This window comes from Vibrio sp. V08_P9A1T1, from assembly GCF_963874405.1.
Lineage (GTDB): Bacteria > Pseudomonadota > Gammaproteobacteria > Enterobacterales > Vibrionaceae > Vibrio > Vibrio anguillarum.
The window spans coordinates 1-57,671 of the sequence record NZ_CAWNIB010000111.1 but is presented as its reverse complement, the minus strand read 5'-3'; the positions used below and the strand labels follow the sequence as shown (position 1 = coordinate 57,671).

Annotated in this window: 44 protein-coding genes and 1 other RNA gene (1 of these 45 running past the window's edge); 29 read left to right on the top strand and 16 right to left on the bottom strand. The window is 46.3% G+C overall.

Going from position 1 to position 57,671, the window contains the following annotated elements:
* The 4 genes from AACT21_RS05825 to sspB form a co-directional block, all read left to right on the top strand.
* Nucleotides 1–153, top strand: the 3' end of a protein-coding gene (locus AACT21_RS05825; protein ID WP_017046505.1) for a cytochrome b. 1,113 nt of this gene lie to the left of the window's left edge; 153 of the gene's 1,266 nt are visible here — the last part of the coding sequence; its start codon lies beyond the left edge, outside the window; its stop codon occupies nucleotides 151–153.
* Nucleotides 150–887, top strand: a complete 738-nt coding sequence (locus AACT21_RS05820) for a cytochrome c1 (RefSeq protein WP_094123837.1) — start codon at nucleotides 150–152, stop codon at nucleotides 885–887. The genes AACT21_RS05825 and AACT21_RS05820 overlap by 4 nt, the downstream gene beginning before the upstream one ends.
* 97 nt (nucleotides 888–984) lie before the next feature.
* Nucleotides 985–1,620, top strand: coding sequence for a stringent starvation protein SspA (gene sspA, locus AACT21_RS05815; protein ID WP_026027272.1), 636 nt, complete (start codon nucleotides 985–987; stop codon nucleotides 1,618–1,620).
* 9 nt (nucleotides 1,621–1,629) lie between these two features.
* A complete protein-coding gene (sspB, locus tag AACT21_RS05810; protein ID WP_026027949.1) occupies nucleotides 1,630–2,109 on the top strand; it encodes a ClpXP protease specificity-enhancing factor in 480 nt (159 codons plus the stop codon).
* Nucleotides 2,110–2,194: 85 nt separating this feature from the next.
* Here sspB and AACT21_RS05805 read toward each other — a convergent pair whose 3' ends face one another.
* The 4 genes from AACT21_RS05805 to AACT21_RS05790 are packed head-to-tail and all read right to left on the bottom strand — an operon-like array spanning nucleotide 2,195 to nucleotide 5,522.
* The gene (locus AACT21_RS05805; protein ID WP_017042658.1) at nucleotides 2,195–2,764 is read right to left on the bottom strand and encodes a BON domain-containing protein; all 570 of its coding nucleotides are present in this window, start codon (nucleotides 2,762–2,764) and stop codon (nucleotides 2,195–2,197) included.
* Between the two features lie 3 nt (nucleotides 2,765–2,767).
* Nucleotides 2,768–3,358, bottom strand: a complete 591-nt coding sequence (locus AACT21_RS05800; RefSeq protein ID WP_010318025.1) for a phosphoheptose isomerase — start codon at nucleotides 3,356–3,358, stop codon at nucleotides 2,768–2,770.
* 3 nt (nucleotides 3,359–3,361) lie between these two features.
* A complete protein-coding gene (locus AACT21_RS05795) occupies nucleotides 3,362–3,730 on the bottom strand; it encodes a YraN family protein (RefSeq protein ID WP_094163232.1) in 369 nt (122 codons plus the stop codon).
* A complete protein-coding gene (locus AACT21_RS05790) occupies nucleotides 3,717–5,522 on the bottom strand; it encodes a penicillin-binding protein activator (protein ID WP_094163231.1) in 1,806 nt (601 codons plus the stop codon). The genes AACT21_RS05795 and AACT21_RS05790 overlap by 14 nt, the downstream gene beginning before the upstream one ends.
* Nucleotides 5,523–5,591: 69 nt before the next feature.
* Here AACT21_RS05790 and rsmI point away from each other — a divergent pair, with 69 nt between their 5' ends.
* The 16 genes from rsmI (at nucleotide 5,592) to lpxC (ending at nucleotide 23,691) form a co-directional block, all read left to right on the top strand.
* Nucleotides 5,592–6,458 carry a 16S rRNA (cytidine(1402)-2'-O)-methyltransferase gene (gene rsmI, locus AACT21_RS05785; protein WP_013856074.1) on the top strand — a complete coding sequence of 289 codons (867 nt, stop codon included), beginning with the start codon at nucleotides 5,592–5,594 and terminating at the stop codon, nucleotides 6,456–6,458.
* A 119-nt stretch (nucleotides 6,459–6,577) separates the two neighbouring features.
* An RNA gene (gene rnpB, locus AACT21_RS05780) (RNase P RNA component class A) lies at nucleotides 6,578–6,981 on the top strand.
* A 200-nt stretch (nucleotides 6,982–7,181) separates the two neighbouring features.
* Nucleotides 7,182–8,132, top strand: a complete 951-nt coding sequence (rsmH, locus tag AACT21_RS05775; RefSeq protein ID WP_010318016.1) for a 16S rRNA (cytosine(1402)-N(4))-methyltransferase RsmH — start codon at nucleotides 7,182–7,184, stop codon at nucleotides 8,130–8,132.
* Between the two features lie 3 nt (nucleotides 8,133–8,135).
* A complete protein-coding gene (gene ftsL / locus AACT21_RS05770; RefSeq protein WP_010318013.1) occupies nucleotides 8,136–8,453 on the top strand; it encodes a cell division protein FtsL in 318 nt (105 codons plus the stop codon).
* On the top strand, nucleotides 8,450–10,180 hold the full coding sequence (locus AACT21_RS05765) for a penicillin-binding transpeptidase domain-containing protein (RefSeq protein ID WP_094147960.1): 1,731 nt from the start codon (nucleotides 8,450–8,452) through the stop codon (nucleotides 10,178–10,180). The genes ftsL and AACT21_RS05765 overlap by 4 nt, the downstream gene beginning before the upstream one ends.
* Nucleotides 10,181–10,196: 16 nt before the next feature.
* Nucleotides 10,197–11,684 (top strand): UDP-N-acetylmuramoyl-L-alanyl-D-glutamate--2,6-diaminopimelate ligase, encoded by a 1,488-nt coding sequence (murE, locus tag AACT21_RS05760; protein WP_094163230.1) that lies wholly within the window; start codon nucleotides 10,197–10,199, stop codon nucleotides 11,682–11,684.
* On the top strand, nucleotides 11,681–13,039 hold the full coding sequence (locus tag AACT21_RS05755; protein WP_094163228.1) for a UDP-N-acetylmuramoyl-tripeptide--D-alanyl-D-alanine ligase: 1,359 nt from the start codon (nucleotides 11,681–11,683) through the stop codon (nucleotides 13,037–13,039). Before murE ends, AACT21_RS05755 begins: the two co-directional genes overlap by 4 nt.
* The gene (mraY, locus tag AACT21_RS05750; RefSeq protein WP_013856079.1) at nucleotides 13,036–14,118 is read left to right on the top strand and encodes a phospho-N-acetylmuramoyl-pentapeptide-transferase; all 1,083 of its coding nucleotides are present in this window, start codon (nucleotides 13,036–13,038) and stop codon (nucleotides 14,116–14,118) included. Before AACT21_RS05755 ends, mraY begins: the two co-directional genes overlap by 4 nt.
* A 15-nt stretch (nucleotides 14,119–14,133) precedes the next feature.
* Nucleotides 14,134–15,471, top strand: a complete 1,338-nt coding sequence (gene murD / locus AACT21_RS05745) for a UDP-N-acetylmuramoyl-L-alanine--D-glutamate ligase (protein ID WP_094123834.1) — start codon at nucleotides 14,134–14,136, stop codon at nucleotides 15,469–15,471.
* Between the two features lie 42 nt (nucleotides 15,472–15,513).
* Nucleotides 15,514–16,689, top strand: a complete 1,176-nt coding sequence (gene ftsW / locus AACT21_RS05740; protein ID WP_038148764.1) for a cell division protein FtsW — start codon at nucleotides 15,514–15,516, stop codon at nucleotides 16,687–16,689.
* Entirely contained in the window at nucleotides 16,676–17,737 is a 1,062-nt protein-coding gene (gene murG, locus AACT21_RS05735; protein WP_017046515.1) for an undecaprenyldiphospho-muramoylpentapeptide beta-N-acetylglucosaminyltransferase, read from the top strand. Before ftsW ends, murG begins: the two co-directional genes overlap by 14 nt.
* A gap of 13 nt (nucleotides 17,738–17,750) precedes the next feature.
* Nucleotides 17,751–19,211 carry a UDP-N-acetylmuramate--L-alanine ligase gene (murC, locus tag AACT21_RS05730; RefSeq protein ID WP_081244970.1) on the top strand — a complete coding sequence of 487 codons (1,461 nt, stop codon included), beginning with the start codon at nucleotides 17,751–17,753 and terminating at the stop codon, nucleotides 19,209–19,211.
* Nucleotides 19,212–19,399: 188 nt separating this feature from the next.
* Nucleotides 19,400–20,173 (top strand): cell division protein FtsQ/DivIB, encoded by a 774-nt coding sequence (locus AACT21_RS05725; RefSeq protein WP_088718004.1) that lies wholly within the window; start codon nucleotides 19,400–19,402, stop codon nucleotides 20,171–20,173.
* The gene (gene ftsA / locus AACT21_RS05720) at nucleotides 20,166–21,428 is read left to right on the top strand and encodes a cell division protein FtsA (protein ID WP_094163219.1); all 1,263 of its coding nucleotides are present in this window, start codon (nucleotides 20,166–20,168) and stop codon (nucleotides 21,426–21,428) included. The genes AACT21_RS05725 and ftsA overlap by 8 nt, the downstream gene beginning before the upstream one ends.
* 30 nt (nucleotides 21,429–21,458) lie before the next feature.
* Nucleotides 21,459–22,676 carry a cell division protein FtsZ gene (gene ftsZ / locus AACT21_RS05715; RefSeq protein ID WP_017042647.1) on the top strand — a complete coding sequence of 406 codons (1,218 nt, stop codon included), beginning with the start codon at nucleotides 21,459–21,461 and terminating at the stop codon, nucleotides 22,674–22,676.
* A gap of 97 nt (nucleotides 22,677–22,773) precedes the next feature.
* The gene (lpxC, locus tag AACT21_RS05710) at nucleotides 22,774–23,691 is read left to right on the top strand and encodes a UDP-3-O-acyl-N-acetylglucosamine deacetylase (RefSeq protein WP_094163217.1); all 918 of its coding nucleotides are present in this window, start codon (nucleotides 22,774–22,776) and stop codon (nucleotides 23,689–23,691) included.
* Nucleotides 23,692–23,761: 70 nt separating this feature from the next.
* On the opposite strand, the gene AACT21_RS05705 is transcribed toward lpxC, so the two are convergent.
* Entirely contained in the window at nucleotides 23,762–24,217 is a 456-nt protein-coding gene (locus tag AACT21_RS05705) for a DUF721 domain-containing protein (protein ID WP_017046518.1), read from the bottom strand.
* Between the two features lie 324 nt (nucleotides 24,218–24,541).
* Between AACT21_RS05705 and secA the strand changes: the two genes are divergently transcribed.
* The 6 genes from secA to AACT21_RS05675 all read left to right on the top strand — a co-directional run bounded on the left by secA (nucleotide 24,542) and on the right by AACT21_RS05675 (nucleotide 34,577).
* Nucleotides 24,542–27,268: a preprotein translocase subunit SecA gene (gene secA, locus AACT21_RS05700; RefSeq protein ID WP_094163216.1), complete on the top strand. Its 2,727-nt coding sequence runs from the start codon at nucleotides 24,542–24,544 to the stop codon at nucleotides 27,266–27,268.
* Nucleotides 27,269–27,372: 104 nt separating this feature from the next.
* The gene (mutT, locus tag AACT21_RS05695) at nucleotides 27,373–27,771 is read left to right on the top strand and encodes an 8-oxo-dGTP diphosphatase MutT (RefSeq protein WP_026029143.1); all 399 of its coding nucleotides are present in this window, start codon (nucleotides 27,373–27,375) and stop codon (nucleotides 27,769–27,771) included.
* Nucleotides 27,772–27,875: 104 nt separating this feature from the next.
* Nucleotides 27,876–28,685 (top strand): 4-hydroxy-tetrahydrodipicolinate reductase, encoded by an 810-nt coding sequence (dapB, locus tag AACT21_RS05690; RefSeq protein ID WP_026027267.1) that lies wholly within the window; start codon nucleotides 27,876–27,878, stop codon nucleotides 28,683–28,685.
* 482 nt (nucleotides 28,686–29,167) lie between these two features.
* On the top strand, nucleotides 29,168–30,307 hold the full coding sequence (gene carA, locus AACT21_RS05685; RefSeq protein WP_094163214.1) for a glutamine-hydrolyzing carbamoyl-phosphate synthase small subunit: 1,140 nt from the start codon (nucleotides 29,168–29,170) through the stop codon (nucleotides 30,305–30,307).
* Between the two features lie 16 nt (nucleotides 30,308–30,323).
* Nucleotides 30,324–33,554 (top strand): carbamoyl-phosphate synthase large subunit, encoded by a 3,231-nt coding sequence (carB, locus tag AACT21_RS05680; protein ID WP_094163212.1) that lies wholly within the window; start codon nucleotides 30,324–30,326, stop codon nucleotides 33,552–33,554.
* A gap of 243 nt (nucleotides 33,555–33,797) precedes the next feature.
* Nucleotides 33,798–34,577: a TSUP family transporter gene (locus AACT21_RS05675; RefSeq protein ID WP_094163210.1), complete on the top strand. Its 780-nt coding sequence runs from the start codon at nucleotides 33,798–33,800 to the stop codon at nucleotides 34,575–34,577.
* Here the strand turns inward: AACT21_RS05675 and AACT21_RS05670 are convergent.
* The 10 genes from AACT21_RS05670 to gltB (AACT21_RS05625) all read right to left on the bottom strand — a co-directional run bounded on the left by AACT21_RS05670 (nucleotide 34,501) and on the right by gltB (AACT21_RS05625) (nucleotide 51,793).
* Nucleotides 34,501–35,373, bottom strand: a complete 873-nt coding sequence (locus AACT21_RS05670) for a LysR family transcriptional regulator (RefSeq protein WP_094163209.1) — start codon at nucleotides 35,371–35,373, stop codon at nucleotides 34,501–34,503. The two genes, AACT21_RS05675 and AACT21_RS05670, sit on opposite strands and share 77 nt — an antisense overlap.
* Before the next feature lie 102 nt (nucleotides 35,374–35,475).
* The gene (locus tag AACT21_RS05665; protein ID WP_013856095.1) at nucleotides 35,476–36,096 is read right to left on the bottom strand and encodes a TRIC cation channel family protein; all 621 of its coding nucleotides are present in this window, start codon (nucleotides 36,094–36,096) and stop codon (nucleotides 35,476–35,478) included.
* Between the two features lie 74 nt (nucleotides 36,097–36,170).
* Nucleotides 36,171–36,995, bottom strand: coding sequence for a vitamin B12 ABC transporter substrate-binding protein BtuF (gene btuF, locus AACT21_RS05660; protein ID WP_088729140.1), 825 nt, complete (start codon nucleotides 36,993–36,995; stop codon nucleotides 36,171–36,173).
* Nucleotides 36,996–37,949, bottom strand: a complete 954-nt coding sequence (locus tag AACT21_RS05655; protein ID WP_094163208.1) for a cobalamin biosynthesis family protein — start codon at nucleotides 37,947–37,949, stop codon at nucleotides 36,996–36,998.
* A gap of 17 nt (nucleotides 37,950–37,966) precedes the next feature.
* Nucleotides 37,967–38,662 carry a 5'-methylthioadenosine/S-adenosylhomocysteine nucleosidase gene (gene mtnN / locus AACT21_RS05650; RefSeq protein WP_013856098.1) on the bottom strand — a complete coding sequence of 232 codons (696 nt, stop codon included), beginning with the start codon at nucleotides 38,660–38,662 and terminating at the stop codon, nucleotides 37,967–37,969.
* 240 nt (nucleotides 38,663–38,902) lie between these two features.
* Complete coding sequence (locus tag AACT21_RS05645) at nucleotides 38,903–39,328, bottom strand: DUF1499 domain-containing protein (RefSeq protein WP_081244961.1); 426 nt, start codon at nucleotides 39,326–39,328, stop codon at nucleotides 38,903–38,905.
* 140 nt (nucleotides 39,329–39,468) lie between these two features.
* On the bottom strand, nucleotides 39,469–40,881 hold the full coding sequence (locus tag AACT21_RS05640; RefSeq protein WP_026027954.1) for an FAD-dependent oxidoreductase: 1,413 nt from the start codon (nucleotides 40,879–40,881) through the stop codon (nucleotides 39,469–39,471).
* A gap of 18 nt (nucleotides 40,882–40,899) precedes the next feature.
* Nucleotides 40,900–45,363: a glutamate synthase large subunit gene (gltB, locus tag AACT21_RS05635; RefSeq protein WP_088721275.1), complete on the bottom strand. Its 4,464-nt coding sequence runs from the start codon at nucleotides 45,361–45,363 to the stop codon at nucleotides 40,900–40,902.
* A gap of 412 nt (nucleotides 45,364–45,775) precedes the next feature.
* Nucleotides 45,776–47,245 (bottom strand): glutamate synthase subunit beta, encoded by a 1,470-nt coding sequence (locus AACT21_RS05630; RefSeq protein ID WP_013856103.1) that lies wholly within the window; start codon nucleotides 47,243–47,245, stop codon nucleotides 45,776–45,778.
* Nucleotides 47,246–51,793, bottom strand: a complete 4,548-nt coding sequence (gltB, locus tag AACT21_RS05625; RefSeq protein ID WP_094163207.1) for a glutamate synthase large subunit — start codon at nucleotides 51,791–51,793, stop codon at nucleotides 47,246–47,248.
* Between the two features lie 537 nt (nucleotides 51,794–52,330).
* Here gltB (AACT21_RS05625) and AACT21_RS05620 point away from each other — a divergent pair.
* The 3 genes from AACT21_RS05620 to AACT21_RS05610 all read left to right on the top strand — a co-directional run bounded on the left by AACT21_RS05620 (nucleotide 52,331) and on the right by AACT21_RS05610 (nucleotide 56,156).
* On the top strand, nucleotides 52,331–53,266 hold the full coding sequence (locus AACT21_RS05620; RefSeq protein WP_094163200.1) for a TIGR01212 family radical SAM protein: 936 nt from the start codon (nucleotides 52,331–52,333) through the stop codon (nucleotides 53,264–53,266).
* Nucleotides 53,267–53,365: 99 nt separating this feature from the next.
* Nucleotides 53,366–55,705, top strand: a complete 2,340-nt coding sequence (gene arcB / locus AACT21_RS05615) for an aerobic respiration two-component sensor histidine kinase ArcB (RefSeq protein WP_094149631.1) — start codon at nucleotides 53,366–53,368, stop codon at nucleotides 55,703–55,705.
* 4 nt (nucleotides 55,706–55,709) lie between these two features.
* On the top strand, nucleotides 55,710–56,156 hold the full coding sequence (locus tag AACT21_RS05610; protein ID WP_013856107.1) for a hypothetical protein: 447 nt from the start codon (nucleotides 55,710–55,712) through the stop codon (nucleotides 56,154–56,156).
* A 90-nt stretch (nucleotides 56,157–56,246) separates the two neighbouring features.
* Here the strand turns inward: AACT21_RS05610 and arcA are convergent, their stop codons facing one another.
* The gene (gene arcA / locus AACT21_RS05605) at nucleotides 56,247–56,963 is read right to left on the bottom strand and encodes a two-component system response regulator ArcA (RefSeq protein ID WP_013856108.1); all 717 of its coding nucleotides are present in this window, start codon (nucleotides 56,961–56,963) and stop codon (nucleotides 56,247–56,249) included.
* Between the last annotated feature and the right edge of the window lie 708 nt (nucleotides 56,964–57,671).

The window sequence follows — 57,671 nt, the reverse complement described above, 5'->3', positions numbered from 1 at the left end:
TTAGGTGTTTTAGGTGCGTTACCTGCGACAGCCACTTACACAATGCTTGCACGTATATTTAGCGTTGGTTACTTCATGTTCTTTGTTTTGTTGTTCTTCTACAGCAAAAATGAAGCAACGAAACCATTACCAGAGAGGGTGACATTTAAATGAAAAAGTGGATTGTAATTTTGTTTGCAATGCTGCCATCTCTTGCTTTGGCAGCTGGCGCAAATGTACATTTAGATAAAGCAAATAATGATTTAACAGATCAAGCATCACTGCAGCATGGTGCAAAGCTATTCATGAACTACTGTTTTGGTTGCCACTCAACTCAGTACCAGCGTTATGAGCGTGTAGCGAATGATTTGAATATTCCCTCGGATTTGATGAAAGAGAATTTGATCTTTGATCCGAATGCCAAAATTGGTCAACTGATGGAGAATGCGATTCCAGATAAGTCGGCAGCGAAATGGTTTGGTGCACCGCCACCAGATTTAACGCTTGTGGCTCGTGTTCGAGGAACAGATTGGTTGTATACTTACCTTCGCTCATTTTATGCCGATCCTAGCCGGCCCTTTGGCGTAAACAACATCGTATTCCCAAGTGTCGGTATGCCTCATGTGCTTGAAGAGCTACAAGGGATCCCGCAACCAGTTTATGGTACTCATATTGTCAATGGCGAGGAAGTCAAGGCTGTTATTGGTGCCGAGTCTGATGGAACGGGTGAGCTGAGCCAAAGTGAGTATGATCAAGCGGTCCGTGACATTGTTAACTTCCTTGAATATTCAGCAGAACCAGTAAAGCTTGAACGTCAAACTTTAGGTTGGTGGGTAATGGCATTCCTTGTGCTATTTACTATCGTGGTTGTTCTATTGAAGAAAGAATATTGGCGTGATGTGCATTAATTGTGCTACCATGCGGCGTTAATTTCTAATTTTTAGAATCTTCAATGGAGGCTTGGCCTCCATTGTTTTTATATCTGTAAGTGTGCTGGAGGGCTCCATGGCTGTAGCTGCCAATAAACGTTCTGTGATGACGCTATTTTCGAGTGCATCTGATATGTATAGTCATCAGGTACGTATTGTTCTAGCGGAAAAAGGTGTCAGTGTTGAAGTAGAATTAGTTGATGAAACCAATCTGCCAGCTGACCTTATTGAGCTAAACCCATATAAGACAGTACCAACGTTAGTTGATCGTGAGCTTGCTCTTTATGACTCAAAGATCATCATGGAATACCTAGATGAGCGTTTCCCTCATCCACCGCTGATGCCTGTTTATCCTGTGGCTCGTGGTAATAGCCGTTTGATGATTTACCGTATTGAGAAAAACTGGTACTCACTGGCTGAGAAAGTCGTGAAGGGTAATGCGGAAGAGTCAGAAGCTGCTCGTAATAAATTACGCAATGATCTGCTTACTCTTGGTCCTGTGTTCGCGGAATACGAATATTTTATGAGTGAAGAGTTTAGCCTCATTGACTGCTATTTAGCTCCATTACTATGGCGCTTACCTATTTTGGGTATTGATCTGATTGGTCCTGGCTCTAAAGAGCTTAAAGTATATATGAATCGTGTTTTTGAGCGTGATTCATTCTTGGCTTCTTTAACAGAAGCTGAACGTGAGATGCGTTTAGTTCGTTAAGGCAGTTTGATGGATATCTCTCAAATGACTCCTCGCCGACCTTATATGCTTAGAGCATTTTATGATTGGCTATTAGAAAATGAATTGACTCCTCATGTTGTTGTGGATGCTACTCTTACAGGTGTACGAGTGCCGATGGAGTTTGTGCAAGATGGACAAATTATCCTTAATCTTGCCCCAAGAGCGATAGGTAACCTTGAGCTTGGCAATGAAGCGATTACGTTCAATGCTCGCTTTGGCGGACGTCCTCATTCGGTCATAGTGCCTTTGTACGCAGTGCAAGCTATCTATGCACGTGAAAACGGTGCAGGTACTATGTTCGAACCTGAAGAGGCCTATATCCCTTATCTAGAAGCGGGCATAACAGAGGAATCTGAACAAGAGCCGATGTTAAGCGTTGCTTCTCAAGAAGATGAGGAATTATTAGAGACTCGAGCACAAGAAACCTCTCGGCCGAAGGGAAAACCAAGCTTAAGAGTTATTAAGTAACTCATTTTCACACATTAAGCAGTCATGATCGAAAAAGCAGCGATATTCGCTGCTTTTTTTCTAAAAAAACAAAGGATAACCGAGGTTATTCGCTGTATTGAAATGCCTTAATCACCTGTTTTACGCCTGATATGTTTCGGGCAATATCACTGGCTAGATTAGCCTGTTCTGCCGAGACATAGCCAAGTAAAAATACTTCTCTATTTTCTGTGATTACTTTGATTTTGATTGTGTTCAGTTCAGAATTGGCCAACAGCGCTGATTTTACTTTAGTCGTAATCCAACTGTCGTTACTGATTTCGCCAATTGATAAAGGCGCTTTTATTCTGACTTGATTATGAATGGTTTTGACCCCTTTTGTCTCACGTGCTTTATTTTCAAACTCATTGAGTAATCCGGAGTTTTCAGCTTGTCCCATCAACACGACAATCCCTTGATAAGAACTGGCCGTAATGCGAGTTTTTCCGTTAAAGGGGGCTTTATTGGCGATACCTGCTACTTCAAATTCGATGTTATTATCATTCCAAATTTCTTGAGTGGTTCGAGGGTCTGTTACTAGGCTCGCTGTTGTTGCCGCGCCAGCAAGGATAACTCCTGCACAACCTGATACAGCAAAGCTCAACAGTAGAATGAGTGAAAGTTTTAATCTATTCATTGTCTATTCTTCATGAGAAGGGAAAAGGACTTGATCAATCAAGTCACATAAGCAGTGTAGGGTGACCATATGAACTTCATGGATTCGAGCCGTCCGCTGCGAGGGGATGCGGATCTCCACATCATTTTCACCTAGAAGACCAGCCATCTCTCCACCGTCTTTGCCTGTGAGAGCGATAATCGTCATATCACGAGTCACAGCCGCTTCCATCGCTTTAATGATGTTTTTGCTGTTACCACTGGTTGAAATAGCCAACAAAACATCACCAGGTTGACCAAATGCACGTACCTGTTTAGAGAATATTTCTTGGTAGTGATAGTCGTTAGCAACTGCGGTTAACGTGGTATTGTCTGCGGTTAATGCAATGGCGGGTAAACTCGGACGTTCAGTTTCAAAACGGTTCAGTAAGCAAGAAGAAAAAAGCTGGGCATTGGCCGAAGAGCCACCATTACCGCAACAGAGAATTTTATGACCGTTAAGTAGCGTTGCCACCATGGCTTGTGCAGCATGCGTGATCGCATGGGGTAGTGCTTCAGCAGCCGCAATTTGAATTTGGATGCTTTCGGTAAAACTGTCTTTAATGCTGTCGAGCATCGTTTATCCTTGAGTTATTGCGTTTTTAATCCACTCAATGTGGTGCACATCTTGGTGGATGGCGATCACATCGAAACGAAAATCGGTGTCATAGGGCGATAGGCCATGTTTCAGTAGCCATAAATTCGCGGTTTTCATCAACTTTGCCATTTTTGCGGTAGTAACCATTTCTGCGGCATGCCCATGACATTGGTTTTTTCTGTATTTAACCTCTACGAACACTAAGGTGTTTTTATCTCGCATAATGAGGTCGATTTCACCGACTTTGGTATTGAAATTTTGTTCAATAAAAGCCAAACCACAACCTAATAAATAGTGTTTGGCTGCGGCTTCATACTGTTGACCAACTGCGCGGCGACTAAAAAGCGCCATGCACCGCCCAACTGATCTCTCTCTGTACCACGCATTGCTCATCAATACTTAATGTGCCTGTTTTGCCATCGATACTATACCCCTCGACGACCTTCATTTGTGGCAACTCAATCATTAACTGATAAGCATCCATACCTAATGCTTGTAAGCGCCGCTCGCTATTGGAGTTCTTTGGCCACAATTGGTTCATTTCATTATCCAGCATTGAATTGGGATGAATGAGTAATGGAATATCGCTATAAGTTACACCAGAGAGGTCTTCATACTGTGTGTTACCACTGTTACTACGAGAGTTTGAGAACAGTTTAGGTGGCTTAGTGTCAGGGTTAATTGCGACCTCGATAAAGGGTTTAATTAAAGTCAATTCTGCGCTGTTAGCCACGATATAAACCGAATCGATATCACGACGACTGCGGGGCAGGCTTTGCAAATCAATACCCATCAACGCATCCATTTGCGCGATATTTTGTTGGCTATCTTGTAGACCAAATACTGAGTTAATGTTGCGTTGCAATTGACGCTTATCACCAAATAGGTTCACCGATACTTTATTCTTGCTGTATTTTTGCCATTCTGCGTTAAACGCTTCTACTACACGCTGGCCGTAATTACCTTGAGGAGCGAGTATTAAAGGGTACTGATAGCCTTGGCTAAACAGATACTTAGCGGCTTGTTCAACCTCTTGCTCTGGCGAAAGTGCAAGATAGCAAGTGTTAGGATGATCTTCAATTTGGTCTGGAATATTCAACGCCAGCGTAGGGATAGAAGCTAAGCGTGCTTGTTGAAGCTTATGTAGATTCTCGATGTTCTCTTTGATGAGTGGCCCAACAATGAAATCAATGTTTTTTTCAATCAGTTGCTTGTCTATGAGCGCGGCGTCTTCGGCATTGGTATCAATCACAGTCAAGGTAGCATTGAGGTCACGGTTACGGTCATTCATCATCGCCATGATAAAGCCATCACGGATCAGTTGAGCTTGTGTGGCAAACTTTCCTGAAAGAGGAAGTAACAACGCGGTGTTAGTGGGTTTGATGATTTTCAGCGCTAAAATATCTTGTATCGCTTTAGGTGTATAACGAGCCGCTGGGTGATTGCTGTTTTCTGCAAGCCATTTTTCGAGCGTATTCTTCAACTGCGGAATATTGCTATTGAGCGTTTTCATATATACAGCCAGTTGTAGCCAGCCATCGAGCACGTTTTCGTTAGGCTCTGGATTTAATTGGGTAATTTCACGCTCGCTATAGTGATTGAAATTGAGCCAAATTTGATCGGCAATCGCCTCTTGCTCGGCATCATCAACGTAAGTGCTTAATGCAATAAGCTCCCTACTTGAATCAAAAGGGCGGCTGAGCGCGGTAAAAATATCGGCGCGCATTTGATGGTATTGAGCCCATGTTTCAGGGCTTAGCTTCCACCAAGCCTGAAAATTAAGCTGAGAGAGCGCTTGTGAAAACTGTTCCGCATTACTCAACAACTGCGCCTTAGCCATTTGCCATTCAGCTTGTTGCGCTTCAGAGAGCGACTGTTTGGCTAAGCGCATAATCAACAGTTGCGCTTGTTCGCTGTTGTTTTCGTTAATGGCGGCTTTAAGAGCCATGATCAACCAATCATTTTGCAGTGAACCTTGGCTACTATCTGCTTGCATCAAGTAAGTTTGCGCTGACTTGGTGGGATCTTGCGTAATATCGACTGAGGTGGGCGTCGACGGTGAAGACGAACACGCCGCCAAAGCCATTGCTAATGCAACGGGCGTGAATAAGCGTGGTACACTGAGTCTCGGATGGTTCTTCATAGCCATGAGTTCTTTCGTTATTCCGTGTAAAATTGTCTCTATATTAATCGTTGAAGTGATGGTAAACAAATGACAGATAGCAAAACCTTGCCAGCAGAGATCCCAACTCTCTACATTGTTCCTACGCCAATTGGCAATTTGGGTGATATTACCCAGCGAGCCATTGAAGTACTCTCAAGTGTTGATGTTATCGCTGCGGAAGATACACGCCATACTGGCAGACTTCTCGCTCACTTCAATATCCAGACTAAAACCTTTGCCTTGCATGATCACAACGAACAGCAAAAAGCACAAGTGTTAGTCGATAAATTATTATCAGGGCAATCTATTGCGTTGGTTTCTGATGCAGGAACGCCACTGATCAGTGATCCAGGGTACCATCTTGTCAATCAATGTCGTCAAGCTGGTGTGAGAGTTGTGCCACTTCCGGGCGCCTGTGCTGTGATTACTGCGCTCAGTGCATCAGGCTTGCCTTCTGATCGTTTCAGTTTTGAAGGTTTTTTGCCGCCGAAAAGCAAAGGGCGTAAAGATAAATTCCTAGAGATCGCTAAGGCTGAACGCACCTGTATTTTTTATGAGTCACCACACCGAATTAGCGAATCACTGCAAGATATGTTAGCTATCTTAGGGCCAGATCGTAACGTGGTGCTAGCCCGCGAGCTCACCAAAACCTTCGAGACGATTCAAGGTTTGCCGTTAGGCGAACTGATTAATTGGATTAATGAAGATGAGAACCGCAAGCGTGGTGAAATGGTGTTACTGATCCATGGTTACAGAGAAAGCGTGGACGATAGCTTGCCGGACGAAGCATTGCGCAGTTTAGCGATTTTGACAAAAGAGCTGCCTCTGAAAAAAGCGGCCGCATTGGCGGCTGAAATTTATAACCTTAAGAAAAATGCCCTTTATAAGTGGGGGCTTGAAAACCTATCTGCTTAATTAGCCAGCGGCATCTTGATGTTTTAAATCGATGGATAATTAAACGCTTAAGCGTGAATTAAACACAGAAGTTGTTTGAGCCTAGACAGTACCTATCTTTCTCTATACAATCCGCCCTCGGAGTTGACTGGGTAGTCGCTGCTTCATTGATGTCCTTTAGCCTTGTGCTGGGGAGACTGATGGAGGGGAGGAAAGTCCGGGCTCCATAGAGCAGGGTGCCAGGTAACGCCTGGGGGGCGAAAGCCTACGACAAGTGCAGCAGAGAGAAGACCGCCGATGGCCCAATTTCTTCGGAATGGGCACAGGTAAGGGTGAAAGGGTGCGGTAAGAGCGCACCGTGCGTCTGGCAACAGTTCGTAGCAAGGTAAACTCCACCCGGAGCAAGACCAAATAGGCTTCCACATTGCGTTGCTCGCGTAAGGAAGCGGGTAGGTTGCTTGAGCCAGTGAGTGATTGCTGGCCTAGACGAATGGCTACTGCCGCGCAAGCGGAACAGAACCCGGCTTATACGTCAACTCCACCTATTGCAGACCCATCATAACTCTTGCGGTTATGATGGGTTTTTTGCTTTTTATTGACGAAAATTATTTCGTAAGCACTAAACTTAGCGCAATATCACGTGATGCCAACGTCAAGTGGTAGCGATGCGGCGTTAAATCAGTAAACTGAATACTTGCGCCGTAGCCGATTGCTATATTTCAGCTTTAGCCCGATGAGAAAACGATGACTGAACCTTTTCAACACATTTCTGTACTACTGAATGAATCTATTGATGGCCTTGCTATCAAACCAGACGGTATTTATATCGACGGCACGTTTGGCCGTGGTGGTCATAGTCGTACAATTCTCTCTAAGTTGGGTGACAATGGTCGTCTGTACAGCATAGATCGCGATCCACAAGCGATTGCTGAAGCTGGAAAAATTAACGACCCGCGTTTTACTATCATTCATGGCCCATTTTCTGGCATGGCACAATACGCTGAGCGCTACGATCTGGTCGGGAAAGTGGATGGAGTACTACTTGATTTAGGCGTTTCCTCGCCGCAGTTGGACGATGCCGAGCGCGGTTTTAGTTTCATGAAAGATGGCCCGCTTGATATGCGTATGGACCCGACGTCAGGGATCCCTGTCTCGCAGTGGCTTGCGCAAGCCGATTTGGACGACATTACTTGGGTGATTCGTGAATTTGGTGAAGACAAGCACGCGCGCCGTATTGCCAAAGCGATTGTCGCTTACCGTGAAGACGATGAAAAAGAGCCTCTGACGCGCACCAGTCAATTGGCTAAACTGATTTCAGAAGCTGCGCCGAAAAGCTTTAAAGAGAAAAAGCACCCGGCTACGCGCTCATTTCAAGCATTTCGTATCTATATCAATAGTGAATTAGAAGAGATCGACACTGCATTAAAAGGCGCAGCTAAGATCTTAGCCCCACAAGGGCGTTTATCGGTGATCAGTTTCCATTCGCTTGAAGATCGCATGGTCAAACGTTTTATTCGTAAAGAGAGTAAAGGCCCAGAGGTTCCACATGGTTTGCCGTTAACAGAAATACAAATTCAGGCATTGGGCTCAGCCAACTTAAAACCAGTTGGGAAAGCGATTATGCCAACTAAAGAAGAGGTGGAACTCAATCCCCGTTCACGCAGCTCAGTATTACGAGTTGCTGAAAAACTGTAGTCCATGTCTAAGTCGCCGCCTAACTTAACCAAACTGATTGCACTTGACCTGTTTACGGTGGGTCGAGTGCCGCTTATTTTGTTAATGTTAATTTTTGCCAGTGCGATGGGAGTGGTGTTTATTACCCACCATTCTAGGCAGGCGATTTCAGAAAAAGATCAAACCTTAGTTGAGCGCGAGCGGCTCGATAATGAATGGCGTAACCTCATTCTTGAGGAAACGGCCCTCGCAGAACATAGCCGCGTGCAGAATCTTGCCAAACAAGAGCTGGAAATGAAGCGACCTGATTCTGATAAAGAAGTGGTGATTACGCTCAAATGAAAAAAAACAAAGACAAAGCCCAAGCGGCACCTCGTCAAGAAAAAGCGACATCTCCTATTTTGATCCGTTGGCGATTCTATCTCATCCTCTTTTTTGTATTCGTTACTTTCGCTTTATTGGTTGGGCGCGTTGCCTTTATCCAAATTATCGAACCGGATAATTTGATCCGCGAAGGGGATATGCGCTCTGTCCGAGCCAAAACCTTGCCATCGGCACGCGGAATCATTTCAGATCGTAATGGTGAACCTCTCGCAGTCAGTGTTCCTGTCGATGCAGTATGGGCTGATCCTGTAGCTATTTTTAAAGCCGGCGGCTTAGTTGAACGTGAACGTTGGTACGCACTGGCTGATGTGTTAGGCATTAAGCGCAGTGAGCTGCTGAAAAAAATTGAAGAGAACCAAACCCGCCGTTTTATCTATTTGCAGCGTCAAGTGAGCCCTGCAATGGCCAATTATATTCGCGAACTTAAATTAGCGGGTGTGGGGCTCAAGGCCGAATCTCGCCGTTACTATCCAGCTGGTGAGGCGAGTGCGCACTTAATTGGTGTGACGGGCATCGATGGCCACGGTTTAGAAGGGGTTGAGCGCAGCTATGATAAATGGCTGACGGGGGAAGCTGGCAAACAGGTGATCCGCAAAGATCGGTATGGCCGAGTGGTGGAAAATATCTCGCTTGAAGAGCGTGAAGAGGGCAAGCCACTGGCGTTGACCATTGACCAACGTTTGCAAGCGATCGCCTTTCGTGCGGTCAAGCAAGCTGTGGCGGACTATCGTGCCACTTCGGCATCGGCCATTTTGCTCGACGTGAAAACGGGTGCGGTATTAGCGATGGTTAACGCCCCTTCATACAACCCCAATAACCGTTCCGATTGGCAAAGTTTTAAAATGCGTAACCGCGTGATTACCGACGCCTTTGAGCCGGGCTCAACTGTCAAACCTTTTGTGGTATTGGCCGCGCTTGAAAATGGCGTTGCGAATGACAAAACGGTGATTGATACAGGGAATGGCATCATGCAAATCGGCGGCAGTCGAGTGCGTGATACCTCAAAAGTCGGCAAAGCCGATTTAACCTTAATTCTGAAAAAATCGAGTAACATCGGAGTGGCTAAGCTGGCGCTTGAAATGCCTCTCGAAGCCCTATTAGGTATGTATACCTCTGTAGGGCTTGGTGAAATGTCCGGTTTAAACCTCGTCGGTGAGACTTTGGGTATTTTCCCGAATCGCCGCCGTTGGTCACCGTTTGAAATTGCCACCTTGGCATTTGGCTATGGTTTGTCAATTACCCCCATTCAGTTGGCTCATGCTTATGCCACTTTAGGCAATTTAGGTCAGTACCAACCAATCCATATTATTGACAGCAACCAGCAAGATTTATCACGCCAAGTGGTTGATAAAACTAATGCTAAGAAAGTGTTGGAAATGTTAGAAACCGTTACCCAACCCGGTGGCACAGCAACTCAAGCCGCGGTTCCGGGCTATCGTATTGCGGCCAAGTCAGGCACTTCGCGCAAAGCGATTGCCGGCGGTTATGGTGATGAATATTTTGCTTACACGGCAGGAGTGGCTCCAGTGAGCGACCCTCGAGTCTCGTTAGTGGTGATGGTGAATGAACCTCAAGGTGACTTATATTATGGCGGCTCCGTTGCCGGCCCTGTCTTTGCCGAAATAATGAAAGGAGCGTTGCAGATCCTCAATGTCGCTCCTGATGAAAATCGATTCCAAAAATAATTAAGAGAGAAGCACAATGACGCCGAGTATGTGTTTACAAGATCTCATCGCCCCTTGGCTTGACCTCGATGGCCATTCTATTTCAACGTTGTCGGTGACTCGTTTAGTGCTCGATAGCCGTAAAATATCACCCAATGATACCTTTATTGCAGTGGTCGGCCATGCCATCGACGGAAGGCAGTTTATTGATAGTGCCACTCAAGCTGAGGCGAATCTGGTATTGGCGCAAGCGTGTGGGCAGCATCCGCATGGCAGTATGACTACGGTCAATGGCGTGTTAGTGATTTACCTTGCTGATCTAAACCAACATCTATCTCAACTAGCATCGCGGCTTTATCGTTCGAAGACCAATACGTTGATTGGGGTTACGGGAACTAACGGTAAAACCACCATTACTCAATTAATTGCGCAGTGGATTGACTTGTTGGGCGAGAAAGCGGCGGTGCTGGGTACGACGGGGAATGGTTTTCTTAACCATTTACAGCCTGCCGCCAATACCACAGGTAATGCCATTGAGGTCCAAGAAACACTCTATCAATTAGCGCAGCAGGGCGCTCGCTATACCGCTCTGGAAGTCTCTTCGCACGGATTAGTTCAAGGGCGAGTTCAAGCATTGAAGTTTGCTGTGGGCGTGTTTTCTAACTTAAGTCGCGATCATCTCGATTATCATGGCACCATGGAAGAGTACGCCAAAGCAAAGCTCTCCTTATTTACCGCTCATCACTGCCAATACGCTGTCATTAATGCCGACGATGCGGTGGGGGCGAGTTGGTTAGCACAGCTGAAAGCACCGATTGCCGTCTCTTTAAAGCAGCAACCGCAATGCGCTAAAGCGCTGTGGGCGAGCTCGGTCTCTTACAGTGATAATGGTATTTCATTAACCTTCGACGGCTACTATGGTCAAGGTGAATTGAGCGTGCCGTTGATTGGCGAATTTAACGCCAGCAATCTTCTACTCGCGTTTGCCACTATGCTGACTTTAGGGTTTGATAAACAAGCCTTGATGACAACGGCTTCTCAACTGCAGCCAGTCTTAGGGCGAATGGAGCTCTTTCAAGCGCCAAATCGTGCGAAGATCGTCGTCGATTATGCACACACGCCCGATGCTTTGGAAAAAGCACTATTAGCACTTCGCGTTCATTGCCAAGGTCAGCTATGGGCGATTTTTGGTTGTGGTGGCGACCGTGATAAAGGCAAACGCCCGATGATGGCCGAAATTGCAGAGCGCTGCGCCGATAAGGTCATTTTGACCGACGATAACCCTCGTAGCGAAAAACCGGCAGACATTGTGCAAGATATGGTGGCAGGGCTTGAGTTTGCAAGTCGCGCACACGTTGAACACAATCGTTACGCTGCCGTGCAATACGCCCTGCAACATGCTGATCAGCAAGACATCATTTTATTGGCAGGTAAAGGGCATGAAGATTATCAAGTGATGGCCCATCAAACTATTCACTATTCGGATCGCGAAACGGCGCAAACCTTACTGGAGATAAGTGCATGATAGAAGTCTCTTTACAGCAATTGACGCACGTTTTGCATGCACAATTGGTTGGTTGTGATGTCACCGTGTCTGAGGTCTCGACCGACACGCGTCAAATCAAACCCGGTGCGCTCTTTGTTGCCTTGGTCGGTGATAAATTTGATGCTCATGAGTTTGCTGTACAAGCGGTTGCGTCTGGTGCAAAGGCGTTATTGGTTCAGAGCCCTTTGGCGGTTTCGGTTCCTCAACTGGTGGTTACCGACACCAAACTGGCGTTAGGCCAGCTTGGCGCTTGGGTTCACCAACAGTGTCAAACACCGACCGCTGCGATTACAGGCAGTTGCGGTAAAACCACAGTCAAAGAGATGGTGGCAAATATTTTATCAGCCAAAGGCCGCGTGCTCTTTACTGCTGGCAATTTTAATAATGATATCGGCGTGCCGCTCACTCTGCTTCGCTCTGGTCCTAATGATGCGTATGCGGTGATTGAGTTAGGGGCGAACCATATTGGTGAAATTGCTTATACCACCTCTTTAGTGAAGCCGGATGTCGCATTGGTGAACAATGTTGCCGCGGCGCATCTGGAAGGTTTTGGCTCAATTGAGGGCGTAAAACAGGCGAAAGGTGAAATTTATCAAGGCCTTGCTTCAGGTGCGACAGCCATTATTAATTTAGAAAGCCACGGTGGTGAGCGGTGGAGCGCTATTTTAGCGGACAAAACCGTTAAAACCTTTTCCAGCCGTCAAATGGCAGATTTTTACGCCCGTGGTATTAGGCTTAATGAACAAGGTGAAGCCCGGTTTGAAATGATCACACCCGTCGGTCATATTGATATTGGGCTCAATATTGTGGGTGAACATAACGTTTCTAATGCGTTGGCGGCGGCGGCATTAGCCATTGAGTTGGGGGCGAATCTTGAAGAGGTGCAGTACGGACTTGCGCATCTAGCTCAGGTGAAAGGGCGTGTTGATGTCACCCAATTGAGCACGACTGTGAAACTGATTGATGACAGTTACAATGCCAGTGTTCCAGCGATGAAAGCGGCGGTTGATCTACTTAACACTTTCTCTGCAAGGCGTTGGTTAATTTTAGGTAATATGGCTGAGTTGGGCGATGAAAGCCTTGCACTTCATCGTCAAGTCGGTGAACATGCTGCACCATTCCAGTTTGACTATGTCCTTACTTACGGTCGCGATGCAAAAGTGATCAGTGACCTATGCCATGGCCTCCATTTTGAAAGCCATGCGGACATGATTGCTTATATCGAGCAGCAATTATCACAATTCGATCAAGAGTCTCATACCTTACTTGTCAAAGGTGCAAACAGTGCGGGTATGAGTAAAATTGTGGCTGCTCTCAAGGAGAAATACTCATGATTATTTGGCTCGCGGATCTACTCCAGCCATACTTCTCTTTTTTTCGTCTGTTCGAATATCTCTCATTTCGGGCCATCGTCAGTATTTTAACCGCACTTGCTCTGTCGTTATGGATGGGGCCGCGCTTGATTAAACGTTTGCAACTACTGCAAATTGGTCAAGTAGTGCGGAACGACGGTCCAGAATCACATTTTAGTAAGCGCGGTACGCCAACCATGGGCGGTGTTATGATCCTCGCCTCTATCATTACTACCGTACTGCTGTGGACAGATCTCTCAAACCCTTACGTGTGGGCCGTACTTGCGGTGCTGCTTGGTTATGGCGTCGTCGGTTTTGTGGATGATTATCGCAAAGTGGTGCGTAAAAACAGTGATGGATTGATCGCGCGCTGGAAATACTTTTGGCAGTCGGCCATTGCGTTGATAGTGGCGTTTGCTCTCTATGCACATGGCAACGATACCGCAGCTACTCAGCTTGTGGTGCCTTTCTTTAAAGATGTGATGCCGCAACTGGGCTTGCTCTACATTGTGCTGACCTATTTTGTCATCGTCGGAACCAGTAACGCGGTGAACTTAACCGATGGTCTGGACGGTTTAGCCATCATGCCGACTGTTTTGGTTGCTGCCGGTTTTGCTGTGATTGCATGGGCAACTGGGAACGTCAATTTCGCCAGTTATCTGCATATTCCTTATGTTCCTTATGCCTCAGAGTTGGTGGTGGTGTGTACTGCAATTGTGGGGGCCGGTTTAGGTTTTCTGTGGTTCAACACTTATCCTGCGCAAGTCTTTATGGGCGATGTGGGTTCACTCGCTTTAGGCGGTGCACTCGGTACAATTGCAGTGTTGGTTCGTCAAGAGTTTGTGTTAGTGATCATGGGCGGCGTGTTTGTGATGGAAACCTTGTCGGTGATTTTACAAGTCGGTTCCTACAAATTGCGTGGTCAACGTATTTTCCGGATGGCCCCTATCCATCACCACTATGAATTGAAAGGTTGGCCAGAACCACGCGTGATCGTCCGTTTTTGGATTATCTCAATTGTGTTGGTGTTAGTGGGTTTGGCTACACTAAAAGTGCGCTAGTGATAGAGCAAAACGGTGTTGAATGGAATGAAGATGGATCGTTGGCAAACTGTTAATAATGTGGTGGTCGTGGGGCTGGGTATGACGGGTCTCTCGGTGGTTAACTACCTTTTGAGCTTAGATCGCTCGCTCACGATTAAGGTGATCGACACACGGGAAAACCCGCCAGGTCGAGAGCATTTAAGCTCGCAAGTTGAGCTACATTGTGGCGGCTGGAACAAAGCTTGGTTATTTGACGCAGACCTGATTGTGACTAATCCGGGCATTGCTTTAGCTACGCCAGAGATTCAACAGGCGTTAGCACAACATATTCCCGTGGTGGGCGATATTGAGCTCTTTGCTTGGCAGGTGGATAAGCCTGTTATCGCTATCACAGGAGCCAACGGCAAGAGCACAGTGACGGATTTAACCGGAGTACTTGCTAAAGCTGCTGGGGTTAAGGTTGCCGTTGGCGGCAATATTGGTGTGCCTGCTTTAGATCTACTTCAGCAAGAGGCCGATCTTTATGTGCTGGAGCTCTCAAGCTTCCAGCTAGAAACGACCTCAAGTTTAAAACTCGTCTCTGCTGCCTTTCTCAATCTGACTGAAGATCATATGGATCGCTACGATGGTATGGAATCGTATCGCCAAGCTAAATTGCGAATTTTTAAGTATGCGCAAGCGGCGGTCGTGAACGCCGATGATAGCCAGACGGAACCTCCCTCATTTTCAGGTCATATCGCACGTTTTTCCGTTGAACATGACGCGGACTATTGCACGCAAATGATTGATGGCAAATCGTTCTTAGTGGCGAAAGGCACGCCATTGTTGGCAAGCGAGGAACTCAGCTTAGTGGGACGACACAATAGTGCCAACGTGCTCACTGTGCTCGCACTGCTCGATTTGGCGGGTGTTGATTACTCATCTGCGCTTGATGCATTGAAATCTTACCGCGGGCTGACACATCGTTGTCAGGTTGTTGCTGATAATCACGGCGTAAAATGGGTCAATGACTCGAAAGCGACCAATGTCGCAAGCACTCAAGCGGCGTTGTCGGGGTTAAATTGCCAAGGGACTTTGTATCTGCTTGTGGGGGGCGTTGGCAAGGGCGCTGATTTCTCGCCATTAGCACCGATACTAAAAACATTGAACGTAAAACTGTGCTGTTTTGGCGTTGACGGTGGGCAATTCATGCCACTGCATCCATCGGCTCAGTTTTATTCATCGATGGAAGAGATTATCGTATCGATCAAACCGCAGCTGCGTCGTGGTGATATGGTGATGCTTTCGCCTGCTTGTGCCAGTTTTGATCAGTTTAAAAACTTTATGGCCAGAGGTGACGCCTTTGCCGAGCTTGCGCAGCGTTACGCTTAATCAACAGGAAATTGCATTTTGTCCTTTTCAAGCCTCATCAAAATGACTCGTCAATGGTTTCAGAGCCAAGCGCCTGAAGCCTTGTTTGATCGTCAATTGGTATGGATTGCTTTAGGTTTGATGCTGACTGGGCTTGTGATGGTGACATCGGCTTCGTTTCCTATCAGTTCGCGTTTAACGGATCAACCGTTTCACTTTATGTTTCGTCACGCCATTTTCTTGATGCTGGCCATCGTGACATCGAGTGTGGTGTTGCAAGTGCCAATGAAACGTTGGATGCAATACAGCTCGGTGCTACTTGGCGTCTCTTTTATGCTGCTGATTGTGGTTTTGCTCGCGGGCAAATCGGTCAATGGTGCCTCGCGTTGGATCCCTTTGGGGTTATTTAACCTGCAACCTGCTGAGGTCGCGAAACTGTCACTGTTTATTTTCATGGCTGGTTACTTAGTTCGTAAACAAGATGAAGTGAGGCAAACCTTTTTTGGTGGTTTCATGAAACCGATTATGGTGTTTGGAACCTTGGCTATCTTGCTACTTGGTCAGCCAGATTTGGGAACCGTGGTTGTGATGCTGGTGACTCTGTTTGGTATGCTGTTTATTGCTGGGGCAAAACTGTCACAATTTATTGCGCTCATGGTGGCTGGAATTGTTGCGGTAATCGCACTGATTGCGGCAGAGCCTTACCGTATTCGCCGTGTAACTTCATTTCTTGACCCGTGGGAAGACCCGTTTGGCAGCGGTTATCAATTGACTCAATCTTTGATGGCCTTTGGTCGTGGAGAGTGGTTTGGTCAAGGGCTTGGTAACTCGATTCAAAAGCTAGAGTACTTACCTGAAGCGCACACTGATTTCGTATTTGCAGTGCTGGCTGAAGAGCTCGGTTTTGTTGGCGTTGTACTGGTTCTACTGCTGATTTTTAGTCTGGTGCTTAAAGCGGTGTTTATCGGTAAAAAAGCCTTTGAGCATGATCAGCAATTTGGTGGCTATCTGGCCTTTGGTATTGGAATTTGGTTTGCATTCCAAACACTCGTCAATGTGGGTGCTGCAGCGGGTATGGTGCCGACTAAGGGCCTAACGCTGCCCTTGATCAGTTACGGCGGTTCAAGCTTAATTATTATGTCGGTTGCGGTGTCGATCTTATTGAGAATTGATCATGAGTGTCGACTCAAAGATCGCAATCGAGTGTCTATAGAAAAAGAATCCAATGATAAACAATAAACGTTTAATGGTTATGGCTGGTGGCACGGGGGGACATGTTTTTCCCGGTCTCGCTGTGGCTAAACAGCTCCAACAGCAAGGTTGGCAGATCCGCTGGCTAGGGACTGCTGATCGGATGGAAGCAGAATTAGTGCCTAAACATGGTATTGAGATCGACTTTATTCAGGTCAAAGGTTTACGTGGCCAAGGCATAGGGCGTTTGCTGAAAGCGCCTTTTCAAATTGTGAACGCGATTTTTCAAGCGCGTCGTTATTTGAAGCAGTGGCAACCTGATGCGGTGCTCGGTATGGGCGGATACGTCAGTGGCCCCGGTGGCGTGGCAGCGTGGTCTATGGGAATTCCCGTTGTGCTTCACGAGCAAAATGCCGTAGCAGGGTTAACCAACCGTTGGCTTTCAAAAATTGCCAAACGCGTATTTCAAGCCTTCCCCGGAGCCTTTACTGAGGCGCAAGTCGTAGGTAACCCTGTACGTCAAGATGTCGCTACATTACCCGCACCGCAAGTACGCTTTGCTGAGCGAAATGAACCGATCCGCATTCTCGTGATGGGCGGCAGCCAAGGTGCGCAGATTCTCAACCGAACTTTGCCTGACGTACTAGCTATGCTTGGCGATAATTACCAAGTTTGCCATCAAGCAGGCAAGAATAATCAGCAGTCGGTTGAGCAAGCTTATCGCGCGCTTCAGATCAAAAATGCACACGTTACTGAGTTCATTGAGGATGTGGCTGGCGCTTATGCGTGGGCTGATTTACTGGTGTGCCGCTCGGGAGCATTAACGGTTTCTGAAGTGGCAGCGGCCGGTGTTGGCGCTATATTTATCCCTTTTATGCATAAAGACCGACAGCAAGCGCTTAACGCGGATCACTTAGTCGCTTGTGGTGCGGCCAAAATGATTGAACAGCCGCAGCTCACAGTAGAAAAACTAGCGCAAGAGATTGCTTCTCTTGAGCGTCATGATCTGCTGTTGATGGCGCAACAAGCGCGTGCAGCCGCACAACTGGATGCTGATAAAGTCGTTGCCGACGCTATCATCGCACTTACCCAATAACGAGAAATTTTTCATGACCATTAAACATACTCAAGATTTAGCTCAAATCCGTGCCATGGTGCCAGAGATGCGCCGCGTCAAGTGTATTCACTTTGTCGGTATTGGTGGGGCGGGAATGAGCGGAATTGCAGAAGTATTGCTCAATGAAGGCTACCAAATTACCGGCTCAGATCTCGCTTCCAACCCTGTGACTGAAAGATTGGCAAATAAAGGGGCTATCATTTATATCGGTCATCAAGCCACTAATATTGAACTCGCCAGCGTGGTGGTAGTCTCTACTGCAATCGATGAGCTAAATCCTGAACTGAAAGCGGCGCGTGAGCGACGCATTCCTATTGTTCGTCGTGCAGAAATGTTGGCGGAATTAATGCGTTTTCGTCATGGCATTGCGGTGGCTGGTACGCATGGTAAAACAACGACTACGGCATTGGTTACGCAAATTTATTCTGAGGCTGGTTTAGATCCCACGTTTGTTAATGGCGGGTTAGTCAAAAGCGCTGGCACCAATGCGCGTTTGGGTTCAAGTCGGATTTTGATTGCTGAAGCTGACGAAAGTGATGCTTCATTCCTTCATCTTCAGCCTATGGTTAGTATCGTGACCAACATCGAAGCTGATCACATGGATACGTATGGCGGTGATTTTGAAACGCTCAAACAGACCTTCATCGATTTCCTACACAACCTGCCATTTTATGGTCAGGCGATATTATGTATTGATGATCCTGTTGTGCGTGAAATCATTCCACGTATCAGCCGTCAAGTGATCACCTACGGTTTTGCCGATGATGCAGATGTCAGGATTGAGAATTACCATCAGCAGGGGCAACAAGGCCAGTTTACGGTCGTCAGACAGGGACGAGCCAATTTGGATATCACGCTTAATATTCCAGGTCGTCATAATGCGCTTAATGCCTCCGCGGCTATTGCAGTGGCAACGGAAGACGACATCAGCGATGAAGCGATTTTAAAAGCGATGGCTAGCACCCAAGGTACGGGACGTCGTTTTGATCATCTGGGCGAGTTTGATACGGGCAATGGGGTTGCGATGCTCGTTGATGATTATGGTCATCATCCGACCGAGGTGGGCGTGACTATTAAGGCGGCGCGTAGTGGTTGGCAAGAAAAACGGCTAGTGATGATTTTCCAACCCCATCGCTACAGTCGAACTCGCGATCTGTATGATGATTTTGCCAATGTACTGGAGCAAGTCGATGTGCTGATCATGCTCGATGTCTATGCAGCAGGAGAAAAGCCGATTGCGGGAGCCGATGGTCGATCGTTGTGCCGAACGATACGCAGTCGCGGTAAAATCGATCCTATTTTTGTTCCCGACAGCACCATACTGCCTTCGATTCTGGCTAATGTATTACAAGATGGTGACCTCGTGCTGACGCAAGGTGCTGGGGATATCGGCAAGGTAGCGAAACATTTAGCGGGACTCGAACTGAATATCAGTAAAATGCAACAGGTTTAATTTAAATGGCTTATTTGTGTATCAATATTGAATAACATGGTATCCAGTCCAGATTTATTACTTTCAATGTTTGATACTTTCAGCGACCTCAGTATAATCCGGAGGTTAAAGTCAGTGCTTTTACCTCTATTGTGAACCAAATAGGGCATGCGATTGCGATTTAGAAACAGGAACATCAGGCTTTGTTAATGAATGTGTTCGATGAAAGCCGAGCTGTGTCCCGTTCGCCACTCATAAAAGATCACGCCGCTGGCGCTATTTTTTTATTTGTGGTGTTGTTGCTGATAAGTTCACTCATTTATTCAACACTCAGTTGGATGTGGGACGAACAGAGGCTACCGCTTTCAAAAATTGTTCTACAAGGTGACTTGCAATACGTATCTTCGCTAGATGTGCAGCGCGCTTTTGCTCAGTTGGATCATATCGGTACTTTCATGTCGCAAGATATTAACGTACTTCAATCGAGTGTACAGGTCATCCCGTGGGTGGCCCATGCATCGATTCGTAAACAATGGCCTGACACAATAAAAGTGTTTCTGACAGAGTATAGAGCGGTAGCGATTTGGAATGGCAACGCTTTGTTAGACGGATATGGCACGGTATTTAATGGTGATATTGGTCAATTGAACGGCGATAGAGTGAAACTTTATGGCCCGCAAGGGACCAGTCACGAAGTACTGGATGTTTGGAATAAAACGAACCCTAAGTTTCAATCATTAAACTTAAATATATCGTCACTGTTACTCAACGATCGTCGAGCGTGGCAAATAATTTTAGATAATGGCATCCGCTTAGAGTTAGGTAAAGAATCACTAGATGAGCGAGTTGCACGTTTTATTTCGCTGTATAAGAATTTAGGTAATAAAGCTGAACAAGTTAGCTATATCGATCTTAGATATGATACAGGAGCCGCAGTAGGTTGGTTCCCTGAACAAGAAGCACAAGAGAGTAAAAATGACTAAGACCGCTGATGACAACATTATTGTTGGTCTTGATATAGGCACAGCCACCGTGTCAGCTTTAGTCGGTGAAATACTGCCTGACGGTCAAATTAATATTATTGGCGCTGGTACGAGCCCATCCCGTGGGATGGATAAAGGGGGAGTTAACGATCTTGAATCGGTCGTTAAGTCTGTCCAAAGAGCGGTTGACCAAGCAGAATTAATGGCGGAATGCCAAATTAGTAATGTGTTTCTCTCTCTATCTGGGCGACATATTGCGAGCCGTATTGAAAAAGGCATGGGAACTATTTCGGATGAAGAAGTTTCTCAAGAGGATATGGATCGAGCTATTCATACCGCCAAATCAATAAAAATTGGGGAAGAGCAAAGAATATTGCACGTCATTCCTCAAGAATTTACGATTGATTACCAAGAGGGAATTAAAAACCCGCTTGGTTTATCAGGTGTGCGCATGGAAGTGAGCGTGCATCTTATTTCTTGTCATAATGATATGGCGAAAAATATTATCAAAGCGGTAGAACGCTGTGGTTTAAAAGTTGAACAACTGGTTTACTCTGGTTTAGCGGCAAGTAATGCAGTTATTACGGAAGATGAGCGAGAGTTAGGTGTGTGCGTGATTGATATAGGCGCAGGCACTATGGATGTTGCTATCTGGACCGGTGGTGCGTTACGACATACTGAAGTGTTTTCTTATGCAGGAAACGCAGTAACCAGTGATATTGCTTTTGCATTTGGCACACCAGTCAGTGATGCTGAAGAGATTAAAGTGAAATATGGCTGTGCGCTGAGTGAATTGGTAAGCAAGGATGATACCGTTAACGTCCCAAGTGTAGGAGGAAGACCTTCGCGAAGTTTGCAAAGACAAACCTTGTCGGAAGTGATTGAACCTCGCTACACTGAATTAATGGGATTAGTTAACCAAACTATAGATACTGTCCAAGACAAATTGCGCAAAAATGGTATTAAACACCATTTAGCTGCTGGTGTTGTTTTAACTGGCGGCGCTGCGCAAATTGAAGGTTTGGTTGAGTGTGCGGAACGCGTTTTCCGCAATCAAGTTCGCGTAGGCAAGCCTTTAGAGGTGAGTGGCCTTACAGATTACGTAAAAGAGCCGTATCATTCTACGGCGGTTGGTTTACTTCATTATGCGAAAGAGAGCCAAATTAATGACGACACGGAATACAGCGAACCGAAACGCCAATCCATGTCGAGCTTAATTGGTCGTTTGCGTAACTGGATACAAAAAGAGTTTTAACCTGAGTTGCAGGGAAAACGGAGATAACACATGTTTGAACCGATGATGGAAATGTCTGACGATGCTGTAATTAAAGTCGTTGGAGTTGGTGGTGGTGGCGGTAACGCTGTTGAACACATGGTGCGTGAGTCCATCGAAGGCGTGGAATTCATCAGTGTCAATACCGATGCGCAAGCACTTCGTAAAACAAGCGTAAGTAGCGTCATTCAAATTGGTGGTGATATCACTAAAGGTTTGGGTGCTGGTGCAAACCCGCAAGTTGGACGTGATGCAGCTCTAGAAGACAGAGAAAGAATTAAAGAAGTTCTGATGGGTGCCGATATGGTGTTTATCGCAGCTGGTATGGGCGGTGGTACAGGTACAGGTGCTGCTCCTGTTATTGCAGAAGTTGCCAAAGAACTGGGTATCTTAACCGTAGCGGTTGTCACGAAACCTTTCAGTTTTGAAGGAAAAAAACGTTTGGCATTTGCTGAGCAAGGTATTGAAGAGTTGTCAAAACACGTTGACTCTTTGATTACCATCCCTAATGAAAAACTACTGAAAGTGTTAGGTCGTGGTATTACCTTACTTGAAGCATTTGCGAGTGCGAATGATGTACTTAAAAATGCAGTGCAAGGTATTGCAGAGCTAATTACACGCCCAGGCATGATTAACGTGGACTTTGCTGACGTACGTACTGTGATGTCAGAAATGGGCCACGCGATGATGGGTAGTGGAGTGGCTCGCGGCGAAGATCGTGCTGAAGAAGCGGCAGAGATGGCAATTTCTAGCCCTCTTTTGGAAGATATTGATCTTGCAGGCGCTCGTGGCGTGTTGGTCAATATTACTGCTGGTTTGGATATGCGACTAGACGAATTCGAAACCGTCGGTAATACTGTTAAGGCGTTTGCTTCTGACAATGCGACAGTTGTCATCGGTACTTCGTTAGATCCTGATATGGCAGACGAAATTCGCGTGACTGTTGTTGCAACGGGTATTGGCAATGAGAAAAAGCCAGACATTACTTTAGTTGCAGGCGGTAAAGCCAAAGTCGCACCAGCAGTTCAACCACAAATGGTTCAGCAAGCAGCGAAAATCGAAGAAAAAACGGCACAGCCTTTGCAAGAAAGAGCAGAAGTGAAACCGCAATCAGCATCGTCGTCAACTGTTTCATCTTCTTCCGGTGCAAGCCAAAATACGGCACCGAAAGCAGATAAGGAAAATGGATATCTTGATATCCCAGCATTTTTACGTCGTCAGGCTGATTAACAATTAGACATAATTTGACACTGTTCAAAATTATGGTAGCATTCGCGGTCGGTGCTTTACCGACCGTGTTTTGTCGCACTGACATAGAGGCAAGTAGATGATCAGACAACGAACTCTGAAAGAAATAGTGAAAACAACTGGGGTGGGCTTACACTCTGGTCGTAAAGTCACATTAACGCTTCGCCCTGCTGCTGCAAACACTGGGATCATTTACCGCCGTACTGATGTCAATCCTCCAGTAGACTTCCCTGCGGACCCTGAATCTGTTCGCGATACCATGCTATGTACTGCTTTGGTCAACGATGAAGGTATTCGTATCTCTACTGTTGAGCACTTAAATGCAGCATTAGCGGGCATGGGAATCGACAACGTTATCATTGAAGTTGACGCACCTGAAATTCCTATTATGGATGGTAGTGCTAGCCCATTTGTTTACTTGCTACAACAAGCGGGCATTCAAACGCTGAATACACCAAAACGTTTTATTCGAATTAAGAAACCAGTTCGATTTGAAGATGGTGATAAGTGGGCGGAACTTGTACCCCATAACGGTTTTCGTATGGATTTTGAGATTGACTTTCAACATCCTGCTATCGATTCTGATGAACAACGCATGGTGTTTGATTTTTCCTCGCAAGGTTTCGTCAAAGAAATTTCAAGAGCTCGTACTTTTGGTTTCATGCGTGACATTGAGTACCTACAATCGCAAAACCTCTGTTTAGGTGGTAGCTTTGATTGCGCCATCGTATTAGATGAATACCGTATTCTTAATGAAGAAGGTTTGCGTTTTGCCAATGAGTTTGTCACTCATAAAGTATTGGATGCCATTGGTGACTTGTACATGTGTGGTCATTCCATTGTGGGTGAGTTCCGTGCTTATAAATCAGGCCATGGTTTAAATAACCAGCTACTGCGTGCGGTCTTAGCCGACCAAGAGGCGTGGGAATGGGCTACTTTTGAAGAAGAAGTTGGCTCTCCAGTGGCGTTTGCTGAACCAAATATGGTTATCGCTTAATCGCAATTTTTAAATAAAAAGGCCAGACAACTGTCTGGCCTTTTTATTTGTACTAATTCATTGATGACGCTTATTTGGGCCTAGCCAATTTCGCTAAATTTTCCAAACGTTTTTTGACTTTAGGGGAAGCGCTACTCGCCACCATCAGTAATGCCTGGGCCGTATTTTCAGATAGTGGTGGGCGAGCAACCGTTTCTTTTTCTTCTTTCATACCACGATTACGATAGAGCGCTGGGTTTATCTTGAGCTCAATGCTGATCAATTTGGCAAATCCTTGGTTGCGTAACTGATTCAAAATGTGTAATCGGTCATAATCAAGCTTCATTTTTATTGATGCACTGGCCACTTCAACGATTAAGTGACCACCGCGCACATTAGCGGCTCGGACATGATCGGCCGTACCTTTAGGAAGCAACTTATTGAGCACTTTATTTAAAGCGAGGATCTCGGTGGCATGTTGCTGTATTTTTTTCAGAGATGAATCGCTGATCAGTTCTTTCGTTAACGTGGGACGGTGATCGCGCATGGTGTCTCCCTCTTAAGTTGCCATTCAATTCTATTGTGGTGCCTATGATGCGTATAGTAATAAATCCATTTTATTGCTTAAACAGTGCTCAAAAAGCGTAAAAATATTAAGTGTGCTTCAAACAAATAGTTTTGCTATTGGTTGTTGCCGCAAAAATTCCTTACACTATGCGTTACATAATTATTTAATACCTTGAAAATAAACCTCACCGTCACAATATCTGTGATACATGATTTATCTCAGTATCCTTAGTTCAAAACTGGTAGAGACTGACGGCATTAAGAGTAGATCGAAAACGATCTAATAAAGAGAGATTCCTGACACATGATAACTAAGCTACTGACAAAGGTTATTGGCAGTCGCAATGACAGAACGCTGCGCCGCCTTAAAAAAATTGTCAAAGAGATCAACAGCTACGAGCCTACTTTTGAAGCACTAACTGATGAAGAATTAAAAGCCAAAACGGTTGAGTTTCGTCAACGTTTAGAGCAAGGTGAAACCTTAGACCAATTACTTCCTGAAGCATTTGCCACCGTGCGTGAAGCGTCCAAGCGCGTATATGGTATGCGTCACTTCGACGTACAGTTGATCGGCGGTATGGTTCTCAACGCGGGTCAAATCGCAGAAATGCGCACTGGTGAAGGTAAAACGTTAACCGCGACTTTACCTGCGTATCTCAATGCCTTGCCTGGCAAAGGCGTGCACATTGTTACTGTCAACGATTATCTTGCTAAACGTGACGCAGAAACAAACCGCCCACTGTTTGAATTTTTAGGCATGACGGTCGGTATTAACGTACCCAATATGCCACCACAAGAGAAAAAACTTTCTTATCAAGCCGACATTCTTTACGGAACCAATAACGAGTTTGGTTTCGATTACTTACGCGACAACATGGCTTTCCGTAAAGAAGATCGTGTACAGCGTGAACGTTTCTTTGCCGTAGTCGATGAAGTAGACTCGATTCTTATTGATGAAGCGCGAACGCCGTTGATCATCTCGGGTCCTGCAGAAGATAGTTCTGAGTTGTACATCCGCATTAATACCCTCATTCCACTTCTGCAAAAGCAAGATAAAGAAGATTCTGAAGAGTATCGTGGTGATGGTCACTACACGGTTGACGAAAAATCAAAACAAGTTCATTTGACTGAAACGGGTCAAGAATTTGTTGAAGAGTTGATGGTGAAAAATGGTTTGATGGAAGAGGGCGATACTCTTTATTCACCCACGAACATTAGCTTACTTCACCACGTCAATGCCGCATTGCGTGCGCATGTGTTATTTGAGAAAAACGTTGATTACATCGTGACAGAAGAGGGCGAAGTGGTCATCGTTGATGAGCACACTGGCCGCACTATGCCAGGTCGTCGTTGGTCTGAAGGTTTACACCAAGCTGTCGAGGCGAAAGAAGGTGTTAAAATCCAAAACGAGAACCAGACTCTTGCGTCGATCACCTTCCAAAACTATTTCCGTTTATACGAAAAACTTTCTGGTATGACGGGCACTGCCGATACCGAAGCGTTCGAATTCCAATCGATTTACGGTTTGGAAACCGTGGTGATCCCAACCAATAAACCTATGGTTCGTGATGATATGCCTGATGTGGTGTATCGCACTGAAGCTGAAAAATTTGCGGCGATCATTGAAGACATCAAAGCGCGTGTTGCAAAAGGTCAACCAACCCTAGTCGGTACGGTTTCGATTGAGAAATCTGAACTACTTTCTAATGCGTTGAAGCAAGCTAAAGTGAAACATAACGTGCTTAACGCGAAATTCCATGAAAAAGAAGCAGAAATTGTAGCGCAAGCGGGTATTCCGGGCGCGGTGACGATTGCGACTAACATGGCTGGTCGTGGTACTGATATTGTATTGGGCGGCAGCTGGCAGGCACAAATTGAGCAGCTAGAGAATCCAACACAAGAGCAGATCGATGAGATCAAAGCGAAGTGGAAAGAGGTTCATAACCAAGTGTTAGCCGCTGGTGGTCTGCACATTATTGGTACTGAACGCCACGAATCTCGTCGTATCGATAACCAGTTACGTGGTCGTTCTGGTCGTCAAGGGGATGCGGGTTCTTCACGTTTCTATCTATCGATGGAAGATTCACTGCTGCGTATCTTCACCTCAGATCGTATGGCAAGCCTTATCCAAAGTGGTATGGATGAAGGTGAAGCGATCGAAAGTAAGATGCTTTCTCGCTCGATTGAAAAAGCACAACGTAAAGTCGAAGGACGTAACTTTGATATTCGTAAACAGCTTCTTGAATACGATGATGTTGCTAACGATCAACGTAAAGTAGTTTATGAGCTGCGTGATGAGCTCATGGAAGCAGACGATATCAGCGAAATGATTGAGCAGAATCGTCAAGATGTTCTGACTTCCGTTATTGACGAATACATTCCGCCACAATCACTTGAGGATATGTGGGATGTTAAAGGATTGGAAGATCGTTTGAAAAACGATTTTGATTTAGAGCTGCCATTACAGCAATGGCTAGATGCTGATGATAAATTGTACGAAGAAGCGCTGCGCGAACGTATTCTTGAACAAGCGGTTAGTGTGTATCGTAAAAAAGAGAAAGCAGTTGGGGCTTCTGTTCTGCGTAATTTTGAAAAATCGGTCATGCTACAAACTCTGGATACCTTGTGGAAAGAGCATCTAGCGGCGATGGATCATTTGCGCCAAGGCATCCACCTACGTGGCTACGCGCAGAAAAACCCAAAACAAGAGTACAAGCGTGAGTCATTTGAGCTGTTTGAAGAACTACTGAATTCTTTAAAAACCGATGTGATTACTATCTTGTCGAAGGTGCGCGTACAACAGCAAGAAGAAGTTGAACGTATGGAAGCACAGCGTCAAGCGCAAGCGGAAGAAGCCGCGCGTCGCCAACAGTTCCAGCACCAAAGTGCCGACAGTTCGGTTGCAGATGAAGCTTCTGAAGATCAAGGGCACCAGCCTATGGTTCGTGAAGAGCGTAAAGTTGGTCGTAATGAGCCTTGCCCTTGTGGTAGCGGTAAAAAGTACAAACAGTGCCACGGACAGATCAACTAATCCCTTGAATGATCACCCCAAGAGTCGCTTAGGCGACTCTTTTTTTAACTCAATATTTCTCATCTTTATTTTCTAGGTTGGGAAGTCGGCGAATCGGAGTCTTTATGAAACGTGTTCATATTGTTGCGGCTATTATCTTCAATAGCGATAAATCAGAAATTTACATTACCAAACGACCAGATCATCTTCACAAAGGCGGTTTTTGGGAGTTCCCTGGCGGCAAAGTTGAAGCGGGAGAAACAATTGAACAAGCCATTTGCCGCGAGCTAGATGAAGAGATTGGTATTCATGTTACTGAGCAATCTCCTTACCAATACCTTGAGTTTGACTATTCAGACAAGTCCTTAACTTTTGATTTTATTTGCGTGACACAATTTGATCATCAGCCGTATGGTAAAGAAGGGCAGCAAGGAGAATGGGTAGCGGTTTCTGAGTTGGCAAACTATTCATTTCCTGAAGCCAATACGCCCATCGTCGAGCGCGTCATGAAAGAGTTTGCCTAAGTCGCTAGCCACCACAAGCAAATGTTGATAGTTTACAGAAACACCTTGAACGAAGAGAAACGATGCAAGCTTAAGCTGATGTCGTCACAATGGAGAATAACGCAATGGTGAGAATTGCGATTGCAGGAGCGGCGGGTCGAATGGGCCGCAATTTGGTGAAAGCCACTTATCAAAATAACCATGCTCGAGTGGGTGCGGGCTCAGAGCGTCCTGAGTCCTCGTTGGTTGGTGTTGATATCGGTGAGTTATGCGGTGAAGGGCGATTTGATATCGCGTTGGTGGATAACCTAGAGAATGCCGTAGATAACTTCGATGTCATCATTGATTTTACAGCTCCTGTGAGCACCTTAGCCAATATTGAGTTATGTAAAAAACACGGTAAGAAGCTAGTGATTGGCACAACGGGCTTTTCTGAAGCAGAAAGAGCACAAATCAATGCTGCCGCACAACAGATTGCGATTGTCATGGCTCCTAACTACAGCGTTGGGGTTAACCTTGTTTTCAAATTGCTTGAAAAAGCGGCTAAAGTGATGGGTGATTACTGTGATATTGAGATCATTGAAGCCCACCATCGTCATAAAGTGGATGCTCCGTCAGGAACCGCAATTGGCATGGGAGAGGCGATTGCTAATGCTATGGGTAACCAACTGAGTGACGTTGCCGTCTATGCGCGAGAAGGTATTACCGGTGAACGTACTAAAAATGAGATTGGTTTTGCTACGATTCGTGCTGGCGATATTGTGGGTGAGCATACCGCGATGTTCGCTGATATCGGTGAACGTGTAGAAATCACCCATAAAGCGACGGATCGTATGACTTTTGCCAATGGTGCAGTGAGAGCAGCGGTTTGGCTTGCTGATAAACCTGCGGGTTTTTATAGCATGACTGACGTGTTAGGTTTGAACGATCTTTGATTACATAATTATGCGTCAGTGTTTGCTGGCGCATCTTTGTTACACCTCTTTTTACCGATTTAATTATCTCTCTTTATTTTTACTTTACTGACTTGCTTTTGTTGTGTTTTAGGTGGGTATTGCTTTCTTTTTGTTTTAGATGCCTGAAATTGTACTTATTCTCTGCTTGATTAACGTTTGCGTGATTTTGTTTATCGTTGATTGTTTAAAATGCATCAAAGAGTTTCAGTTTGCTGATTCTAATTCCTCCATTCTCATTTTTTTACTCATCAAACCTATTTTTTTACTGTCTTAGGTTCGCTTTTTATCTCTAACGCTTTAAATGTTGCCTTAATTTATTATGAAATGTTGACAGTAATCATGGTGGTCATTAGAATACCGCCAATTTGTCTAAATCACCCTATGGCGCGACTCTATGGCCTTAAGGAAGACAGATTTGCAGTTTAATTTATATTTTTTGCATTTTTATTCTGGAGGTTGTCTTGAGTAAGTCAGCACTGTTAGTCCTAGAAGATGGGACGGTGTTCCACGGTGTATCCATTGGCGCTGATGGAATATCCGTTGGTGAAGTCGTCTTTAATACCTCGATGACGGGGTACCAAGAAATCCTCACTGATCCTTCCTATTCTCAACAAATCGTTACTCTTACTTACCCCCACATAGGCAATACCGGAACCAATTCCGAAGACGAAGAATCCTCTTCTATCCATGCACAAGGCCTTGTGATTCGCGATCTCCCTCTTATCGCTTCTAACTTCCGTAATGAACTTTCCCTTTCTGACTACCTTAAATCACAAAATATTGTGGGCATTGCCGATATCGACACGCGCAAGCTAACGCGCATTTTGCGTGAAAAAGGAGCTCAGAATGGCTGCATTATGGCAGGTGACCATTTAGATGAAGCATTGGCGCTGGTAAAAGCCAAAGAGTTCCCCGGTTTAAAAGGAATGGATCTTGCGAAAGAAGTTACAACAAAAGAAGCGTACCAATGGAAACAAGGTTCGTGGACGCTCGAAGGTGGACTTCCTGAAGCGAAAGATGACAGCGAGTTGCCCTATCACGTTGTTGCCTACGATTTCGGTGCAAAGCGCAATATCCTCCGTATGTTGGTTGACCGAGGATGCCGCCTAACTGTGGTACCAGCACAAACCTCGGCTGAAGAAGTTCTAGCGCTGAAACCTGATGGTGTCTTTTTATCAAATGGCCCTGGTGACCCAGAACCATGTACTTATGCGATTGAAGCAACCAAAGTGTTCTTGGAGAAAGGGCTGCCTATTTTTGGTATCTGTTTAGGACACCAAATTTTGGCATTGGCGTCTGGTGCGAAAACAGTAAAAATGAAATTTGGCCACCATGGCGCGAACCATCCAGTGAAAGATTTGGATCGTAATGTGGTGATGATTACGGCACAAAACCACGGTTTTGCTGCTGATGAAGCAACGCTGCCTGTCACACTTCGTGCAACGCACAAATCGCTATTTGATGGTTCACTACAAGGAATTCACCGCACCGATAAACCAGCCTTTAGCTTTCAGGGACACCCTGAAGCGAGTCCTGGCCCGCACGATGCCGCCCCTTTGTTTGACCATTTTATTGAACTAATTAAAAAGCACACAGCGTAATTCGGAGTAGTAGACAATGCCAAAACGTACTGACATTAAAAGTATTCTAATTCTAGGTGCTGGCCCGATTGTAATCGGTCAGGCTTGTGAGTTTGACTACTCTGGCGCCCAAGCATGTAAAGCCCTGCGTGAAGAGGGTTACCGAGTGATTTTGGTCAACTCGAACCCTGCCACTATCATGACTGACCCAGAGATGGCCGATGCGACTTATATTGAGCCTATCCATTGGGAAGTAGTGCGTAAAATCATCGAAAAAGAGCGCCCAGACGCGGTATTACCGACCATGGGTGGCCAAACTGCATTGAACTGTGCACTTGAACTGGAAAAGCATGGTGTTCTGGCTGAGTTTGGCGTTGAGATGATTGGCGCAACGGCTGATGCGATTGATAAAGCGGAAGATCGTTCTCGCTTTGATAAAGCGATGAAGTCAATCGGTTTAGCTTGTCCTCGCGCTGATACGGCAAAAACGATGGAAGAAGCTTACCGCGTTCAAGAGATGGTGGGTTTCCCTTGCATTATTCGCCCTTCATTTACCATGGGTGGAACCGGCGGCGGTATCGCTTACAACAAAGAAGAGTTTGAAGAGATCTGCCGCCGTGGCCTTGATCTTTCGCCAACCAACGAGTTGTTGATTGATGAATCACTCATCGGTTGGAAAGAGTACGAAATGGAAGTGGTTCGCGATAAAGCGGACAACTGCATCATAGTCTGTGCGATTGAAAACTTTGACCCAATGGGTATTCACACGGGTGACTCGATCACGGTAGCTCCTGCGCAAACGCTAACTGACAAAGAATATCAGATCATGCGTAACGCATCGCTAGCCGTACTGCGTGAAATCGGTGTGGAAACGGGGGGTTCGAACGTACAGTTTGGTATCAACCCGAAAGATGGCCGCATGGTGATCATCGAGATGAACCCACGTGTTTCTCGCTCTTCGGCTCTTGCATCGAAAGCGACGGGTTTCCCTATTGCCAAAGTTGCGGCCAAATTGGCGGTAGGTTTCACACTTGATGAGTTAATGAACGACATTACTGGTGGTGCAACCCCAGCGTCGTTTGAACCAACTATTGATTATGTTGTGACGAAAATCCCTCGCTTTAACTTCGAAAAATTTGCCGGTGCTAACGATCGCTTAACCACGCAAATGAAGTCGGTGGGCGAAGTGATGGCGATTGGTCGTAACCAACAAGAATCGCTGCAAAAAGCACTGCGTGGGCTGGAAATTGGCGTAAACGGCCTAGACGAAATGGTTGATTTAGACGCGCCAGATGCACTGACTAAAATTCGCCATGAGCTGAAAGAAGCGGGTGCTGAGCGTATTTGGTATATCGCAGATGCTTTCCGCGCTGGTTTGTCAGTGGATGGGGTCTTCAACCTGACTAACGTTGATCGCTGGTTCTTGGTACAAATCGAAGAACTGGTCAAAATGGAACAAGAAGTCAAAGCGGGCGGTTTTGCTGGCTTAAATGCGGATGTTCTACGCAAGATGAAGCGCAAAGGTTTTTCGGATGCGCGTCTCTCTTCACTGCTTGGCGTGGCTGAAAGTGAAATTCGTCGTATGCGTGACCAATATAATATTCATCCGGTTTACAAGCGTGTCGATACTTGCGCGGCGGAGTTTTCGTCTGATACGGCTTACATGTACTCCTCTTATGATGACGAATGTGAAGCACAACCGACCGATAGAGACAAAATCATGGTGCTCGGCGGTGGTCCAAACCGTATTGGTCAAGGTATCGAGTTTGATTACTGTTGTGTTCATGCCTCACTCGCGCTACGCGAAGATGGTTATGAAACCATCATGGTTAACTGTAACCCTGAAACTGTTTCAACAGACTATGACACTTCCGATCGCCTCTATTTTGAACCAGTGACACTCGAAGATGTATTGGCGATTGTTCGTGTTGAAAAACCTAAAGGCGTCATCGTGCAATACGGTGGTCAAACACCACTGAAATTGGCTCGTGCACTTGAAGCCGCTGGAGTGCCTATCATTGGTACTAGCCCAGATGCGATTGACCGCGCCGAAGATCGTGAGCGTTTCCAACAAGCGGTTGAGCGTTTAGGTCTGCTGCAGCCAGAAAACGCAACAGTGACCACAATGGAACAGGCGATTGAAAAATCGAAAGACATCGGCTTCCCGCTGGTGGTACGCCCGTCTTATGTTCTTGGTGGCCGCGCGATGGAAATCGTTTATGACGAACAAGATCTGCGTCGTTACTTTAACGAAGCGGTCAGTGTGTCGAACGAATCACCAGTACTGCTTGATCGCTTCCTTGATGATGCGATTGAAGTCGATATTGATGCGATTTGTGATGGTGAGCGTGTCGTCATTGGCGGCATCATGGAGCACATTGAACAAGCGGGTGTTCACTCTGGTGACTCAGCTTGCTCTCTACCGGCTTATACGTTAAGCCAAGAAATCCAAGATGTGATGCGTGAACAAGTTGAGAAGCTGGCGTTTGAATTGGGCGTTCGTGGTTTGATGAACACGCAGTTTGCGGTTAAAGATAATCAAGTTTACCTGATTGAAGTTAACCCTCGTGCCGCTCGTACTGTACCGTTTGTGTCAAAAGCAACGGGCGCACCGCTTGCCAAAATTGCCGCGCGCGTGATGGCAGGGCAGTCTCTAGAGTCACAAGGCTTTACTAAAGAGATCATTCCTCCTTACTACTCAGTGAAAGAAGTGGTTCTGCCATTTAATAAATTCCCTGGTGTTGACCCACTGCTTGGCCCTGAAATGCGTTCAACGGGGGAAGTGATGGGTGTGGGTGCAACGTTTGCTGAAGCTTATGCAAAAGCGGAATTAGGTTGCGGTAATGTTTATCCTGAAGGCGGCCGAGCTCTGCTCTCTGTACGTGAAGGTGATAAACAGCGTGTGGTTGATTTAGCGTCGAAACTGGTGAAATTAGGTTATCAGCTTGATGCTACCCACGGTACGGCTGTAATTTTAGGTGAAGCCGGTATTAACCCACGTTTGGTGAATAAAGTGCATGAAGGTCGCCCTCATATTCTTGACCGTATTAAGAATAATGAATACACCTACATCATTAATACAGCCGAGGGGCGTCAAGCGATTGAAGATTCTAAAGTTCTTCGTCGTGGAGCATTAGCACAAAAAGTCAACTACACCACAACACTGAATGCTGCCTTTGCAACCTGTATGTCTCATACGGCCGATGCGAAGTCATCAGTTACGTCAGTGCAAGAGTTACACGCGCAAGTGAAAGCACACTTAGCATAAGCGTTAAAAAATAATAAATCAGTAGGTCTAAGACCTACATGACAACCTCATTGCCCGCTGAATTAAGCGGGCTTTTTTTATTCGGCCGAATTGAATCGTTTTACCAATGAAGAAGAGATTTGGCCTAGAGGATAGCTTTTTAATTGATGAAAAGTGGGAATGGGTTGTTGTCTTGGCTTTCGCTGTTTTCACCTTTTAAGTGGTGTTATTGTTGGTTTTTATTGTTCAATGCGTTGATAAGAAATGGAACTTTCACTGGAAGTATTAGGCCTGTTGTTTTTGGTTGCAGGGATTGCTGGGTTCATTGATGCGATGGCTGGCGGTGGCGGTTTGCTTACTTTGCCGGCTTTGCTGGCAGTAGGCGTGCCACCGACTCAAGCGCTGGCTACCAATAAGCTGCAAAGCTCATTTGGCAGTTTCTCCGCCACTTGGTATTTTGTACGCAATGGCATTGTGAACCTAAAAGAGATGAAGTTGGCGATAGCTTGTACTTTTATCGGCGCTGCGTGTGGGGCTGAACTTGTGCAGCATATGGATGCCAGTTTGTTGACCAGCTTAATCCCGCTGTTTCTGATCGGTATTTCACTTTATTTTCTACTTGCACCCGCGACGAAAACCCACAATGGGCCTGCTCCATTGTCTGAAACGGCTTTTGCTTTTACGGTCGGTTTTGGTATCGGCTTTTATGATGGTTTTTTCGGTCCGGGCACCGGGTCTATTTTTACGGTCTGTTTTGTCGTGTTAGGTCATTTTTCGTTGATTGAAGCGACTGCAAGAACCAAGGTTCTCAACTTCACTTCAAACATTGCTGCGCTGCTTTTTTTTGTTATTGCTGGCTTGCCGATTTGGAAGATAGGGCTGGTGATGGCCGTCGGTGGTTTTTTAGGGGCGAGAATGGGCGCAAAGATAGTGGTGACTAAAGGGCAGAAATGGATCCGCCCATTAGTTATTGTGATGTCGATGTTGATGGCAATAAAACTTCTTTGGCAACAGCATCAGCAATGGTTGTTATCAATCTTTTGATCCTTGGCGAGCGATAACTATTGCTGCGCAGACAGAGATGAACAGGCCGAACCAAAGGTTGTAGTTCATCAAAATCAAAGTAATAGCGAGGTTCAATGTTCAGTGCTTTAATCACTGAAAGTGGTACTAAAGCAGGCGTCATGCCTCCTAATGCTAATTGCGCTGCGGCCGTATACGAGTCCATTTCCATCTGTGGCGTGATGGCGAGTTTCGCCAATATATCGACTTGATAGGCGTTCGCTGGGTTGGACAAATCATTGGTAACGAGCTGTTTAGGTAACGAAGATAAGGGTGTTTGGCTGACAATGTAAAAGGGTTCATCTACCAGATGAAACGTCATTAGCCCATGATTAGCGGGTAAGTAGCCTGCGCAAAATCCTAATGTCGCTTTGCCTGATTGAACGTGCTGAACAATCCTCGGCGTATGGTTCGTGGTGATAGTGATGAACTTATCGTGCTTGAGGTACTGCCCCATGGTGGTATTAATATAGCCAGCGACTAACGTTTCTGAGCAGTCTATCTTGATCAGTGTGGCATCCGTAAAAGATTGCTGATCGAAAATCAAACCGCATAACTCACTAAAGCTTGGGCCGATAGTTTCAACCAAGGCTTGTGCATCTGTGGTTAATTTAATCTGTCGGCCATCAGGCTCAATCAGCTTTTTACCGACCCTTTTTTCTAAATTAGCAATCCGCTTACTAACGGCGGACTGGCTAATGTAGAGTAGGCTGCCCGTACGCCCCATGGTTTTTTCTTTGCTCAGCACCAGCAAAGTTTCGATACCTTCTAGCAACATAATTAATGACGATGAGGAATAGATTAGCTCATCTTATCGCAAAGCGACCATAACCCATAGCGTCTGTACATGTTACTGTTTGTGGTTTTGATGAGATCGGCTTTATTTATTCAGTGCAAAAGTGGGCAGTGATAAGTGCCAGCGGATCGCGCCAAGTCGAATGATTAAGGTTGAGGCGACTCCGGCCAGAAAGGCGCTTGAGCTATCGTAGCCCATCGCTAGTGCTGTGGTATGAAACAGACCGCCGATGATACAAGCTGTAGCATAGACTTCGCTGCGTAGCACCATTGGAATTTCACGGGCCAGTACATCACGAATAATACCGCCGCCACAGCCCGTGATAACGCCCATGATTACCGCAACCATGGCCGAGTCTTGATAGTTCATCGCCTTTTCAACACCAATGCCAACAAACACCGCTAAACCGATTGCATCACAAACGGGTAAGATCCACCAAGCAACGCGTTTAGGCCTGCGAACCAGCAGCATGGTGAGTAAACAAGTGATGAAAATGACCCAAAGGTAAGTGGTGTCTTTTATCCAGAAAACTGGCGTCGCACCCAATGCCATATCACGAATTGTTCCACCGCCAATTGCAGTAACGCTCGCAAGCACGACCACGCCAAACGGGTCCATTTTTAATCGACCAGCTAATAATACGCCAGAAATGGCAAAGATAGCCGTACCAAATAAGTCAATAAGATAGAGCAGCATGGAGTCCATGTTACTGGGTTCTCTTTAGTCGTTAATGGAACAAAATTCGGGCAGGAATTGTACGAGATTTTATTACGCAAGCGTTAGCGTTTTTGGCGAACGACGGAAAAGTACTCACACACTTCTTCTATCGCTTGCAGTGTTCTGGGCGTTGGTCGATTTAACCAATCTGAGGTTAGTGCCCACACAAACCCGTTTTGTACAGCGGGTAGTTGCTGTTGCCACTTTTGCCACATCGTGCCATTTTTTATCGCATGTTCAGAGGTGAAAATTACATCAGGTTTAGCCAGCAGCACTTGCTCAATCCCAACTTGAGGGTAGGGGGATGCGCTGTTGGCAAAAATATTTTCGCCGCCACAAAATTCAAAGACTTCACTGGGCCAACTGCCTTTGGCCAGTGTGATGATCGGTTTTTCACTGAGTTGATAGAAATAACGAACTTTACTTTGGCTGCCATAACTCTGTTTCAGAGTGATGAGTGATTGACGAAAATCACGCGCCGCTTGCTGGCCGATACTCGGATCATCGGCAAATTGGCTAAGTGCTTCAATATTATTGGCAATGTCATCGAGTTTTTGAGTTTTTGTCGTATAAATCCTCAGCCCTAACTGCTCTAATTTATCGAGCTCCTTCGCCGGATTGCCCGCAGGCCAAGCAATCACTAAATCCGGTTTTAGGGTAAGAATGCGCTCTATATTCAACCCTTGGTAATTGGCCACTTTTTCGAGTTTGAGTGCTTGTGCTGGGTAGTCACTGTACTCGCTGACGGCCACCAATTTATCACCAAGGCCAGCCGAAAAGGCCAATTCCGTGGCATGAGGGGCTAAGCTAATGATGCGTTTAACTTGCGCTTGAACTGGAAAAGCCACGCACAGCGTGACGACAACATTGAGAAACAGTAAACGCATCTAAAATCCTTGATGGACGAGCAGCAGTATCGCGCTCTCTAATGCTATCCACGCGAAAATACGCCAAGCTAACAGTTTTTGGATTTGCGCAAGGTGGAAGGCTGATGGGGCGATACGTCCGCCTATTTTTACGCGCAGGGCTTTTTTATCACCGTAGATAGCTGGGCCACCTAAGGCCAGTGATAGTTTATTGCCGACGGCGGTTAACAACCATGCAGGCCCCGGGAGTGGCCATAAGCGGCTTTGTTGTAACATGGCTGAGAAGGTGTTTGATGCGTTGCGACCAATGATAATCAATAGGCTAAATAGGCGCAGTGGCACAAAGTCAAGCACAGCCAGCAAGCGTACCGATGGAATACCAAAAGGATGAAACGCCGCTCGCGAAGGCGCCCAAGCTCTGGCGAGTTCAGCGATGAGACGGTACATCAACGCGCCAATACCGCCAAGACAGGCGTACCAAAACAGCACCGCGATCACGTTGCGCCCATAGCCAATAATGACGGTTTCAGCGCCCGCCTTACCTAACCCCAGCGCTGACAAGCTATCGGTTTCACGATTCACAAAAGGGGCAAGTACGCTGCGAGCGTATTTTTTGTCTTCTTTGCTGAGTGCGCCGATAAGCTGATTGGCTAATAATTCTTGGCTACGCCAATCAAATGCGAGTAATAGTAGCGCTAAATCAAATAGTTGAGGTTGCCATACCAAAGGTTTTAACGCGACTAAGGTGACCCATGCGGGTAGGCACATCAATAGCCAAGCCAGTGTGCCGGAAAGTAGGCTTTGTGAATAACTGCTACTGGTATTGACTTTATCCGCTAATATTTCCGCAAATTTTCGCCACAAAGTGACGGGATGAGCGTTACGCGGGATGGGTAAAATAAGATGAAAGGCAACCGCTCCCCACATCACGAGGAGCGTACCGTTGGCATACAAGTAGGTGATTAACTCGTCCATGTTGAGTCTGTCACTGCTTACTTAAGCAGTTCGACCATCTTAATCACCATTTCTGATGAGCTTTGTGCGGCAAGCGGTAAAAATTCATCAAAGGACATCGGAGACGCTTTATCGGCTACATCTGAAATGGCGCGAACGACCACAAAAGGCACTTTGAATTGGTGGCAAGTTTGTGCAATTGCTGAAGCTTCCATCTCAACCGCAATCACGGTTGGGAAGTGTTGGCGAATAAAGCTTTGACGCTCAGCGGTACAAACGAAAGCATCCCCGGTACAAATCAGGCCGCGTACCGCGTGCTTATCTTTGATGTGTGTGAGAGCTTGTTCTGCAACGCGGATCAATGCATCATCCGCTTTGAAAGCGGCTGGTTGACCTGCCATTTGCCCCATTTCATAGCCAAATGCTGTTACATCGGCATCATGGTGACGAACTTCGCTTGAAATGACTACATCACCCATGGTTAAGCTTGAATCAAAACCACCTGCAGAACCGGTGTTAATCACTACATCTGGTTGGTATTCATTAAGTAAAAGAGTGGTGCCAATGGCTGCGGCGACTTTACCAATGCCAGATTGTAGCAGCACCACATCCACCCCATGGATTTGACCTGAAAAATAGGTGCAGCCCGCTTTGCTGACTTCTTGAACATTGTCGATTGCGTCTTTTAATATCGCGACTTCTTGCTCCATCGCGCCAATAATGCCGATTTTCATGAGGTTTCTCTTATTCGGTTAGTAGTAAATATTCGGTTGATAGTAAATATCTGGTGAATATACCCTTCCTACTTGAAGCCGCAGCGGTGTTGGCTACGTTCGTTCACCCCAATCACATAGTTTGCCTATGCTCATGGGGACTCACTCACTTGCCGCCTACCTGCAACTCCAAGTTGTTTGGGTATAGCTAAATTGGCCGAAGTTTAGCACGAAACTTTCCGCCAGTGCGATATTGAGCAACTATTCAATCAAGCCTGCTTTGGTGAGGTTTTCTCGCAGTGTTTCTGCTCGCTTACGATTGACGCCCATATCTGAATAACCAATGCGCGATTCAGATCGTACGATTAAACGTCCGTTCTCTATCTTAAGTTCAAGATCATCCACAAATCGCCAAATACGACTGGTGCATTCAATGCGGAGATAATTGTCCTCTTTCACCGCCGTTTTAGAGCGAGGAATAGAAAGCGCTACCGCTTCGATTTTATCTAAAGAGACGCCTGTTTTGAGGATAAAGGGAGAGAGCGAGAACGCGTTACGCTCATCTTGAGTCGAAACGCAATTCGGTTTATTTCCGCAAGGGGTCGCAGTGCGATCGGTCATAGTTGTCACTCCTTGGCTGCAAGCGGTTAGTGTGGCAAACATCAGTAAACTTAGTACTACGCGCATGATAGTCCTTATCAAATGAATCCTCATTACCAATCGCCAAAATACAAGCGAGCTGCAGTGTCGATGGCTGAAGGAAAATGGCCTAAGAAAAAAGGATTCACGTTACCATGAATCCTTCAAGGATATTAAGCAGTTAAGGCTTAAAGACCTAAGTAGTCAAGTATTCCTTCTGCGGCTTTGCGCCCTTCGTCAATGGCCGTGACGACCAGATCGGAGCCGCGCACGGCATCCCCACCAGCAAAAATTTTTTCATTACTGGTTTGGTACTGGAACGATTGCTGCGACGCGGCCTTAATGCGTCCCCATTGATCAAGTTCAACGCCGAATGGCTCAAGCCATGGCATGGCATGTGGCTGAAAACCAAACGCCATAATGACGGCATCGGCTGCCAACACATGTTCGCTACCCGCAACGGGCTCGGGCTTGCGACGCCCAGCGGCGTCAGGCTCCCCTAAAGCGGTTTGCACCACTTTAACGCCACTCACTTGGCCTTGTTCATTGACCTCAATGGCGAGCGGTTGCAGGTTGAACATAAATTCTACGCCTTCTTCTTTGGCATTTTTCACTTCTCGGCGCGAACCCGGCATGTTCTCTTCATCGCGTCGGTAGGCACAAATCACTTTGGCGGCATGTTGGCGAATGGAAGTACGCACGCAATCCATCGCAGTGTCTCCGCCTCCAAGTACCACGACTTTTTTGCCCGCCATATCAATAAATGGTTGGGGTGATTCCAAACCCATCACTTTATAAGTATTTGACACTAAGAAGGGTAGAGCATCGTAAACACCGTTTGCTTCTTCATTTTCTAGCCCTGCGCGCATGTTTTGGTAAGTCCCGACACCGAGAAAAACGGCATCATATTCATTAAGCAGCGTTTGCAGTGTGATGTCTTTACCTACTTCGATGTTGAGCTGAAATTCGACGCCCATCTCACTGAAAATGCGGCGGCGGTTTTCCATTACGCCTTTTTCAAGTTTGAAAGAGGGAATACCAAAGGTTAGCAAACCACCAATTTCAGGATAGCGATCAAACACCACGGGCTTTACTCCGTTGCGCACTAAAATATCGGCTGCGGCTAGGCCAGCTGGGCCTGCACCAATGATCGCCACTTTCTTATCCGTCCACTCCACGTGTGACATGTCTGGTTTCCAGCCCATCTCAAACGCTTTGTCGTTAATGTATTTTTCGATGTTACCTATGGTGACCGCACCAAAGTCATTGTTTAGGGTACAAGAGCCTTCACAGAGGCGATCTTGTGGGCAGACTCGCCCACAGACTTCGGGCAAGCTGTTGGTTTGGTGCGATAGTTCAGCGGCTTCAATAATGCGCCCTTCATTGGCCAGTTTTAGCCATTGCGGAATGTAGTTGTGCACTGGGCATTTCCATTCGCAGTAAGGGTTGCCGCAATCTAAGCAGCGATCCGCTTGAGCAGTCGCTTGCTGTTTAGTAAAGGGTTCGTAAATTTCGACGAACTCGATTTTGCGAATAGTGAGCGGCTTTTTTGCCGGATCAACTCGATTCACATCAATAAATTGGTATACGTTCTGGCTCATTAATCTGGCTCCTTCCAATTATTGCGCTTGAACGCGAAGTTCGGCGGCACTGCGGCTTTGATGGCCGAGTAGGGTTTGCAGATCCGCCGCTTGGGGTTTGATGAGATAGAACTTTGGAATCCATTCATCAAAGTTCGCTAAGATCTGTTCAGCATGCACCGACCCCGTCTCTTCCAAATGCTCGGCAATTAAACCACGTAAATGTTCTTGGTGAATGTAGAGATCTTGCAATGAAATAGCCTCTACTGATTCACTATTGACTCGACCTTGGAAATCACCGTTTTCATCCATCACGTAAGCAAAGCCGCCCGTCATACCCGCGCCAAAGTTAACGCCTGTTGCGCCCAAAATGGCGACGATTCCGCCTGTCATGTATTCGCAAGCGTTATCACCAGCGCCTTCGATAACTGTGATAGTGCCAGAGTTGCGCACACCAAAACGCTCTCCCGCTTTGCCTGCCGCAAACAGCTTGCCGCCCGTTGCGCCATATAAACAGGTGTTGCCGATGATCGTAGCGTCGTTGCAGTTAAAAGCGGTACCAAGGTGGGGTTTGATGACCAGCTTTCCGCCAGCCATCCCTTTACCAACATAGTCATTAGCATCACCAGTAAGGTAAAGCTCAACACCACCCGCGTTCCATACACCAAATGACTGACCTGCTGTGCCATCGAGATAAATTTTAATCGGCGAGGCGGCTACGCCTTGGTTACCATAACGTTTGGCGATTTCACCAGATAGGCGAGCACCGAGCGAGCGGTCAGTATTTTGTACGTTGTAATACAAGCTGATCGATTGTTGTGCTTCAACTGCCGCTAAAGCGTCATCGACAAATTGTTGGTTAAGTTGTCCTTTATCAAACGGTGTATTGGGTTGAGTCCAGTAAAGCGGATGACCCTGAGCGGATACTGGCGCTTCCAATAAACCGGATAAGTCCAATTTGCTTTGCTTGGCGGTCATCCCTTCAAGTACTTCTAGTAAATCGGTGCGGCCAATCAGATCGGTGAGCTTTTCAACGCCCAACTGCGCCAAGTAACCACGGACTTCGTCGGCAAGACCGATGAAATAGTTCATCACCATCTCAGGTAAGCCTTTGAAATACTCTTTCCGCAGCGTTTCATCTTGCGTTGCTACGCCCGTCGCACAGTTATTAAGGTGGCAAATCCGTAAGAATTTACAGCCCATCGCGACCATAGGAGCTGTGCCAAAACCGAAGCTTTCGGCACCTAAAATCGCGCCTTTAATCACGTCCAATCCTGTTTTTAGACCACCGTCAACTTGAAGTCGAATTTTGTGGCGCAGGCCGTTTGCGACTAACGCTTGTTGGGTTTCAGCAAGGCCGAGTTCCCAAGGGCTACCAGCGTATTTTACCGAGGTGAGCGGGCTAGCCGCTGTACCGCCGTCATAGCCAGAAATAGTGATAAGATCGGCGTAGGCTTTGGCAACGCCAGTGGCAATGGTGCCAACGCCCGGCTCTGAAACTAATTTGACCGAAACCAAAGCTTTTGGGTTAACTTGTTTGAGATCGAAAATCAGCTGGGCTAAATCTTCAATCGAATAAATATCGTGGTGCGGCGGTGGTGAAATTAAGGTCACGCCTTGCACTGAATAGCGCAATTTGGCAATTTCCGCGGTCACTTTATGGCCGGGAAGTTGGCCGCCTTCACCTGGCTTCGCTCCTTGCGCCACTTTAATTTGCAGTACGTCAGCATTGGTGAGGTAATGCGGAGTCACGCCAAAACGCCCTGATGCGACCTGCTTAATACGGGAGTTACGTTCAGTGCCAAAACGGCGTGGATCTTCTCCACCTTCACCAGAGTTGGAGTAGCCACCTAAGCGGTTCATTGCGGTCGCTAACGCTTCATGAGCTTCTGGGCTTAAGGCGCCAATCGACATCGCCGCAGAATCAAAACGTTTAAATAGCTCCGTACTGGGTTCAATTTTTTCCAATGGTAGCGGTGTCGCTGATTTTTTTAAGCGCAGTAAATCGCGTAGCATCGCGACGGGGCGTGCGTTGACCTGCTGGGCAAAGCTTTGGTAATCGGCGCTTTCACCTGATTTAACTGCGGCTTGTAAGGTACCAACCACATCTGGGTTATAGGCATGGTATTCACCACCATGCACGTATTTTAATAAGCCACCTTGTTCGAGCGTTTTACGTTTGGTCCACGCTTTGCGCGCTAAATTAAATAGATCTTGTTGGAAGTCTTCGAAGTTAGCACCTTGAATGCGCGTGGTGACGCCTTTAAAACACAACTGAACTACGTCGCTATGTAGGCCAACCGCTTCAAACAGCTGCGAGCAGCGATAAGAGGCAACGGTTGAAATGCCCATTTTCGACATGATTTTCAATAAACCTTTGTCGATACCGTAGCGGTAGTTTTGCATCACCTCGCGATAGCTTTTTTCCAACGTGCCATCATCAATCATTTTGCCGAGCGTTTCGTAGGCCAAGTAAGGGTAGACGGCGGTTGCGCCAAAGCCGATTAAGACTGCAAATTGATGAGGGTCACGTGCGGTGGCGGTTTCGATAATGATGTTTGCATCGCAGCGTAAATTGGCTTCGACTAAGCGAGTGTGTACTGCGCCCACGGCCATTGCCGCTGGGATCGGCAGTTTATCCTTATGCAAAGCGCGGTCAGATAGTACGATCAATACCGATCCTTGGCGTACAGCCTCCTCTGCTTGTTGGCAAAGTTCGAGCAAAGCTTGCTTGAGATCCTTATGCTGTGGATCGTAATTGATGTCTAAAATGGTATTGCGATAGTGTTTGTCGCTGAGCTCCAATAGCTGTTGCATGTCGGAATAGAGCAAGATAGGTGAATCAAAGGTAACACGATAAGCGTGACCATCGGTTTCACAGAACACGTTCATCTCTTGGCCGATGCTGGTGGCCAGTGACATCACGTGCTTTTCACGTAGTGGATCGATAGGCGGGTTCGTAACTTGGGCAAATTTTTGGCGGAAATAATCGGTAACCAAGCGCTCTTTCGAAGAGAGCACCGCCATCGGCGTATCATCACCCATTGATCCCACCGCTTCTTGGCCTACATCTCCCAGTACGCGCAGTACTTGATCAATCTCTTCGTTGCTCATTGCAAACTGTTTTTGATAGGTTTTTAGCTCGTCATTGTCAAAGCTGCGCTCGCCCACCAAGTCGTCACTGAGTTCAGAAAATGGCGTTAATCGGTGGACGTTATTTTTCATCCACTCGCCATAAGGGTGGCGGCTTTTGAGATCGTTATCAATTTCACTAGATTGCCACAATTTCCCATGACGGGTGTCGATCACCAGCAGTTCACCGGGCCCAACGCGGCCTTTTTCAGCCACTTCATCGGGCGCGTAATCCCAAATTCCGACTTCAGAGGCGAGGGTGATGAGTTTATCTTTGGTGATCACATAACGCGCAGGGCGAAGGCCATTGCGATCAAGGTTACAAGCAGCATAACGGCCATCCGATAACACAATGCCAGCTGGGCCATCCCATGGCTCCATGTGTTTTGAGTTAAAGTCGTAAAAGGCACGAAGGTCTGGGTCCATATCAGGGTGATTTTGCCACGCCGGCGGCACTAACATACGCATGGCACGGAAAATATCCATTCCCCCCGCTAAAAACAGATCGAGCATGTTGTCTAAGCTTGATGAATCGGAACCTGTTTCATTGACAAATGGCGCGGCGGTTTGCAGATCCGGTAGTAGGGGAGAGGCAAATTTGTAAGCCCGTGCTCGCGCCCATTGACGGTTCCCTTCGATAGTATTGATTTCACCATTGTGCGCTAAGTAGCGGAACGGCTGTGCCAGTGGCCAACGTGGCTGAGTATTGGTTGAAAAGCGCTGGTGGAACAAGCAAATGGCTGATTCCATCCGTAGATCAGCTAGGTCAAGATAAAAGCGCGGTAGGTCTGCAGGCATGCACAAGCCTTTGTAAACAATGACTTGAGTCGATAGTGAGCAAATATAGAAATCACGATCTTCGGTGATCTGTTTTTCAATGCGACGGCGAGCAATGTAAAGGCGTCGTTCAATGTCTCGTTCACGCCAACCCGCTGGAGCACTAATAAAGACTTGTTGAATATCAGGCACGGATTCGGCAGCAATAGGGCCAAGTACAGCTTGGTTCGTTGGTACGGTTCGCCAGCCTGTCACTGTGAGTGTTTCTTGCGCCAGTTCTTTGTTGATAATATCGCGCGCTGATTGCGCTTTGACCGGATCTTGGCTGAAGAAAATCATACCAATCGCATACTGTTTGGCGAGCTTCCAGCCTTTTTCTTCAGCGATGAGTCGTAGGTAACTATCTGGTTTTTGTAGTAATAGACCACAGCCATCACCGGTTTTACCATCGGCTGCGATGCCGCCACGGTGGGTCATGCGATCTAATGCTGAAATCGCGGTTCTGACTAATTTATGGCTGGTTTGGCCTTCCATGTGGGCGATCAAACCAAATCCACAGTTGTCTTTCTCTAAACTTGGATCATATAGAGCCATTGCAATTCTCCCTTTGCTTCTCTGTCATCCAGACAGTAAATGACTAACTATTCTATTTTTGTTGTTTTAAGTGGGTAATTATGCGTTCATTCTCAATTTAAATTTTAACAAAAATGATTATTTTAATTTTCACTGACTTCACAACCTATAGCTTATGGTGCAAAAGGTCAAGTTGTTGGTGAAAAATCATGTTGCAATGGGATTTACCACCTAATCATCTAGATTAATATAATATATTCAATGAGATAGAATTTTTGTTGTTACAGTTTGTTAACGTGGGTAATCTCATGGAATAAGAATTAGCCATAAAAAAGGCCAGCATCAAATGCTGGCCAAAAAGTAGAACGTTGGAAGGAATCATCGCTGCTTAGCGCTCTGGATCACCTTGAACCAGCGAAAAGAGCGCGAGGCACTAGGCTGAAAGCATCAATGAGTCGGCTTTCGCTTCTAAGTTGGTGTTGCCCATCAAGTAAGCGTCGATCTCGCGTGCGCACTCGCGCCCTTCATTGATACAACGTACGACTAACGATTGTCCTGTGCGCATATCACCGGCAGCGAAAACACCTTTTTGGTTGGTCGCAAAACCTTGTGTTGCCACATTGCCACGCTCATCTAACTTGATATCAAGCTGAGCAAGTACACCATGTGGTTCTGGATGTAAAAAGCCCATGGCAAGGAAAGCCATATCACACGCAATAATACGTTCACTGCCCGCGACTTCATCAAAGTTCGGGCGCTCACCCGGTTTTGCATCTTGCCAAACGATATCAGCAACACGTAGCCCTGTGACTTGACCTTGCTCGTTGCCGAGGAACTCTTTGGTTAGAATATTCCAATGACGTTCGCAGCCCTCTTCGTGGGAGGTTGAGGTGCGCAAAATCATTGGATATTGCGGCCAAGGCATATTGGCTGGGCGTTTATTGGCTGGGATCGGCATGATTTCAACTTGCGTGATGCTTGCGGCGCCGTGTCGGTTTGAGGTTCCGACACAGTCAGAACCAGTATCCCCACCACCAATTACCACCACATGTTTGCCCTTAGCGTGGATCTCATCAGTTTTAAGATCCATGTTATTCGCACGGCGGTTATTTTGTGCCAGAAACTCCATCGCAAAATGAACCCCTTTTAACTCGCGCCCCGGAATCGGCAGGTTACGAGGCACGGTAGAGCCACCTGTAAGCAAGATGACATCAAACTCTTGGCGCAGTTGCTGTGCGTTGATATCAACACCGATATGTGCATTTACTTCAAACTTGACGCCCGCTTCTGCCATCAAATTGATTTTGCGATCAATAACGTCCATACCCAGTTTGAAATCCGGAATGCCAAAACGCAGCAGGCCGCCGACTTTTTCATCACGTTCAAACACAGTAACTGAGTGACCCGCGCTGTTCAGCTGCTCAGCTGCGGCCAAACCCGCCGGGCCAGAGCCAATGATAGCGATGGTTTTTCCAGTACGAGAACGCGGCTTTTTCGCTTTGGCATAGCCTTCGCGATAAGCCGTTTCCACGATGGTTTTTTCGATATTACAGATGGTAATGGGATCTTGGTTGATCCCGAGTACGCACGAACTTTCACAAGGAGCAGGGCACACGCGGCCTGTAAACTCAGGGAAGTTATTAGTTGAGCTTAAGATCTTCCAAGCTTCTTCCCAACTATCACGATAAACGGCATCGTTAAATTCAGGAATAATGTTACCGATAGGGCAACCGTTATGGCAAAACGGTACTCCGCAGTCCATGCAACGAGACGCTTGAGTATTAATTTTGCTACCAAACTCTTCGTTGAGGACAAACTCTTGGTTGTTTTGAATGCGAACCGTTGGATCGAGCTTTTTTGGCAGCTCGCGGCCATGTTCTAAAAATCCAGTAGGCTTACCCATTTATACGGCCTCCACTTCTTCCGTTTGTACTTGCGCAGCTGCAGCCTTGCGTTTTTGAAGAACCGCTTTGTAGTCACGCGGCATCACTTTTACCATTTGGGTAAGGTTTGCTTCAAAATTATCAAGGAATAACTGAGCCACTTCACTTCCTGTGAACTGAACATGCTTGTTGAGCATCTCACGTAGCAGATCGGTATCTTCTTGTTGCAGTGGGTCGAGATCAACCAATTCAGCGTTAAGCTTAGTTTCGAAGTCTCCATGTCGATTCCACACGTAGGCTACACCGCCACTCATACCAGCCGCAAAGTTACGTCCTGTCGAACCTAGGATCACTGCGACGCCACCTGTCATGTATTCACAGCCGTGATCGCCGATACCTTCTACGACCACTTTGGCTCCTGAGTTACGCACGCAGAAACGTTCTCCAGCAAGGCCGCGAATATAGGATTCACCAGAAGTTGCGCCATAGAAACAGACGTTACCCACCACGATATTATCTTGCGCAATGATGGTTGAGCGCGTGTCAGGGTAGAGCACTAACGTACCGCCAGATAAGCCTTTGCCCCAATAATCGTTGGCATCACCTTCCACTTCAAACGTCACCCCTTTAGCAAGGAATGCACCGAATGATTGGCCTGCGGAGCCGTTGAATTTAACTTTCATTGGCTGAGGTAGACCTTGGTCTTTGTATACCTTCGATATTTCGTTCGATAGCATAGTACCCGTGCTACGGTCAGTGTTGACGATAGGGAAGACTGCGTTAACCGCTTCGCCTTTTTCAAGCGCGGGGTTGGCTATTTGAATTAGCTGACGATCTAGCACGTTTTCTAGATGATGATTTTGTTTGGTTTGGCAATAAACACCATCTTCTGCACGAGGCTCTTGAATGTACAACACTGGTGACAAATCGAGGTTTTTGTATTTCCAGTGGTTGATGTTGTCACGCACTTTCAGTTTATGCGATTGGCCAACCATTTCATCGATAGTACGGAAACCCATTTCAGCCATGATTTCACGTAAGCCTTGCGCCATGTATTGGAAGAAGGTGACGACATCGTCTACGCGGCCATCAAAGCGCTCACGCAAGGTTTTGTTTTGTGTCGCAATCCCTACTGGGCAGGTGTTTTTATGACACTTACGCATCATGATACACCCTTCAACCACTAGCGCAGCGGTGGCAATTCCCCACTCTTCCGCGCCTAACAATGTCGCCATTGCAAGGTCACGTGGTGTTTTCATCTGACCGTCACTTTGCACCACAATGCGATTACGCAGGCCATTTTTAAGCAAGGTTTGGTGCGTTTCAGCAAGGCCGAGCTCCCAAGGTAAGCCTGTGTGACGAATCGAAGACATCGGTGATGCACCCGTGCCGCCATCATAGCCAGCAATTAATACCACATCCGCTTTGGCTTTAGCCACACCGGAGGCGATAGTACCAACCCCGGCTTCGGAAACTAATTTCACGTTGACGCGGCCGGTACGGTTCGCGTTTTTCAAATCAAAGATCAGCTGCGCCAAATCTTCGATCGAATAGATATCGTGATGTGGTGGTGGTGAAATAAGACCGACTCCCGGAGTCGAGTGGCGTGTCGCGCCGATCCAATCATCGACTTTATCACCCGGCAGTTGCCCACCTTCACCTGGTTTCGCGCCTTGAGCCATTTTGATCTGTAGTTCATCGGCATTGGTGAGGTAGTAGGAGGTCACGCCAAAACGACCAGAAGCGACCTGTTTAATTGCAGAGCGTTCCCAATCGCCATTTTCTTTGCGTTCAAAGCGTGCTGGATCTTCACCGCCTTCACCCGAGTTGGATTTCGCGCCAATACGGTTCATCGCCACGGCTAACGTTGAGTGCGCTTCGTAGGAGATTGAACCAAACGACATGGCACCGGTTGCGAAGCGTTTTAAAATACGTTCAATCGGTTCCACTTCCTCAATGGGAATCGAACCGGCTGGATTTTTAACAAAATCAAGCTGGCTACGCAGCGTTGCAGCGTTGTCGCCTTGGTCATCTACCGCTTTCGCGTATTGCTTGAACTGTACATAATCTTTGTTGCGTGTTGATTGTTGCAGCAACGAAATCGTCTCTGGGTTAAACAGGTGTTTTTCGCCACGCTGTTTCCACTGATAAACGCCGCCCACATCCAACACTTGCACTGGAACTTCGCGAGTCGGGTAGCCCACGCGATGGCGAACTAACACCTCTTTTGCGATGTCATCAATAGTCAAACCTTGGATGCGCGATACAGTGCCAGTGAAGTACTTATCTACCACTGATTTGCTGATGCCCAAGGCTTCAAAAATTTGCGCACCGTGGTAAGACTGTAGCGTGGAAATGCCCATTTTGGAGAAGATCTTCAGCAGCCCGCCGTTGATGCCTTTGCGGTAATTGTCAAACAGATCTTTCGCTGCAATGGTCGGGTCGAGTTTTTTGACTCGTTGTAAATCGATAATGGTTTCAATGACTAAATACGGGTTAACCGCATTTGCGCCATAGCCAATCAATGTCGCAAAGTGGTGTGTTTCACGCGCGTCGCCGGTTTCTACCACTATGTCACATTTAGCTCGTAAGCCTTTGCGGATCAGGTGGTGATGAACTGCACCGACAGCGAGCATTGCAGGGATCGCCGCATGGTTTGAGTTTACCGCGCGGTCAGTCAATAAAATAATCGAGTAACCATCGATAACCGCATCTTCTGCATATTGGCAAATGCGTTTCAGCGCGCGTTCCAATTTGCCTTGATCTTCACTGGCTTGAAATACGATATCTAAGGTTTTCGCTTGCAGATGTTCGTTATCAATAGCGCGCAGTTTCTCAAGCTCAGAGTTGGAAAGAACCGGAGATTCCAATTCGACTTTTAAGCAGTGCAGGGGGGTCTCTGTCAGTAAGTTTTGATCTTTACCGAGGTAAGTATTGAGCGACATCACCATTCTTTCACGGATCGGGTCGATCGGTGGGTTGGTGACCTGAGCAAACAGTTGCTTAAAGTAGTTGGAGAGATGCTGTGATTGATGCGAAAGCACTGCCAGAGGCCAGTCTGCCCCCATGGCCGAAAGCGGTTCATAACCGGTTTTTGCCAAAGGAAGAATGATTTCATTCACCTCTTCTGAGCTGACGCCAAACGATTGTTGGCGGGACATTAGACGCTCAGGAGCAGGTTGGCTGTACTGGTTGCTCGCTTCAGGCAGTTTTTTCAAGCTGAGGAGGTTCTCTTCAACCCATTTGGCGTAGGGCTGCGCATTCGCAATGCTGTCTTTCACTTCCTCATCAGAAATGATGCGTCCTTGCTCTAAATCAGCGACAAAGATACGTCCGGGCTGTAAACGGCCACGGTATTCCACGTTCTCTGGTGCAATTTCAACCACGCCAGATTCAGAAGCCATGATCAGAAAATCATCTTTAGTCACGGTATAACGTGATGGGCGCAGGCCGTTACGGTCCAGTGTTGCGCCAACTTGTACACCATCGGTAAAACATACTGATGCTGGGCCATCCCACGGTTCCATGACGTTAGCATGGTATTGGTAAAATGCGCGGCGGGTTGGATCCATATTTTTATTTTCTTGCCACGCTTCAGGGATCATCATCATCAGGGCGTGTGGCAGGCTGCGGCCAGACAGAACCAATAACTCTAATGCCATATCGAAGTTGGCGGAATCTGAACTGCCTTCTTGGCAAATTGGCAGCAGCATGTCGATTTCAGCTTGTGTAAACAAATCTGATTCGAGGATCGCTTCGCGCGCTTTCATCCAGTTTAAATTGCCGCGAACTGTGTTGATTTCGCCGTTGTGCGCAATGTAACGGAAAGGCTGAGCTAAGCGCCATTTAGGGAATGTATTGGTCGAAAAACGAGAATGCACCAGTGCCAGCGCGGTCACCATGGTCGGATTTTGTAGATCAAGGAAGTACTGTGGTACTTGTTCTGTGGTGAGCTGACCTTTATACACCAAGGTTTTGTAAGACATAGAGTTGATGTAAAAATCATCACCAATGTTGGACACACTTTCTAAGCAGACTCGAACGGTGTAATTACGCAGAACGTACAATTTACGCTCTAATTCTGCGGGGGTGGTACTTGGGCCACCGGAGATGAAAACGTGCTCAAATTGAGGCTCAGTGCTAAGTGGGTCTGCGCCAATCATGGAGTTATCGGTTGGCAAAACGCGATAACCCAGTACTTCTAAATCGAGTCTCTTGGCGTTGCGTTCTAAAATATCACGACACTGGGCGCGTTTGTGCTCATCTCTTGGAAACAGCACCACGCCGACGCCGTACTTTTCAAACGAAGGCAGTTTTAAGCCAAGTTTAACGGTCTCTTCAAGTAAAAACTCATGGGGTTTTTGTAATAAGATACCTGCGCCATCACCAGAACATGGGTCACAGCCTTGGCCACCACGGTGTTCCATACGAGCAAGCATGTCTAAAGCTTGAGTCACAACTTGGTGAGACTTACGGTTTTTCAGGTGGGCAACAAAACCGATACCACAAGCGTCATGCTCCAATTCAGGAGTATATAGACCTCGTGAATCCTGCTCTCTATCTACCATAGATACATCCTTCCAGTTCAATTTAGACGCACGTGTGCTAAGGCATACTTAGCGATGCGACTTGTCCTTTAATTGTTATCAATCTAAACCTGCCTGTGTTGGCGGGTTCGAATCCTTTCCGTCTCTCGCCGGAAAAATATGGCGAGAAAAACATTCCTTAGTGATATTCAATTTATTTATGCCACTTGCTAGTGGTTTGTATAGGAGGGGTGCGAATATCACCGATTTTTCCACAACTATTTATGTAAGGAATATCACAAAAAATAGGGCGGATGTGTAAGTATCCTACAATTTTGTTTATAGGAATTCCAACGAAAACTCATTTTAGTCGCCCATTTTTTCGTTAAAAATGCATGTACCGTTTAACATTGGTGCAACATTAAGCAAATAACGCTGTTTTTATGAATGTTTATTGATTTTTGTTAGGTTGGAGAGTGTTTGATACGGCTACTCTTTGTGAATTTATTTTGCAGGGATGTAATTTAGTTACATAAATCTAACTGAGATTCATTACTATCTATAAGCGGTATTTCTTCAATGCAATTACATCAACTGGTTAACACGATCGGCCAAGATCTGCAGCGCCGTTATGGCGAAAAAGTTCACAAGCTGACCCTGCATGGTGGTTTTAGCTGTCCGAATCGAGATGGCACGATTGGGCGAGGTGGTTGCACCTTCTGTAATGTCGCTTCTTTTGCTGATGAAGAAACACAAGCCCAAAGTATTGAGCAGCAATTGACAGAACGCGCTGGTGAAATCAAACGTGCCAAAAAATATCTCGCGTATTTTCAAGCTTATACCAGTACCTATGCAGAAGTGCAGGTGTTGAAAAATATGTATCAGCAAGCGCTTCAATCGGCTGACATTGTTGGGTTATGCGTTGGCACTCGGCCTGATTGTGTACCCGATGCTGTGCTCGATTTATTGGCCGATTATGTGCGACAAGGTTTTGAAATTTGGCTCGAACTGGGTTTGCAAACCGCCAATAATCAAACGCTCAAACGGATCAACCGTGGTCATGATTTTGAATGTTATGCGTTGATCGCTGAGCGCGCTCGAGCCTTGGGGATCAAAGTATGCACGCATCTCATTGTGGGGCTACCTAAAGAAACTCGTACCGATAATCTTCAAACCTTAAAGCAAGTCTTAGCGGTAGGCACTGATGGTATCAAGTTACATGGGTTGCATATTGTTGAAGGCAGTACGATGGCCAAAGCGTGGCGAGCAGGAAAATTACAAGCGCCAACGTTAGAAGAGTATGTTTCCATTGCGAGTGAATTGATTCAAATGACGCCGCCTGAGATCATTTATCACCGAGTCTCGTCAGCCGCCCGGCGGCCGACCCTGCTTGCGCCACTGTGGTGTGAAAATCGTTGGCTTGCGATGACCGAAATAGGTCGAGCACTTAATCAAGGTGGCGCACAAGGCTCACGCTTAAGTCGACCGTTTGTCTATACGCTTCCAAACAGCTAAAGATTCAAGCAATTTCGCAAATCCTTGTGATTAACTTGGCTGACGAATCGACGTTAAACGCGTTAGACTAGTGGCACTGTTATTACATGGAAGTGTTTAATGAAACCCATGAAAAACCTTGCCCAGTACTATGTCGACCTATTGGTCAAACTGGGCATTCTCCGTTTCTCCATTCTTCTTGCGCTCGCTTTAGTGGCCTTGGCAGTGGTGGTGCAAGTTGGTATCACGCTGGTGCTCAATGGTTATGTTGATGATATCGACATCGTTCGTTCCGTCTTTTTTGGTTTATTGATCACGCCTTGGGCGGTCTATTTCCTTTCTGTGGTGGTCGATCAGTTAGAAGAGTCACGTCAACGTCTCTCGAAGTTGGTTTCTAAGCTCAAAGACATGCGCTCACGCGATCAAGAGCTCAATTATAAGCTTCAGCAAAATATCGAAAAACTCAACCAAGAAATTGAAGAGCGAATTAAGGCAGAGGAAGCGCGTGAAGAGGCGATGGCCGATTTAGAAAACGAGGTCTATCAACGCGAAAAAACGCAGCTTGAATTGGCAGAAAGAACCGCCTTATTGCGCTCTTTTATCGATGCCTCTCCTGATCTGATTTACTACCGTAATGCGAACGGCGTTTTTTCTGGCTGCAACCGAGCGATGGAAGAGCTAACGGGTAAGCGTGAGCATCAGTTGGTTGGGTTAACTCCGTGGGATGTCTATAGCAAAGAAGTCGCGCAACAGATCGTTGAAACTGACGAAAAAGTGTTTGCTGACAATCAAGCCATCACTTATGAGCAGTGGCTTGAATACCCTGATGGCCGCAAAAACTATTTTGAACTGCGTAAAGTCCCTTTTTATAGCAAAGATGGCCGCCACTTAGGGTTGGTGGGCTTTGGGCGAGACATTACCGAACGTAAACGCAATCAAGAGTCTTTGGAAAAAGCGAGCCGGGATAAAACCACCTTTATTTCGACCATCAGCCACGAATTGCGCACACCACTCAACGGTATCGTTGGTTTGAGCCGCATGTTGCTCGATAGCCCCATGACCCCAGAACAGCGTAAGTACATGCAGACCATTAATGTCAGTGCCATTACGTTAGGTAATATTTTCAACGATATCATTGATATGGATAAGTTTGACCGCCGGAAACTAGAACTACTGCCAGCGCCGTTGAATTTTGAAGAATTTGTTGCTGAAATTGAAAGCATCTCGGCGTTGATGGCAGAGCAAAAAGGGCTTAGGTTTGATCTCGAACGGCTCAGTGATTTACCTGTTGCGATTGAAGTGGATGCTACGCGCCTGCGTCAGGTATTGTGGAACCTGATAAGCAATGCGATGAAATTTACCAAAGAAGGTGGCGTCGTCATGACGGTCTGCGCTGACATTGAGGATAAGTTTGCGCGCATTACCATGGAAGTTGAAGACACAGGCATTGGTATACCGGAAGCTGAACTCGATAAAATCTTCGCCATGTATTACCAAGTTAAATCGGGTAAGGACAATTTACACGCTGTTGGCACGGGGATTGGCTTAGCGGTATCTCGTCAGTTAATCAACTTGATGGATGGTGATATTTCTGTGAGCAGTGAAGAAGGTTTTGGTAGCACCTTCACCGTTTCAATTCGTGTGCCTTTGGCACAAGATGCCCAATTCAAACCAACGTTACCCGTTCCTCAAAAAAGTTTAGCCATTTTTATGGTTGAAGATATTGAGCTCAATATTACAGTTGCTCGTTCTTTGCTAGAAAGTTTAGGACACACGGTTACCGTCGCTATGACAGGTGAAGAAGCCAAACAAAAATTTGTGCCGCAAGAGTACGATCTGGTTTTCCTCGACATTCAACTGCCAGACATGACCGGGTTTGATGTCGCTGCGTTTTATCGACAAACTTATGATAACCTTCCGCCACTGGTTGCATTGACCGCCAACGTATTGAAAAATAAAGCTGAATATCTAGAGAAAGGGATGGATGACGCGATCAGTAAACCATTGTCAGTACTGGCGATTCAAGAGGTGATTGCAAAATTCACCCATAGTGAGGCGATTCAACTTGCCGACGCTAAGGTTAATGCCGCCTCAGAAGAACACAGTGAGTTGAACACGCATTTGCTCGATCTTGAAATGCTTGAGTCTTATATCGATATTGTTGGCCCGAAACCTGTGCTGGAAAGTATCCAAATGTTCGAGCAGATGATGCCCAGTTACGTTGAAGTGCTAGATTCCAATATGGTAGCAAAAGATCAAGCAGGCATTGTTTCAGAAGCACACAAAATCAAGGGTGCTGCGGGTTCAATTGGTTTGAAACACATCCAAAACGTTGCACAAAAGGCACAGTCGCCAGAGCTACCTGCTTGGTGGGAAAATATTGGTGACTGGATAGATGAAATTAAAAATGGGTATCAACACGATATTCAAGTCTTGAAACAATGGTTAACTCAAAGGTAATGGTATGAAAAAAATCGGGTTGGCTTCATTAGTCATGGCGCTACTATCTGGCTGTAGTTCACCGCAAGTGAATTGGCTGCAGGACAGCAGTGCCGTGATATCAAATATCACCATTGGGTTGAAAAGTAACCTTTGGATCAATCAAATGCCTACAGCTAATGAGAGCGAAATACCTCTTGTGCATGGGACATTAAGATTGGATTCGTCGGCAATATTACCTGCCAATTTAACGATTGATGCGTTGATGGTCCAGCAAAGGGATAAAAATTGGCTGGTGGGCAGTGAATCGTTAGATTTACGGACTCAAAGTGAAGATCAATGGGAAGTTGTGTTTGAATGGCCGATGCAGCTTAATGTGGATAAGCCCGTTAATGTAGCTTTGCAATTGAGCGATGGTACAACAGCGCAGTGGCTTATCGAAAAGAGCGTCTTCATCGACAAAGTCTATTAGATTTATAGAACGGCTCCACGCGCAGTAGTCAGCCATGAAAAAAGCCCTTTAACCTGAGGTTAAAGGGCTTCTAACTATCTGGGTAGACGTTTAGTCTTCTAGATCACCACAGAAGCGGTAGCCTTCGCCATGAATTGTGGCGATGATCTCTGGCGTACCTGAGACTGATTCAAAGTGTTTACGGATACGACGAATCGTCACATCTACGGTTCTGTCGTGTGGTTTCAATTCACGGCCAGTCATCTTTTTCAGCAAATCTGCGCGAGTTTGGATTTTTCCTGGGTTCTCACAGAAGTGCAGTAAAGCGCGGAATTCTGAGCGAGGAAGCTTGTAGCCTTCACCATCCGGATTCACTAAAGAACGGCTATTGATATCCAATACCCAACCGTTGAACTCATATTTTTCCACACTGCGTTTCTCTTCTTGAGTCGTATTGGTATTCATTGAACGACCTAGAAGATTACGAGCACGAATCGTCAGTTCACGTGGGTTAAATGGTTTGGTGATGTAGTCATCAGCCCCGATCTCTAAACCGAGGATTTTATCAACTTCATTATCACGACCAGTCAAAAACATCAGTGCAACATTAGCCTGTTCACGAAGCTCACGAGCTAACAGAAGGCCGTTTTTACCTGGTAAATTGATGTCCATAATGACCAAGTTAATGGGGTTATCAGACAGCACATGGTGCATCTCTTCACCGTTACTGGCCTCAAAAACAGCGTATCCCTCTGCTTCAAAAATACTCTTAAGAGTGTTACGAGTTACTTGCTCATCTTCAACGATAAGAATCTGCGGGGTTTGCATTGGCGGTACCTAAACTTGTGAAAAAATTGTGCTAATAGAATTAATTGTAGGCAAAAAATTGCAACATACAGGTAATCTGCTGCCGATAATAAACTAAAGTTTTGAAAAAAACACTTACTTCAGTTGCCCGCCGTCCTTAGGCATATCTTGCATTGAGGTCTCCATACCCTCTGTGTTCTACTAGTCTTTAAGGCGGATTCTATAATGTTAACAGCATGCTAACAACGGCAGAATGTTAATTCCAATCACTTTGTTGATTTACATCAAGAGTTCTAATGTAACAAATATTAATCGTCTTAAGCAGTTGTAAATTTACACCACATTACCCATGCAAATAGCATGCTTTTTGGGGATTTTCGCTGGGGATGGTAGCATTAGGCGCAATGGGCTTTACCTCACATGGAAATTTACCAGCAAAGAACTTGTTAACTCGATACTTGTCAAAAAATGGGAATTGCGTAAAAAATCAACGTTTACAGCGGGGGATATCGCACTATTATGGATGTCACCAATATGAATATTCAGTCTTTTAAATGCAGTTGGCCGCCAAGTTATGCTCATTCTCAGCGGGTTTTTCTTTGCATCGTTTGTATGAATAGGTGAGTAAAGTATCTGGCATTATGGTTCATTGAGTTGTGGTTTTACAGCGCGTCTAATGTGTCAGATGAAAATAATAAACAATAATCAAGGAAGAAGGATGATAGATAT

Excerpts from the sequence above, each read along its gene's own strand:
- gltB (WP_094163207.1), bottom strand. The coding sequence starts at position 51,793 with ATGGTAGATAGAGAGCAGGATTCACGAGGTCTATATACTCCTGAATTG.
- AACT21_RS05665 (WP_013856095.1), bottom strand. The coding sequence starts at position 36,096 with ATGGACTCCATGCTGCTCTATCTTATTGACTTATTTGGTACGGCTATC.
- AACT21_RS05820 (WP_094123837.1), top strand. The coding sequence starts at position 150 with ATGAAAAAGTGGATTGTAATTTTGTTTGCAATGCTGCCATCTCTTGCT.
- AACT21_RS05675 (WP_094163210.1), top strand. The coding sequence starts at position 33,798 with ATGGAACTTTCACTGGAAGTATTAGGCCTGTTGTTTTTGGTTGCAGGG.
- murG (WP_017046515.1), top strand. The coding sequence starts at position 16,676 with ATGATAAACAATAAACGTTTAATGGTTATGGCTGGTGGCACGGGGGGA.
- AACT21_RS05795 (WP_094163232.1), bottom strand. The coding sequence starts at position 3,730 with ATGGCGCTTTTTAGTCGCCGCGCAGTTGGTCAACAGTATGAAGCCGCA.
- AACT21_RS05800 (WP_010318025.1), bottom strand. The coding sequence starts at position 3,358 with ATGCTCGACAGCATTAAAGACAGTTTTACCGAAAGCATCCAAATTCAA.
- AACT21_RS05620 (WP_094163200.1), top strand. The coding sequence starts at position 52,331 with ATGCAATTACATCAACTGGTTAACACGATCGGCCAAGATCTGCAGCGC.
- sspA (WP_026027272.1), top strand. The coding sequence starts at position 985 with ATGGCTGTAGCTGCCAATAAACGTTCTGTGATGACGCTATTTTCGAGT.
- ftsZ (WP_017042647.1), top strand. The coding sequence starts at position 21,459 with ATGTTTGAACCGATGATGGAAATGTCTGACGATGCTGTAATTAAAGTC.
- AACT21_RS05645 (WP_081244961.1), bottom strand. The coding sequence starts at position 39,328 with ATGCGCGTAGTACTAAGTTTACTGATGTTTGCCACACTAACCGCTTGC.
- lpxC (WP_094163217.1), top strand. The coding sequence starts at position 22,774 with ATGATCAGACAACGAACTCTGAAAGAAATAGTGAAAACAACTGGGGTG.
- gltB (WP_088721275.1), bottom strand. The coding sequence starts at position 45,363 with ATGGCTCTATATGATCCAAGTTTAGAGAAAGACAACTGTGGATTTGGT.
- carB (WP_094163212.1), top strand. The coding sequence starts at position 30,324 with ATGCCAAAACGTACTGACATTAAAAGTATTCTAATTCTAGGTGCTGGC.
- AACT21_RS05790 (WP_094163231.1), bottom strand. The coding sequence starts at position 5,522 with ATGAAGAACCATCCGAGACTCAGTGTACCACGCTTATTCACGCCCGTT.
- btuF (WP_088729140.1), bottom strand. The coding sequence starts at position 36,995 with ATGCGTTTACTGTTTCTCAATGTTGTCGTCACGCTGTGCGTGGCTTTT.
- AACT21_RS05655 (WP_094163208.1), bottom strand. The coding sequence starts at position 37,949 with ATGGACGAGTTAATCACCTACTTGTATGCCAACGGTACGCTCCTCGTG.
- AACT21_RS05630 (WP_013856103.1), bottom strand. The coding sequence starts at position 47,245 with ATGGGTAAGCCTACTGGATTTTTAGAACATGGCCGCGAGCTGCCAAAA.
- AACT21_RS05725 (WP_088718004.1), top strand. The coding sequence starts at position 19,400 with ATGAATGTGTTCGATGAAAGCCGAGCTGTGTCCCGTTCGCCACTCATA.
- murC (WP_081244970.1), top strand. The coding sequence starts at position 17,751 with ATGACCATTAAACATACTCAAGATTTAGCTCAAATCCGTGCCATGGTG.
- mtnN (WP_013856098.1), bottom strand. The coding sequence starts at position 38,662 with ATGAAAATCGGCATTATTGGCGCGATGGAGCAAGAAGTCGCGATATTA.
- mraY (WP_013856079.1), top strand. The coding sequence starts at position 13,036 with ATGATTATTTGGCTCGCGGATCTACTCCAGCCATACTTCTCTTTTTTT.
- arcB (WP_094149631.1), top strand. The coding sequence starts at position 53,366 with ATGAAACCCATGAAAAACCTTGCCCAGTACTATGTCGACCTATTGGTC.
- AACT21_RS05610 (WP_013856107.1), top strand. The coding sequence starts at position 55,710 with ATGAAAAAAATCGGGTTGGCTTCATTAGTCATGGCGCTACTATCTGGC.
- AACT21_RS05670 (WP_094163209.1), bottom strand. The coding sequence starts at position 35,373 with ATGTTGCTAGAAGGTATCGAAACTTTGCTGGTGCTGAGCAAAGAAAAA.
- ftsL (WP_010318013.1), top strand. The coding sequence starts at position 8,136 with ATGTCTAAGTCGCCGCCTAACTTAACCAAACTGATTGCACTTGACCTG.
- AACT21_RS05765 (WP_094147960.1), top strand. The coding sequence starts at position 8,450 with ATGAAAAAAAACAAAGACAAAGCCCAAGCGGCACCTCGTCAAGAAAAA.
- sspB (WP_026027949.1), top strand. The coding sequence starts at position 1,630 with ATGGATATCTCTCAAATGACTCCTCGCCGACCTTATATGCTTAGAGCA.
- murE (WP_094163230.1), top strand. The coding sequence starts at position 10,197 with ATGACGCCGAGTATGTGTTTACAAGATCTCATCGCCCCTTGGCTTGAC.
- rsmH (WP_010318016.1), top strand. The coding sequence starts at position 7,182 with ATGACTGAACCTTTTCAACACATTTCTGTACTACTGAATGAATCTATT.
- rsmI (WP_013856074.1), top strand. The coding sequence starts at position 5,592 with ATGACAGATAGCAAAACCTTGCCAGCAGAGATCCCAACTCTCTACATT.
- ftsA (WP_094163219.1), top strand. The coding sequence starts at position 20,166 with ATGACTAAGACCGCTGATGACAACATTATTGTTGGTCTTGATATAGGC.
- AACT21_RS05805 (WP_017042658.1), bottom strand. The coding sequence starts at position 2,764 with ATGAATAGATTAAAACTTTCACTCATTCTACTGTTGAGCTTTGCTGTA.
- AACT21_RS05705 (WP_017046518.1), bottom strand. The coding sequence starts at position 24,217 with ATGCGCGATCACCGTCCCACGTTAACGAAAGAACTGATCAGCGATTCA.
- AACT21_RS05755 (WP_094163228.1), top strand. The coding sequence starts at position 11,681 with ATGATAGAAGTCTCTTTACAGCAATTGACGCACGTTTTGCATGCACAA.
- secA (WP_094163216.1), top strand. The coding sequence starts at position 24,542 with ATGATAACTAAGCTACTGACAAAGGTTATTGGCAGTCGCAATGACAGA.
- arcA (WP_013856108.1), bottom strand. The coding sequence starts at position 56,963 with ATGCAAACCCCGCAGATTCTTATCGTTGAAGATGAGCAAGTAACTCGT.
- dapB (WP_026027267.1), top strand. The coding sequence starts at position 27,876 with ATGGTGAGAATTGCGATTGCAGGAGCGGCGGGTCGAATGGGCCGCAAT.
- mutT (WP_026029143.1), top strand. The coding sequence starts at position 27,373 with ATGAAACGTGTTCATATTGTTGCGGCTATTATCTTCAATAGCGATAAA.
- ftsW (WP_038148764.1), top strand. The coding sequence starts at position 15,514 with ATGACTCGTCAATGGTTTCAGAGCCAAGCGCCTGAAGCCTTGTTTGAT.
- AACT21_RS05640 (WP_026027954.1), bottom strand. The coding sequence starts at position 40,881 with ATGAGCCAGAACGTATACCAATTTATTGATGTGAATCGAGTTGATCCG.